Annotated in this window: 55 protein-coding genes and 1 tRNA gene (1 of these 56 cut by a window edge); 27 read left to right on the forward strand and 29 right to left on the reverse strand. The window is 66.1% G+C overall.

Annotated elements, in window-relative coordinates; genetic code table 11:
• Together aroB and WFP78_RS16845 are read right to left on the reverse strand one after the other, a co-directional pair.
• Nucleotides 1-1076, reverse strand: partial view of a 3-dehydroquinate synthase gene (gene aroB, locus WFP78_RS16840; RefSeq protein WP_336964926.1) — the 5' portion only. It extends 28 nt beyond the left edge of the window; the window shows 1076 of its 1104 coding nt (coding positions 1-1076); its start codon is at nucleotides 1074-1076; the stop codon falls past the left edge of the window.
• Nucleotides 1067-1612 carry a shikimate kinase gene (locus WFP78_RS16845; protein ID WP_336964929.1) on the reverse strand — a complete coding sequence of 182 codons (546 nt, stop codon included), beginning with the start codon at nucleotides 1610-1612 and terminating at the stop codon, nucleotides 1067-1069. The genes aroB and WFP78_RS16845 overlap by 10 nt, the downstream gene beginning before the upstream one ends.
• A gap of 72 nt (nucleotides 1613-1684) precedes the next feature.
• Here WFP78_RS16845 and WFP78_RS16850 point away from each other — a divergent pair, with 72 nt between their 5' ends.
• Genes WFP78_RS16850 through WFP78_RS16865 form a run of 4 tightly spaced genes read left to right on the forward strand, consistent with a single transcriptional unit; the run spans nucleotide 1685 to nucleotide 5641 of the window.
• Nucleotides 1685-1927, forward strand: coding sequence for a hypothetical protein (locus tag WFP78_RS16850; RefSeq protein WP_336964931.1), 243 nt, complete (start codon nucleotides 1685-1687; stop codon nucleotides 1925-1927).
• Between the two features lie 11 nt (nucleotides 1928-1938).
• Nucleotides 1939-3771, forward strand: a complete 1833-nt coding sequence (locus WFP78_RS16855) for a hypothetical protein (RefSeq protein ID WP_336964934.1) — start codon at nucleotides 1939-1941, stop codon at nucleotides 3769-3771.
• A 17-nt stretch (nucleotides 3772-3788) separates the two neighbouring features.
• A complete protein-coding gene (locus tag WFP78_RS16860) occupies nucleotides 3789-4685 on the forward strand; it encodes a tyrosine recombinase (RefSeq protein WP_336964937.1) in 897 nt (298 codons plus the stop codon).
• An 11-nt stretch (nucleotides 4686-4696) separates the two neighbouring features.
• Complete coding sequence (locus WFP78_RS16865) at nucleotides 4697-5641, forward strand: acetyl-CoA carboxylase carboxyltransferase subunit alpha (protein WP_336964940.1); 945 nt, start codon at nucleotides 4697-4699, stop codon at nucleotides 5639-5641.
• Nucleotides 5642-5742: 101 nt separating this feature from the next.
• Here WFP78_RS16865 and WFP78_RS16870 read toward each other — a convergent pair whose 3' ends face one another.
• Nucleotides 5743-5904: a Flp family type IVb pilin gene (locus WFP78_RS16870; RefSeq protein ID WP_336964943.1), complete on the reverse strand. Its 162-nt coding sequence runs from the start codon at nucleotides 5902-5904 to the stop codon at nucleotides 5743-5745.
• A 131-nt stretch (nucleotides 5905-6035) separates the two neighbouring features.
• Nucleotides 6036-6218 (reverse strand): Flp family type IVb pilin, encoded by a 183-nt coding sequence (locus WFP78_RS16875; protein ID WP_336964946.1) that lies wholly within the window; start codon nucleotides 6216-6218, stop codon nucleotides 6036-6038.
• A 63-nt stretch (nucleotides 6219-6281) separates the two neighbouring features.
• Between WFP78_RS16875 and WFP78_RS16880 the strand changes: the two genes are divergently transcribed.
• Nucleotides 6282-6707, forward strand: coding sequence for a (deoxy)nucleoside triphosphate pyrophosphohydrolase (locus WFP78_RS16880; RefSeq protein ID WP_336964948.1), 426 nt, complete (start codon nucleotides 6282-6284; stop codon nucleotides 6705-6707).
• Nucleotides 6708-6718: 11 nt separating this feature from the next.
• Here the strand turns inward: WFP78_RS16880 and WFP78_RS16885 are convergent, their stop codons facing one another.
• Complete coding sequence (locus WFP78_RS16885) at nucleotides 6719-7582, reverse strand: class I SAM-dependent methyltransferase (protein WP_336964950.1); 864 nt, start codon at nucleotides 7580-7582, stop codon at nucleotides 6719-6721.
• Between the two features lie 44 nt (nucleotides 7583-7626).
• Here WFP78_RS16885 and WFP78_RS16890 point away from each other — a divergent pair, with 44 nt between their 5' ends.
• The 5 genes from WFP78_RS16890 (at nucleotide 7627) to WFP78_RS16910 (ending at nucleotide 10163) form a co-directional block, all read left to right on the forward strand.
• Nucleotides 7627-8385 carry a ComF family protein gene (locus WFP78_RS16890; RefSeq protein ID WP_336964952.1) on the forward strand — a complete coding sequence of 253 codons (759 nt, stop codon included), beginning with the start codon at nucleotides 7627-7629 and terminating at the stop codon, nucleotides 8383-8385.
• Nucleotides 8386-8433: 48 nt separating this feature from the next.
• Nucleotides 8434-8691, forward strand: a complete 258-nt coding sequence (gene grxC / locus WFP78_RS16895) for a glutaredoxin 3 (RefSeq protein ID WP_336964954.1) — start codon at nucleotides 8434-8436, stop codon at nucleotides 8689-8691.
• A 2-nt stretch (nucleotides 8692-8693) separates the two neighbouring features.
• A complete protein-coding gene (locus tag WFP78_RS16900; RefSeq protein ID WP_336964956.1) occupies nucleotides 8694-9524 on the forward strand; it encodes a carbon-nitrogen hydrolase family protein in 831 nt (276 codons plus the stop codon).
• Entirely contained in the window at nucleotides 9521-10051 is a 531-nt protein-coding gene (locus WFP78_RS16905) for a DUF1178 family protein (protein ID WP_336964957.1), read from the forward strand. The genes WFP78_RS16900 and WFP78_RS16905 overlap by 4 nt, the downstream gene beginning before the upstream one ends.
• A 35-nt stretch (nucleotides 10052-10086) precedes the next feature.
• Nucleotides 10087-10163 (forward strand) — tRNA-Arg (locus tag WFP78_RS16910).
• A 143-nt stretch (nucleotides 10164-10306) separates the two neighbouring features.
• On the opposite strand, the gene WFP78_RS16915 is transcribed toward WFP78_RS16910, so the two are convergent.
• Nucleotides 10307-10636 carry a hypothetical protein gene (locus WFP78_RS16915; protein ID WP_336964958.1) on the reverse strand — a complete coding sequence of 110 codons (330 nt, stop codon included), beginning with the start codon at nucleotides 10634-10636 and terminating at the stop codon, nucleotides 10307-10309.
• 366 nt (nucleotides 10637-11002) lie between these two features.
• On the opposite strand from WFP78_RS16915, the gene WFP78_RS16920 reads away from it, so the two are divergent.
• Both WFP78_RS16920 and WFP78_RS16925 read left to right on the forward strand, forming a co-directional pair.
• Nucleotides 11003-11689 (forward strand): response regulator transcription factor, encoded by a 687-nt coding sequence (locus WFP78_RS16920; RefSeq protein WP_336964962.1) that lies wholly within the window; start codon nucleotides 11003-11005, stop codon nucleotides 11687-11689.
• Between the two features lie 29 nt (nucleotides 11690-11718).
• Nucleotides 11719-13089: a sensor histidine kinase gene (locus WFP78_RS16925; protein ID WP_336964965.1), complete on the forward strand. Its 1371-nt coding sequence runs from the start codon at nucleotides 11719-11721 to the stop codon at nucleotides 13087-13089.
• Here WFP78_RS16925 and WFP78_RS16930 read toward each other — a convergent pair.
• A complete protein-coding gene (locus WFP78_RS16930; protein WP_336964967.1) occupies nucleotides 13031-13426 on the reverse strand; it encodes a PepSY domain-containing protein in 396 nt (131 codons plus the stop codon). The two genes, WFP78_RS16925 and WFP78_RS16930, sit on opposite strands and share 59 nt — an antisense overlap.
• A gap of 220 nt (nucleotides 13427-13646) precedes the next feature.
• On the opposite strand from WFP78_RS16930, the gene WFP78_RS16935 reads away from it, so the two are divergent.
• Nucleotides 13647-14381 (forward strand): phosphatase PAP2 family protein, encoded by a 735-nt coding sequence (locus WFP78_RS16935; protein ID WP_336964970.1) that lies wholly within the window; start codon nucleotides 13647-13649, stop codon nucleotides 14379-14381.
• 35 nt (nucleotides 14382-14416) lie between these two features.
• On the forward strand, nucleotides 14417-16804 hold the full coding sequence (locus WFP78_RS16940; RefSeq protein WP_336964972.1) for a TonB-dependent receptor: 2388 nt from the start codon (nucleotides 14417-14419) through the stop codon (nucleotides 16802-16804).
• Nucleotides 16805-17013: 209 nt separating this feature from the next.
• Here the strand turns inward: WFP78_RS16940 and WFP78_RS16945 are convergent, their stop codons facing one another.
• From WFP78_RS16945 to WFP78_RS16975, 7 genes are all read right to left on the reverse strand, one after another.
• On the reverse strand, nucleotides 17014-18384 hold the full coding sequence (locus WFP78_RS16945) for a sensor histidine kinase (protein ID WP_336964975.1): 1371 nt from the start codon (nucleotides 18382-18384) through the stop codon (nucleotides 17014-17016).
• Nucleotides 18381-19070 (reverse strand): response regulator transcription factor, encoded by a 690-nt coding sequence (locus tag WFP78_RS16950; RefSeq protein ID WP_336964978.1) that lies wholly within the window; start codon nucleotides 19068-19070, stop codon nucleotides 18381-18383. Before WFP78_RS16950 ends, WFP78_RS16945 begins: the two co-directional genes overlap by 4 nt.
• A gap of 73 nt (nucleotides 19071-19143) precedes the next feature.
• A complete protein-coding gene (locus WFP78_RS16955; protein WP_336964981.1) occupies nucleotides 19144-21174 on the reverse strand; it encodes a TonB-dependent receptor in 2031 nt (676 codons plus the stop codon).
• A gap of 61 nt (nucleotides 21175-21235) precedes the next feature.
• Nucleotides 21236-22735, reverse strand: coding sequence for a phosphoesterase (locus tag WFP78_RS16960; protein WP_336964984.1), 1500 nt, complete (start codon nucleotides 22733-22735; stop codon nucleotides 21236-21238).
• Nucleotides 22732-23688 carry a purple acid phosphatase family protein gene (locus WFP78_RS16965; protein ID WP_336964987.1) on the reverse strand — a complete coding sequence of 319 codons (957 nt, stop codon included), beginning with the start codon at nucleotides 23686-23688 and terminating at the stop codon, nucleotides 22732-22734. The genes WFP78_RS16960 and WFP78_RS16965 overlap by 4 nt, the downstream gene beginning before the upstream one ends.
• 80 nt (nucleotides 23689-23768) lie before the next feature.
• Entirely contained in the window at nucleotides 23769-26762 is a 2994-nt protein-coding gene (locus tag WFP78_RS16970; RefSeq protein ID WP_336964989.1) for a TonB-dependent receptor, read from the reverse strand.
• 442 nt (nucleotides 26763-27204) lie between these two features.
• The gene (locus WFP78_RS16975; protein ID WP_336964992.1) at nucleotides 27205-27720 is read right to left on the reverse strand and encodes a methylated-DNA--[protein]-cysteine S-methyltransferase; all 516 of its coding nucleotides are present in this window, start codon (nucleotides 27718-27720) and stop codon (nucleotides 27205-27207) included.
• Between the two features lie 273 nt (nucleotides 27721-27993).
• On the opposite strand from WFP78_RS16975, the gene WFP78_RS16980 reads away from it, so the two are divergent.
• Nucleotides 27994-28269 (forward strand): HU family DNA-binding protein, encoded by a 276-nt coding sequence (locus tag WFP78_RS16980; RefSeq protein ID WP_336964993.1) that lies wholly within the window; start codon nucleotides 27994-27996, stop codon nucleotides 28267-28269.
• A 5-nt stretch (nucleotides 28270-28274) separates the two neighbouring features.
• Nucleotides 28275-28760: a YbaK/EbsC family protein gene (locus WFP78_RS16985; RefSeq protein WP_336964996.1), complete on the forward strand. Its 486-nt coding sequence runs from the start codon at nucleotides 28275-28277 to the stop codon at nucleotides 28758-28760.
• Here WFP78_RS16985 and epsC (WFP78_RS16990) read toward each other — a convergent pair.
• The 3 genes from epsC (WFP78_RS16990) to WFP78_RS17000 all read right to left on the reverse strand — a co-directional run bounded on the left by epsC (WFP78_RS16990) (nucleotide 28740) and on the right by WFP78_RS17000 (nucleotide 34569).
• Nucleotides 28740-29750: a serine O-acetyltransferase EpsC gene (epsC, locus tag WFP78_RS16990; RefSeq protein WP_336964999.1), complete on the reverse strand. Its 1011-nt coding sequence runs from the start codon at nucleotides 29748-29750 to the stop codon at nucleotides 28740-28742. The two genes, WFP78_RS16985 and epsC (WFP78_RS16990), sit on opposite strands and share 21 nt — an antisense overlap.
• 164 nt (nucleotides 29751-29914) lie before the next feature.
• Nucleotides 29915-33271, reverse strand: a complete 3357-nt coding sequence (locus tag WFP78_RS16995; RefSeq protein ID WP_336965001.1) for a cellulase family glycosylhydrolase — start codon at nucleotides 33269-33271, stop codon at nucleotides 29915-29917.
• Between the two features lie 314 nt (nucleotides 33272-33585).
• Nucleotides 33586-34569: a sterol desaturase family protein gene (locus tag WFP78_RS17000; protein ID WP_336965004.1), complete on the reverse strand. Its 984-nt coding sequence runs from the start codon at nucleotides 34567-34569 to the stop codon at nucleotides 33586-33588.
• Nucleotides 34570-34772: 203 nt separating this feature from the next.
• Between WFP78_RS17000 and WFP78_RS17005 the strand changes: the two genes are divergently transcribed.
• Nucleotides 34773-34976 carry a hypothetical protein gene (locus tag WFP78_RS17005; protein WP_336965006.1) on the forward strand — a complete coding sequence of 68 codons (204 nt, stop codon included), beginning with the start codon at nucleotides 34773-34775 and terminating at the stop codon, nucleotides 34974-34976.
• Between the two features lie 145 nt (nucleotides 34977-35121).
• Here the strand turns inward: WFP78_RS17005 and WFP78_RS17010 are convergent, their stop codons facing one another.
• Complete coding sequence (locus tag WFP78_RS17010) at nucleotides 35122-36477, reverse strand: MFS transporter (protein ID WP_336965008.1); 1356 nt, start codon at nucleotides 36475-36477, stop codon at nucleotides 35122-35124.
• 183 nt (nucleotides 36478-36660) lie between these two features.
• Here WFP78_RS17010 and pgsA point away from each other — a divergent pair, with 183 nt between their 5' ends.
• Genes pgsA through WFP78_RS17025 form a run of 3 tightly spaced genes read left to right on the forward strand, consistent with a single transcriptional unit; the run spans nucleotide 36661 to nucleotide 37926 of the window.
• Entirely contained in the window at nucleotides 36661-37212 is a 552-nt protein-coding gene (gene pgsA / locus WFP78_RS17015) for a CDP-diacylglycerol--glycerol-3-phosphate 3-phosphatidyltransferase (RefSeq protein ID WP_336965010.1), read from the forward strand.
• Nucleotides 37213-37219: 7 nt separating this feature from the next.
• Nucleotides 37220-37480, forward strand: coding sequence for a MoaD/ThiS family protein (locus tag WFP78_RS17020; RefSeq protein ID WP_336965013.1), 261 nt, complete (start codon nucleotides 37220-37222; stop codon nucleotides 37478-37480).
• Nucleotides 37477-37926, forward strand: a complete 450-nt coding sequence (locus WFP78_RS17025) for a molybdenum cofactor biosynthesis protein MoaE (RefSeq protein WP_336965015.1) — start codon at nucleotides 37477-37479, stop codon at nucleotides 37924-37926. The genes WFP78_RS17020 and WFP78_RS17025 overlap by 4 nt, the downstream gene beginning before the upstream one ends.
• 20 nt (nucleotides 37927-37946) lie before the next feature.
• Here WFP78_RS17025 and WFP78_RS17030 read toward each other — a convergent pair whose 3' ends face one another.
• On the reverse strand, nucleotides 37947-38900 hold the full coding sequence (locus WFP78_RS17030; protein WP_336965017.1) for a hydrogen peroxide-inducible genes activator: 954 nt from the start codon (nucleotides 38898-38900) through the stop codon (nucleotides 37947-37949).
• A 39-nt stretch (nucleotides 38901-38939) separates the two neighbouring features.
• Complete coding sequence (locus WFP78_RS17035) at nucleotides 38940-39713, reverse strand: sulfite exporter TauE/SafE family protein (protein WP_336965019.1); 774 nt, start codon at nucleotides 39711-39713, stop codon at nucleotides 38940-38942.
• Between the two features lie 164 nt (nucleotides 39714-39877).
• Here WFP78_RS17035 and epsC (WFP78_RS17040) point away from each other — a divergent pair, with 164 nt between their 5' ends.
• Both epsC (WFP78_RS17040) and WFP78_RS17045 read left to right on the forward strand, forming a co-directional pair.
• Nucleotides 39878-40585 (forward strand): serine O-acetyltransferase EpsC, encoded by a 708-nt coding sequence (gene epsC / locus WFP78_RS17040; protein ID WP_336965021.1) that lies wholly within the window; start codon nucleotides 39878-39880, stop codon nucleotides 40583-40585.
• On the forward strand, nucleotides 40585-40941 hold the full coding sequence (locus WFP78_RS17045) for a DUF2794 domain-containing protein (RefSeq protein WP_336965024.1): 357 nt from the start codon (nucleotides 40585-40587) through the stop codon (nucleotides 40939-40941). Before epsC (WFP78_RS17040) ends, WFP78_RS17045 begins: the two co-directional genes overlap by 1 nt.
• 47 nt (nucleotides 40942-40988) lie before the next feature.
• Here WFP78_RS17045 and WFP78_RS17050 read toward each other — a convergent pair whose 3' ends face one another.
• The gene (locus tag WFP78_RS17050) at nucleotides 40989-42056 is read right to left on the reverse strand and encodes a hypothetical protein (protein ID WP_336965027.1); all 1068 of its coding nucleotides are present in this window, start codon (nucleotides 42054-42056) and stop codon (nucleotides 40989-40991) included.
• Between the two features lie 215 nt (nucleotides 42057-42271).
• On the opposite strand from WFP78_RS17050, the gene WFP78_RS17055 reads away from it, so the two are divergent.
• Nucleotides 42272-43663, forward strand: a complete 1392-nt coding sequence (locus WFP78_RS17055) for an OprO/OprP family phosphate-selective porin (RefSeq protein WP_336965030.1) — start codon at nucleotides 42272-42274, stop codon at nucleotides 43661-43663.
• A 215-nt stretch (nucleotides 43664-43878) separates the two neighbouring features.
• Here the strand turns inward: WFP78_RS17055 and phoB are convergent, their stop codons facing one another.
• The 7 genes from phoB to WFP78_RS17090 all read right to left on the reverse strand — a co-directional run bounded on the left by phoB (nucleotide 43879) and on the right by WFP78_RS17090 (nucleotide 51230).
• Entirely contained in the window at nucleotides 43879-44577 is a 699-nt protein-coding gene (gene phoB, locus WFP78_RS17060; RefSeq protein ID WP_336965033.1) for a phosphate regulon transcriptional regulator PhoB, read from the reverse strand.
• 10 nt (nucleotides 44578-44587) lie between these two features.
• Nucleotides 44588-45280, reverse strand: coding sequence for a phosphate signaling complex protein PhoU (phoU, locus tag WFP78_RS17065; RefSeq protein ID WP_336965036.1), 693 nt, complete (start codon nucleotides 45278-45280; stop codon nucleotides 44588-44590).
• A 10-nt stretch (nucleotides 45281-45290) separates the two neighbouring features.
• A complete protein-coding gene (gene pstB / locus WFP78_RS17070) occupies nucleotides 45291-46082 on the reverse strand; it encodes a phosphate ABC transporter ATP-binding protein PstB (RefSeq protein ID WP_336965039.1) in 792 nt (263 codons plus the stop codon).
• Nucleotides 46083-46089: 7 nt separating this feature from the next.
• Entirely contained in the window at nucleotides 46090-47388 is a 1299-nt protein-coding gene (gene pstA / locus WFP78_RS17075) for a phosphate ABC transporter permease PstA (protein ID WP_419722991.1), read from the reverse strand.
• Nucleotides 47385-48782 carry a phosphate ABC transporter permease subunit PstC gene (gene pstC / locus WFP78_RS17080; protein WP_336965043.1) on the reverse strand — a complete coding sequence of 466 codons (1398 nt, stop codon included), beginning with the start codon at nucleotides 48780-48782 and terminating at the stop codon, nucleotides 47385-47387. Before pstC ends, pstA begins: the two co-directional genes overlap by 4 nt.
• Nucleotides 48783-48797: 15 nt before the next feature.
• Entirely contained in the window at nucleotides 48798-49853 is a 1056-nt protein-coding gene (locus tag WFP78_RS17085) for a substrate-binding domain-containing protein (protein ID WP_336965046.1), read from the reverse strand.
• A gap of 141 nt (nucleotides 49854-49994) precedes the next feature.
• Nucleotides 49995-51230, reverse strand: coding sequence for an ATP-binding protein (locus WFP78_RS17090; protein WP_336965048.1), 1236 nt, complete (start codon nucleotides 51228-51230; stop codon nucleotides 49995-49997).
• A 285-nt stretch (nucleotides 51231-51515) separates the two neighbouring features.
• Between WFP78_RS17090 and WFP78_RS17095 the strand changes: the two genes are divergently transcribed.
• The 4 genes from WFP78_RS17095 (at nucleotide 51516) to WFP78_RS17110 (ending at nucleotide 54065) form a co-directional block, all read left to right on the forward strand.
• Nucleotides 51516-51854, forward strand: coding sequence for a hypothetical protein (locus WFP78_RS17095; RefSeq protein ID WP_336965155.1), 339 nt, complete (start codon nucleotides 51516-51518; stop codon nucleotides 51852-51854).
• Nucleotides 51855-51943: 89 nt separating this feature from the next.
• Complete coding sequence (locus WFP78_RS17100) at nucleotides 51944-52219, forward strand: HPr-rel-A system PqqD family peptide chaperone (RefSeq protein ID WP_336965050.1); 276 nt, start codon at nucleotides 51944-51946, stop codon at nucleotides 52217-52219.
• A complete protein-coding gene (locus tag WFP78_RS17105; RefSeq protein WP_336965052.1) occupies nucleotides 52216-53079 on the forward strand; it encodes an HprK-related kinase A in 864 nt (287 codons plus the stop codon). Before WFP78_RS17100 ends, WFP78_RS17105 begins: the two co-directional genes overlap by 4 nt.
• Nucleotides 53076-54065 carry a nucleotidyltransferase domain-containing protein gene (locus WFP78_RS17110; RefSeq protein WP_336965054.1) on the forward strand — a complete coding sequence of 330 codons (990 nt, stop codon included), beginning with the start codon at nucleotides 53076-53078 and terminating at the stop codon, nucleotides 54063-54065. Before WFP78_RS17105 ends, WFP78_RS17110 begins: the two co-directional genes overlap by 4 nt.
• Nucleotides 54066-54172: 107 nt before the next feature.
• Here the strand turns inward: WFP78_RS17110 and WFP78_RS17115 are convergent, their stop codons facing one another.
• Nucleotides 54173-54823, reverse strand: a complete 651-nt coding sequence (locus WFP78_RS17115) for an inner membrane-spanning protein YciB (RefSeq protein ID WP_336965057.1) — start codon at nucleotides 54821-54823, stop codon at nucleotides 54173-54175.
• Nucleotides 54824-54910 lie beyond the last annotated feature (87 nt).

Raw genomic sequence — 54910 nt, forward strand, 5'->3', positions numbered from 1 at the left:
GCGACGTCGGTCAGGTCGACGTCCTTCGCCAGGAAGGTCAGGCCGATGCCGTGCGCCAGCAGGAAGGGCAGCTTGCCGCCCGCCATCTTCTTGTCATGCAGCATGTGCGCGACCAGCGCGGCGCCACTGGCGCGGACATGCGCGCTCGGCAGGTCGTAAGGCAGGCCGCTGGCCTTGAGATGCGCGGTCACGCGTTCCGCCTCGGCGGGCGCGCACAGCCCCTGACGCGCGGAGAAGCGGAAGGCGAGTGCCATGCCCGCCGCCACGCCCTCGCCATGCAGCAGCGTGTCGGAAAAGCCGGTTTCCGCCTCCAGCGCATGACCGAAGGTGTGGCCAAGGTTCAGTAGCGCGCGGCGGCCGCTGGTCTCGCGCTCGTCATCGGCGACGATCGCGGCCTTGGCGCGGACGCTCTTCTCGATCGCCGTGGCGCGCGCGGCGCGGTCGCCGGCCAGCAGCGCGGCGACATTGGCCTCGCACCAGTCGAAGAAACCGGCGTCATCGATCAGGCCATATTTCACCACCTCGGCATAGCCGGCACGGGTTTCGCGCAGAGGCAGGCTGTCGAGCGTTGCCGGGTCGATCAGCACGAAGCCGGGCTGGTGGAAGCTGCCGACCAGATTCTTGCCCGCCCGCGTGTTGATCGCCGTCTTGCCGCCGACGGAGCTGTCGACCTGCGCCAGCAGGGTCGTGGGCACCTGCACGAAGCCGCAGCCGCGCTTCAGCAGCGAAGCGGCAAAGCCCACCAGATCGCCGATCACGCCGCCGCCCAGCGCCACGATATGGTCGCCGCGCTCGACCTCCAGCGCCAGCAGCCGGTCGAGCAAGGCTTCCAGCTGGCCCCAGCTCTTCGTGCTTTCGCCCGCCGGCAGCACGATGCTCTCCACGGCGATGTTGGCGCGGGTCAGCGCCGCCTCCAGCCGGGGCAGCTGCGCCTGCGCGACATTGGCGTCCGTCACCACCACCAGCCGGCCGGCCCGCGCGAAACGGGCGAGATAGCTGCCCGCTTCGTCCAGCGCGCCTTCGGCGATGGCGATATCATAACTGCGCTCACCCAGCGCGACGGGAACTATCGCCATGCGTCCAGTGCCTTCACGATCTTTTCAACGGCCGATTCATGCGGTGCGGCGACGCTTTTCACATGGATCGGCGCCAGCGCGTAGACGGGATTGCGGATCGCCGCCAGTTCGCTCAGCACCGCGCGCGGATCGCGGTCCTTCAGCAGGGGGCGGCCTTCGCGCCGGCCCACCCGGTCGACCAATATGTCGACATCGGCATCCAGCCATACGGCGGTCGTCGCGCTCAGGATCAGCTCCCGCGTCTCGGCCTGCATGAAAGCGCCGCCGCCGGTGGCGATCACCTTGGGCGCGCCGTCGATCAGCCGGGCGATCACCCGCCGTTCACCGTCCCGGAAATGCGCTTCGCCATAGCGTTCGAACATTTCGGGGATGGTCATCCCGGCGGCTTTTTCGATCTCTTCATCGGCATCGACGAAGCTTAAACCCAGCCGCGCGGCCAGTCTGCGCCCCACGGTGGATTTGCCCACGCCCATCATGCCGACCAGCGTGATCGGGCGGCGCGTGTCGGCCGGCTTTGTTTTGCTGTTTCGCTGCATCGCGAGCGGGGCTATACAGCCAGCCGTCCAAAGGGCAAAACGTCAATTCACGCCGCGTCGTCTGGCCCAGCCATGGCGATGCCGGCCCCGAACATGCTGGATAAGGCCGACGCCCCGTGCGTCGGAAAAGAGATGAAAAACCGCAATTACGGCAGCTTTGAAAACCGCTCGCGCAGGCGCATGAACCTGCCCGTCATTCCCATCGTGCTTGCCATCGTGGTGATCGGCGTCCTCTGGCTGCTGTGGTCGCGCGGCGGGGAACAGCCGCAAAAGCCGGTGGAAGTGACCATCCCGGCCGAAAAGCTGGGTAAATAATCTTGAGTCCGATGCGGCGGCATCTGGTGCGTTGGGCGATCGGCGCGGGCGTCGCGGCGATCGCCATACCCGTGATCGCGCAGCAGGCGCCCGAATCGCTGCTGCCGCCCGGTTTCGGCGACCCCGTGCAGGATCAGGCGCCGCCACCGGCCGCCAATCCGCGCCAGCCGGTGACGCAGCCGGCGGCTCCGGGCACGGGCATCGGTACAGGCGCGGCGCCGGGCGCTAATCTCGACCTTGCGGCACCGGCGGCGGACGACACGGCCAATGCGGCAGCGGCCGAGGCGCTGAGCGAGGAAGAGCTGGCCGCCGAGCGCGAGAAATACGACCTGCCCGACACCGCGCGCCGCTCGCTTGTCCGCATCGGGCCGCTGACCCCGGAAACGCGCGGCTTTGCGCCGGATGCCTTCGGCGCGGAATCGGGGCGCTTCCTGGCCTCGCTGATGAAGACCGCCAAGGCGCCCGTGGCGTCGCGCTGGGCATCCATCCTGCTGCGCCGCGCGCTGCTTTCGGCGACCGATACGCCGGCCGATATCGACGGCGCGGACTGGGCGGCGGAGCGCGCCTGGCTGCTGCTGCGCATGGGGGAGGCCGATGCGGCCCGCCTGACGGTGCAGAGCGTCGACCCGGACAAATATACGCCGCGCCTTTATGCCGTGGCGATGCAGACCTATCTGGCGACGGCCGATCCGGCGGGCATGTGCCCGCTGTCCACCGGCGCGCTGCGGGTCAGCAAGGAACCGTCCTGGCAGATGTCGCAGGCGATCTGCGCGTCGCTCTCCGGCGACCAGGGGTCTGCCAGCGGCGCTCTCAATCAGGCGGAGCGGCGCGGCGACGTGCGCGGCATCGACTATCGCCTGACCGAAAAGGTCGTTGGCGCGGGTTTCAATGCGCGGCGTTCGGTCAAGATCGAGTGGGAGGGCGTGGATCGCCTGACTGCATGGCGCTTTGGTCTTGCCACCGCCACCAATGTCGAAATTCCCGATGCGCTCTACGGCACTGCCGGGCCGCAGGTGCGCGCCTGGGAAGCGCGCGCGCCGATGCTTTCGCTCGCGCGCCGCAGGATCGGCGTGGAGACGGCGGCGCGGCTGGGCGTGTGGTCCAGCGATGCGCTGGTCGACTATTATGCCGCGCTGGCCGCGGCCGACGACGCGCCGGTGGAGGCGCGCGACCGGGGAGAGGCGCTGCGCAATGCCTTTGCGGGCGCCACGATCGATGACCGGATCGGCGGCATGCGCACCCTCTGGACGCGGCCGGATGCGGATGGGGTCGATTATGTCGGCTTGATCGTGACGGCGCGGGCGGCGGCGATCCTGCCGGTGGGGTCTTCGAACAGCGAGGATCTGTCCCGCCTGATCGCCGCGATGCTGAGCGCCGGCTATGACCGCAGCGCGGCGCGCTGGGCGCGGGCGCTGGGGCAGGCGGACGATGCCGATGCGCAGCAAGCCTGGGCGCTGCTGGCGGTGGGCGCGCCAAGCCCCGTTGTCGACTTGGGCCAGTCGCGGGTTTCCTCCTATGTCGGTGCCGTCGATCCCGCCCGCGCGAAGCTGCTGATCGCCGGGCTTGCGGGGCTCAATCGCCTGAACGGCGCGGATATGACGAAGATCGCGGGTGATGCGGGCCTTGCGCTGGCGCCGCGCGGCAAATGGGCGCGGGCGATTGCGGCGGCGGCGCAGCGGCGGGAGCCGGCGACGGTCGCGCTGCTCGCGGCGGTGGGCATGCAGGTGAGCGACTGGCGACAGGTGCCGGCGGAAAGCCTCTACCATATCGTCGCGGCGCTGCACCGGGTCGGGCTCGACCCGGAGGCGCGGATGATCGCGGCGGAAGCCATCGCGCGCAGCTGAACGGCTGGAAGGAAGCCATGGCGGACGATCTTGCCCTTATCGACCGCTTCCTGGAGATGATGGCGGCGGAGCGTGGCGCGGCGCGCAACACGCTGCTGGCCTATCGCGCCGACCTGCTGGCGGCATCGGACGATCTGGGCGGGCTTGCCGTGGCGGACACCGCCATGCTGGGGACATTGGGTACGCGCTGGGCTTCGCTGGCGGCGTCCACGGCGGCGCGCAAGGCGTCGGCGTTGCGGCGTTTCTATGGGTTCCTGGAGGAAGAGGGGCTGCGCGCCGACAATCCTTCCGCCGCACTGCCGCGCCCGTCGCTGCAAAGGCCCTTGCCCAGGATATTGAGCGTGGCGGAAGTGGACCGGATCTTCGCCGTCATCGCCGAACGGGTGGAGGTGGAACGCCCCGCACGGCTCGACCTGCGCCTGGCCGCGCTGATCGAGCTGCTCTATGGCTCGGGCCTGCGCGCGACCGAGCTGGTTTCGCTGCCGCGCCGGGCGCTGGCGAGCGATCGCCCCTTCCTGATCCTGCGCGGCAAGGGCGGGCGGGAGCGGATGGTGCCGATCTCCGACCGTTCCCGTGCCGCCGTGGCGCGCTGGATGCCGCTGGTCGATCCTGAGTCGCCCTGGCTCTTCCCTTCCGGGCAGAGCCATCTGAGCCGCATCCGCCTGTATCAGATGGTCCGCGCGCTGGCGGCGGCGGCGGGAATCGCGCCGGAGCGGGTGAGCCCGCATGTGTTGCGCCATGCCTTTGCCACGCACCTGCTGGAAGGCGGCGCGGACCTGCGCGCGCTGCAGACGATGCTGGGCCATGCGGACATCGGCACGACCCAGATTTATACGCATGTGGACAGCCGGCGGCTGGTGGAGCTGGTCAACAGCCGCCATCCACTCGTTGACCTTGGCTCGCGCCCGTCCTAACGCCCTTCGCCATGGTGAGCTTTCTGGATTTTGAAAAGCCGGTGGCCGCGCTGGAAGCGCGCATCGCCGAGCTGCGTGACACGGCCGAGCAGGGCGATCTCGACATCGATGGCGAGATCGACAAGCTGCAGCAGCGGTCGAGCAAGATGCTGTCGGACATCTATGGCAAGCTGACGCCCTGGCAGAAGACCCAGGTCGCCCGGCACCCGGACCGTCCGCATTTCCGCGATTATGTCGCCGGTATCTTCGACGAGTTCGTGCCCCTGGCCGGGGACCGCGCCTTTGGCGACGATCAGGCGATCCTTGGCGGCTTTGCCTCGCTGGGCGGGCGCAAGCTGGTGGTGATCGGCCATGAAAAAGGCAATGATACCGCCAGCCGGCTGAAGCATAATTTCGGCATGGGCAAGCCCGAGGGCTATCGCAAGGCGATCCGCCTGATGCAGCTGGCCGACCGTTTCGGCCTGCCGGTGATCACGCTGGTCGATACGTCGGGCGCCTTCCCCGGCGTGCAGGCGGAAGAGCGCGGGCAGGCCGAGGCCATCGCCCGCTCGACCGAGCAGTGCCTGGCGCTGGGCGTGCCGATGATCGCCGCGGTCGTGGGTGAGGGCGGATCGGGCGGCGCCATCGCGCTGGCCGCCGCCAACCGCGTGCTGATGTTCGAACATGCCGTCTATGCGGTGATCTCGCCCGAAGGCTGCGCCTCGATCCTGTGGCGCACGGCCGAGAAGGCAAGCGATGCCGCGACCGCGATGCAGGTGACGGCGCAGGACCTCAAAGGGTTGAAGGTGATCGACCGGATCGTGCCGGAGCCGATGGGCGGCGCGCATCGTGCGCCGGCCGAAGCCATTGCCGCGCTGGGCGCCGCGCTGGGCGAGGAACTGGATCAGCTTGCCGGCCTGACACCGGACGCGCTGCGGGCGGCGCGAGCCGACAAATTCCTGGCGATGGGCGGCTGATCGATCCGCGCGCGGTTTACGCGTATCCTGCACAAATGAAGAGGGCGGCGGGAATGATCCCGCCGCCCTTTTGCTGTCGATCGCGAAAAGCGACCGTCAGATTACTTCATGTTGGACGACACGTTGTTGAACGTGCTGGTCAGCTGCTTGCCCAGACCGGACATCGCGCCGATGGCGGCAACAGCGATCAGAGCGGCGATCAGGCCATATTCGATGGCGGTCGCGCCCTTGTCGTTCTTCAGCATCTTGCGGATGTACTGCATATGAATTCTCCTCGACTGGAAATGAACTTACCCGGCTTTCTTGAAATTTCCCCCAAGTCAGCGAGGTCGGGTTTAGGACTGTGAGGTTGAGAAAGTTTTAATGACGGGATGAAGTTGTCAACAAATGAAGGTTAACTATTGCTAACCGCGTTGCTGACATTGCTCCACATATTGACGCTGACCGTGGCGAAGCCCTTGAGGGCACCCATCATGGCGATAACGATCAATGCGCAGATCAGGCCATATTCAATGGCCGTGCCGCCCCGCTCGGACCGACCGAGGGCATGAAACATCTTGTAAAGAATTTTGCTCATGCCCTATCCGTCCCTCGCAGACCTGTGGCGCAACTGTAAATCGAGGGCGGTTAAGAAAATCCTATGGCCATTTCCGAAATTTCGTCTCCCGTCACGCTGTTGCCGGTGGTGGCCGTGGCGCTGGTCGATGCGGATGGCCGGGTGCTGCTGCAACGCCGGCCGCCGGGCACGTCGATGGCCGGGCTGTGGGAGTTCCCGGGCGGCAAGGTGGAGGCCGGGGAAAACCCCGAAGCCGCGCTGATCCGCGAACTGGAGGAGGAACTGGGGATCGGCACCCATGCCAGCTGCCTGGCGCCTGCAACCTTCGCCAGCGCGCCGCTGGAAGGGCGGCACCTGCTGCTGCTGCTCTATGTCTGTCGTAAATGGACGGGGCAGCCGGAGGCGCGGCATGCGACCGAACTGCAATGGGTGCGCCCGCCGCAAATGTATGCGCTCGACATGCCGCCCGCCGATCTGCCGCTGATCGGCCTGCTCGACGCGCTGCTATAACAGGGCGCGCTTCAGGCCCTGGATTTGAGCGCGGCCGCCAGCGAGACGGTGGCGCTGCCGCGCCGCGCCGGCTTCTGCTGGCTGGGGTCGGGCGCCCAGCCGCTCAGATAGACGATGGCGAAGCGCTCGCTGGTCTTGCCGTCGGGATCGGCGGCTTGTGCGAAGGCGGCGGCGGCGCGGCCCAGCGTGTCCCGCCCCAGCATCGGCGGGCGGGAGGAGAGCATGTTGGAAGCGCCCATGCCGCGCAGGTCCGCCATCAGCGAGAAGATGTCGCGATAGCGCACGGTGAGCGTATCGCCATCGGCCACGGGCATGGTGAAGCCGGCGCGGCCCAGCAGGTCGCCGGCGGCGCGGACATCGACCTGCGGATGGATATGCTGGCCCGGCCGATCCCCTTCGCCGGTCATCAGCGCGGCCCGCAGCCGGGGCAGCGATCCCGCGCCGGCAAAGGCGGCGAGCAGCAACCCGTCGGGCCGTAAGATCCGCCGCATCAGGATGAACGCGCCGGGCAGGTCGCCCACGCTGTCCAGCGTGCCGACGCACAGGATCAGGTCGAAGCTGGCGTCGGCAAAGGGCAGGGCGTCCTCATCCGCCTGCACGCCACCTGTGGCCATCGCATTGGCATGGCCGGGGTCGCAGCATGTGACCTGCTTGCCCATCGCGCGCAACGCGTCGGACAGGAAGCTGTCCGGGCAGCCGATGACCAGTATATCGCGGAAATCCCGGCTGACATCGGCCAGCCGCTCCAGCAGTTCCTCGGCCATGTGGCGATACAGGAAATCATGGCCCGCAAAGCCGCGTGCGGCCCGATCACGCCGCATGGCCCGCAGGCGGCGATCGAAGATTGCGGGCGAGTTCGTGTCTGCTGCTGCCATGGCGGCCTTGTGCAGAAGCCGCGGGCATAGGACAAGAGGTGGTGATGCCGGCGACCACCCTTCTGCGACAGATGCTTCGCCCGGCCATCGACTATGCGCTGCCGCCGCGTTGCCCGGGCTGCGGCATGATCGTGCAGGAGGATGACCGTTTCTGCCTGACATGCTGGAGCGGCATGACCTTTCTGGGCGATCCCTGCTGCGCGCGCTGCGGCGTGCCGTTGCCGCATGCCATGGGCGAGGGTGCGGCATGCGGCGCCTGCATGGCCGATCCGCCGGCGTTCGACAGCGCGCGCGCCGTGCTGGCCTATGGCGATGTCGCGCGCACCGTGGCGCTGAAGTTCAAATATGGCCGCCGGATCGGGCTCGCCCGGCTGATCGCCGATCATATGCGCAAGCATCTGCCGCCGGGGGACCATGGCGCCATGCTCATCGTGCCGGTGCCGCTGCATCGCTGGCGGCTCTGGTGGCGCGGCTTCAACCAGGCGGCGCTGATCGCCGATCGTCTGGGCAAGGCCAGCGGCATCGCGGTGGACAAGGAGACATTGCGCCGCGCCCGCCGCACGCCGCCGCTGCGCGGCCATGGCGCGAAGGCGCGGGCAAAGGTGGTGCGGGGTGCCTTTGCGCTGGGTGCCGGTGCGAAAGACAGGCTGGGCGGGCGCATCGTCATCCTGATCGACGACATCCACACCAGCGGCGCCACGGCCGACGCCTGCGCCCGGATGCTCCGGCGCGGCGGCGCATCGGCGGTGCATCTGCTGTGCTGGGCGCGGGTTCTGCCCGAAACGGTGGACGGTAGCGATTGACAAAGCGCCGGGCGCCGCCAATCTCTTTGCAAAGGAGTTCGGGCCGCGATGGCGCAAGTGGAAATCTATACCAAGGCTTATTGCCCCTATTGCACGCGCGCGAAGGCGCTGCTGGCCGACAAGGGCATATCGTTCAGCGAATATGACATCAGCATGGGCGGGGCTCTTCGCGCCCAGATGCTGGAACGCGCCAATGGCGGGGCGACCGTGCCGCAGATCTTCATCGACGGAACGCATGTGGGGGGCAGCGACGATCTGGCCCAGCTCAATCGAGAAGGCCGGCTCGACCCGATGCTGGGGCTCTGACCATGCGTGCCGCCCTGTTGCAGATGACGAGCGGGATCGACCCCGCGGAGAATGCGCGTGCCATCACCGATGCCATGGCACAGGCGAAGCGCGATGGCGCGGACATGCTCTTCACGCCCGAAATGGCCGGCTATCTGGACCGCGACCGCGCGCGCGCCGCCGCGACGCTGACGGGGGAGGACGGCAATGTCGTGCTTGCCGCCGTGCGGGAGGCTGCCGCCGCGACGGGGCTTTGGGTCCATATCGGTTCGCTGGCGCTGAAGGATGAGCGCAGCGACGGGCGCTGGGCCAACCGTACCTTCGTGATCGACGGCAGCGGCGCCATCCGTGCCCGCTATGACAAGATCCATCTGTTCGATGTCGATCTGCCGACCGGTGAAAGCTGGCGCGAATCGTCGGTCTACGGGCCGGGGGAACGGGCGGTCGCGGTGGACACGCCATGGGCGCGCATCGGCCTTTCGATCTGCTACGACATGCGCTTTCCCGATCTCTATCGCGCGCTCAGCAATGCGGGCGCGACGATCCTGGCGGTGCCGGCGGCGTTCACCGTGCCGACGGGCGCGGCGCACTGGCATGTGCTGCTGCGCGCCCGCGCGATCGAGGCGGGCGCCTTCGTGATCGCGCCGGCGCAGGTGGGCCTGCATGCGGACGGGCGGACCACCTATGGCCACAGCCTGATCGTCGATCCCTGGGGCGACATCCTGTGCGACATGGGCGCGGAGGCAGGGCTGGCCGTGGTCGATATCGACCTTGGCCGGGTGGATGACGTGCGTGCCCGCGTCCCCGCGCTCATGCACCGCCGGCAGATCGATGCGCAGGTGGCGCTGTCATGATCGTCTTCGATCTCAAATGCGGCGAAGGCCATGTGTTCGAGGCGTGGTTCGGCTCCAGCGGCGATTATGAAGGCCAGCAGGCGCGGGGGCTCGTTTCCTGCCCCCTGTGCGGCAATGGGCATGTGGCCAAGGCGGTGATGGCGCCGGCGGTCTCGCCCAAATCCAACCAGTCGCGCCGCGCCGCGCCCGCATCGTGCGAACCCGCGGCCGAGCCGATGCCGATGCCGGCGTCGGCGCCGGTTCCAGCCGCGATCCCCGCGTCGATCCCCGTGCAGAACATGCCCCAGCCGGCGCAAGTCCGCGCCGTTCTGGAGGCGCTGGCCAGGGCCCAGCAGGAGGCGCTGCGTGATTCGACCTGGGTCGGCCGCCAGTTCGCCGACAAGGCCCGCGCCATGCATTATGGCGAAGAGGATCACAGCGCCATCCACGGCGAGGTCGCCCCCGAAGAAGCCCGCGCCCTGATCGAGGAAGGCGTGGAGGTGGCGCCGCTGCCCTTTCCGGTCATTCCCGGCAAGGCACGGAATTGACCCCACGGCGCGGGCATTATAGAGCCGGCCCCGGAGCACCCGTAGCTCAGCAGGATAGAGCATCAGATTCCTAATCTGAGGGCCATGGGTTCGAATCCCGTCGGGTGCACCATTCTCGAACAAAAGAGAGAACTGCGGGCGTAGTTTTGGCCACGGCCCCTTGCGGCGCTTTGAGCCAGCACGGCTTTGGAGCCGCTGATGCGGATTTCCCTGTCGTTCGCACGAACCTCGCTGAGCAATAGCCGGGCATATGCCTTACGGAGATCGGGGGGCGCCGTGATGCAGTTTCTCGCGCAGGAGCAGGGCCAGCTTCTCAAGCTTGGCAGGCGTGATCACAGGCTCAGCCATGGTAAGGCGGCGAGCGAGGTCAGCGATTTGCTCCACGAGCTCATCCCGCCGGAACCTCAGGCGGACCAGACGCTCGCGCATTGAGGCATCCTCCGCGTCCATCAGCCGCTTCTCGACTAGCCCAAGCAATCGGGCCATGCCCGCCTCTGATTCCTTGTAGTCCTGGCGCATCTGACGCAGCCGATCGCGATTGCGGTCCTCGCGCTCGATCGCCGTCTGGAGATAATCGCCCAGCAAGGGCCTTCAGGTGATCGGGCTGCAATATCTGCTTTGTCACCTCGCCGATCACGATACCGTCGAGCTTGTCCATCGGCATACGGAGGGCCGGCTTCCCCCAATGGCGGTGAACAACAACGCCGTCTGAGCAATGTAGCGATGATCCTCCCTTGCGGGGCGCTTGCGACAACTCGTTCGTTGGCCGCTGCGCGGATTGTTCGCGCCATCCGCGCAGAAGATTGGTCAACCGATCCAATCCGGCGCTCTTCCGGAGATTTCGGCTCTATTTCCCGAGCGTCAGCGCGAAGTGTCAAACGGGTGCCGGGAATTGTCTTCTGGATGTCACATGTCGACCCTATCTCCATGCGATTGCCGTGGGGCCGCAGCATGCAATTTCTTGTCGTAGAAGACGATCCGGTCATCGCCCGGCATATCGCCAGCGGGCTCAGGGCGCTCGATTATGATGCGTTCTGGGTCGAATGCGGCAGCGCGGCCGTGTCCGCGTTCGAAAGCGATTCTTACGACGCCATCGTGCTCGACCGCATGCTGCCGGACATCAGCGGCATGGACCTGCTCAGGACGCTGCGGCAGCGCGAGCATTTTCCGCCAGTGCTCATGCTGAGCGCTCTGGGAACGGTCCAGGACAGGATCGAGGGGCTGGAGGCGGGTGCCGACGATTATCTGACCAAGCCGTTCGAAATGGCGGAACTGGTCGCGCGCCTCAATGCCATCGCCCGCCGCGCGACCGGCCCGCGCCCCACCGAAGGATCGCAGCTGAACGTCGGCGGCCTCAGCCTCGATCCCAGCAGCCATTCCGCCTGCCGGGGCGAGGAGGCCGTGCAGCTCAACCGCAAGCTCTATTCGCTGCTCGCCCATATGATGCGGCATGCGGACAAGGTGGTGACGCGCAACATGCTGCTGGAACATGTCTGGGGCTATTCCTTCGCGCCCACGACCAACATCGTGGAGAGCAACATGAGCCGCCTGCGCGGGCGCCTGCAGGATCTGGGGTGCGACCCGATCGAGACACTGCGCGGCTCGGGCTATATCCTGCGATCCGACCGGTGCTGCTAGGCAGGACGGGCGCGGCGGGCCGCAACCATGTGACCAGCCCGCCCATGGGCAGGCTCGCCATCCAGTTCGGCATCGCCTTCGCCCTGGCCATGCTGGCCATGGGCCTCATTGTCTTCGTCGTCGCGGAGGAGCGCATCGCCCAGCGCATCGACAATGCGCTGGACTATCATAGCGCAAAGTTCCTGGGAGATGGCGAGAGGCCCGATCCGGCCCGTGTCGCCGCCCGCATCCTTGAATGGCAGCACCGCAAGGTCCTGAGCGAGCGCACCTATATTCTCTACGATCGCAACGGGCGGCGCATCGCCGGGCGACTGGCCCTGCAACCCCCGCCCACGGGCTTTTCCAACGTGTTGTTCATGGGCGGCGGAAAAAAATGGCAGAAGGGCAGGGCGCTGACCACCCGCCTGCCGAGTGGCGAATTGTTCGTCGTCGTCCAGCATAGCGAGGCGGCGGCGAGCCTGCGGGCGTTTCTGCCCTATGTGGTGGCCGCGATCTTCGTCTCGGCCCTGCTGACGGGCCTTGCCGCCGCCTTCCTGTTCGCGCGCCAGACCGCACGGCGCCTTGCCGAGACGCAGGCCGCCGCGGATGCGATCGCGGCGGGCGACCTTAGCCGCCGGATCGCCACCGCCCGGCTGGACGGCATGTTCGCGGCGCAGGCCGAAAGCCTCAACCGCATGCTCGACCGTATGGAGGATATGGTGCGCACCCAGCGCCATTTCGCAAGCGCGCTGGCGCATGATCTGCGCACGCCGCTCACCCGCCTGCGGGGCATGCTGACGGCCGATCTCGCTCAGGAGGGGCGGCCGCGCATGCAGTTGATCGAGCGGGCGGAGCGCGAATGCGTGTCCATCATCGCCATTTTCGACGCGCTGCTGCGGCTGGCGGAAATCGAAAGCGGCTTTCACCCTTCGGCCATGCGCGACCTGCCGCTGCACGACCTGATCGAGGATGTCGCCGAGACGATGGAGCCGGTGATCGCCGACGCCGGTAGCGAACTGGTGGCGGAACCGTTGGACGCGGTCGCGATCCGCGGCGACGCCAGCCTTCTCAACCAGATGCTCGTCAACCTGCTGGAAAATGTCGCGACGCATACGCCGGCCGGCACGCGCGCCGTGCTCTCGCTCCATTCCCGCAATGGCCGGGCGCAGATCACCATCGGCGACAACGGCCCCGGCCTCGCCCCGGACGAGCGCGCGCGCGCGGTCATGCCTTTCGAACGGGGGCGCGGTACGAGCGGGCGGCGCGGCAGCGGCCTTGGCCTTGCCATTGCGCAGGCGATCGTGCGGTTCCATGACGGCGAACTGGAACTCGCCGACAATGGTCCCGGGCTGCAGGTGCGGATCAGCTTCCCGGTTGCGTTGCCCGCGCTGCTGACCGTGCCGATGCCCGACGCCGCCTGAGCCACATCTGCAGATACATCCAGAAGCCGGACGCCGCGAAGAACAGCAGCGCCGCGCCGCTGGCCAGGTTCAGGGCCAATCCTGCCGGACCGGCCACTTCGCCCGAATGAATATGCTTGAGCCAGTGATTCCATGCGCCAAGCGGCGTGCGTTTCGGCTTTTCGGGCACGCATGTCGGCGCCGGTGCCGCCTTGGCGACAACGGAGGCTGCTGGCGCCGGTGTTGGCGCCGGCCCGCTGTCCAGCAGATCGGTAGCCTGGATGGCAAGGCCGGTGACGGCAAGCAGAAGCACGAAAAAGGCGAAGAAGGGAGCAAGCAGCTTGTGCCAACGGCGCATCGGGCAGATTCCTGGAGTGAAGGAGGGGGCGACCCTTTGCCGCCCCGATAGGCCACGCATATGCCATAATGGCTGTTACAGCCGATGGGGCCGAACATTCTAAATTTGCAATGTTGGCGGATTCCGGCCGCCGTCGTGGTGAGCGTAACAAACTCGTCATGGGCGGAACATAGTCGAACCCCGAACCGCCGGAATGCCGGCGAAAATCGGGGATTTTCAGATGCCGGCCACCAGGCTTTTCGCGGCTGCTTTTGCGGCCTGTCTTCTTGCAACCTCCGCCCAGGCGCAGGTGCCGGTGCCGGCGCAATCCGCCGATGCCTCCGCCGCGCAGGAGGGCGTACAGCTGCGCTGGCTCGATCCGGTCGCGTTCGCGCCCGCCAATGCCTTTGCGCCACCGCCCGCCGCTGGATCGGTCGTCGAGAAGCAGGAGCTGGCGAGGCTGCATGCGCTGATCGCCGCTGCCACGCCCGAGCGGATCGCCCGTGCCCGCTGGGACGGCGAGCATGAAGAGCCCGCCGCCTTCAACGATGCCACCGGCCGCGACCTTGGCACATTGCCCGCCACCATGGCGCTGCTCACCATCATCCAGCAGGAAGTCGAGCGCGTCGCCGCCGCCGGCAAACTCTATTTCGCCCGGCCACGTCCCTATATGATCGACGCCAGCCTGCCCAATTGCAGCAAGGGCAAGGCATCGAAGAAAAGCTATCCCAGCGGCCATGCCGGTTTCGGCTGGTCCATCGGCTGGACCCTGGCGCGGCTGATGCCCGATCGCGCGCCCGCGCTGCTCGCCCGCGCGCAGGATTATGCGATGAGCCGCGAGCTGTGCGGCGTCCACTATCCGTCGGACCTTGAGGCAAGCCATGCCATGGCCGTGCTCGCCGCCGAAAAGATGATTTCCGACCCGCGCCTTTCCGCGCAGGTCGCCGCCGCGCGCGCCGAACTCGGCGCACATTGATCCAGCATATGACCAGACAAGAAACGAGGGCCATCATGACCAAGCTTTCCCTGCGCGCAGCCTTGCTCGCCGCCACCAGCCTCCTTGCCGCGCAGATGCCGGCCCATGCGGCTGCGGCCGGCCCGGCAGCGGATACCGCCTCCGGCAGCGGCGAACAGTCGACCAGCGCCAATCAGGCGGGGCAGGCGAACGACAAGCAGTCGCTGACATCCTCCGACATCATCGTGACCGGCTCCCATGCGGCGGAGGCGGCGCCGATCACCGCCTCGCTGACGACGACGCAGCCGCAGGCGGCGGTCAGCCGCGAACTGATCGACAACAGTGTCGCTAGCGCCGACTTCAACGAACTGATCGCGCTGACGCCCAGCGTTTCGATCAGCGGCAGCAGCAACGGCGCGGGCTTCAGCGAGACCAAGGCGACGATCCGCGGTTTCCAGGATGGCGACTACAACGTCACCTATGACTCCATTCCCTTCGCCGACACTAACAACCCCACCCACCATTCCACTGCCTTCTTCCCGTCCAACACGATCGAGACGGTGGTGGTCGACCGTGGCCCCGGCAATGCCAGCCAGCTGGGCCAGGCCAGCTATGGCGGCAACATCAACATGTATTCGCGCGCGGTGAAGGATGAGATGGGCGGCCAGGCACAGGCCCTGCTCGGCATCTGGAACACCTTCATCGGCCGCGCCGAACTCCAGAGCGGCGCGATCGACAAGCTGGGCGGCGCGAAGTTCGTGCTCGCGGGGCAGTATCTGCGATCCGATGGTGCGCTGACCAACTCGCCGGTGGCCTCGAAGAACCTCTTTGCAAAAGCGGTGATCCCCATCGGCACGTCCAACACGCTGACGCTGCTCTCCACCTGGAACCGCAACCATTATTATCAGTCGGACGTGCTCAAGGGCGCGACCTGCGGCACGGGCGGCAACAAGCTGCCCGACGGCACCCAGCTCAACATCGACAATTGCACGGCGACCTCGCAGATCGGCAAAAATGGGCTGAACTACGGGTTGGGCGACGATCCGACCCAGCAGGATTATTGGAAATACAACCGCACCGACAAGACCACCGACTTCTCCTATATTCGCCTGCAGAGCGATCTGGGCAGCGGGTTCTCCATGGACAATCGCGCCTATATGTATGGCTACACCAACGCCACCTTCTCCGGGAACACCGGCACCGTCGTCACCGGCTTCACCGGCGCGGGGACGGCGGCCTCTCCCTACAAGAAGGTCACTGCGGCGAACGACGTCCTGGGCTATGACAAGCTCAACAAATATCGCGTGCTCGGCTATATCGGCCAGATCAACTATGATTTCTCGATGGGCAGGGTCCGCCTGGGCGGCTGGTTCGAACATGCGGCGACCGACCGCCACCTGTTCGACCTCGACCGCACCACCGGCAAGCCCGCCTATATCGAGAAGTTCGCCGACGGCGTTCCCGCCAACGCCGCTCTGCCGCCGCTCTCGCTCGCCAATGTCAGCTATCTCCAGCATTCGGACTGGAACCAGTATCAGCTGTTCGGCGAATTCGAATTTCGCCCGATGGAAGGGCTGGCGATCACGCCGGGCGTGAAATATGTCCACTTCACCCGCTCCATCGACGCCGCGGTCAACCAGAAGTCGCGCTCGCCGATCGATACGCAGGCGACCTGGACCAAGGCGCTGCCGTTCCTGACGGCCAACTGGCAGGTGAAGCCGAGCTGGGCATTCTATGCGCAATATGCGCAGGGCATGTATGTGCCCGACCTGTCGAGCTTCTACACCGCGACCGACTCCGCGACCGCCCAGGCGATCCAGCAGCAGAACCTCGCCGCATTGAAGCCCCAGACCTCGACCAACTATCAGGTCGGCACCGTCTGGCATGGCGAGAAGGTCTCGATCGACGTCGATGGCTATATCATCGACGTCAACAACAAGATCGCGAGCGACACCTCCACCGGCGCGCCGGCCAATGCGCTCGTCAACATTGGCCAGGTCCGCTACAAGGGCGTCGAGGGGCAGCTCAGCGTCATGCCGGTGCGGGGGCTGACGCTGTTCGCCAACGGTTCCTACAATTATGCGCGCAATGTGCAGACCGACGCCCAGATCGCCAAGGCGCCGTTCACCACCGCCGCGCTCGGCGCCTTCTACAACGATCACGGCTTCCGCATGTCGTTCACGCAGAAATATACCGGCCCGCAATATGCGAGCGAATATGGCGGCACCGGCGCCCGCAACTATCGCATCCAGCCCTATAGCGTTGGCGATTTCGCGATCAGCCAGGAAATCGCGCAAAACTTCCGGATCGGCGCGACGGTTTCCAACGTCTTCAACGATCGCTCCATCACCGCGATCTCGAACGGCAAGACCTATGGCGTGGATGACCAGTTCAACATGCTTCCCCCGCGCTCGTTCATGGTCGATGCGCGCGTGAAATTCTAAAAGCCGGGGTAATCGGAAAGCAGGAGCGGCGGCCGGCCTTCGGGTCGGCCGCCCTTCCATATCGCTCTCATTGGGCGATCTGGGCGTTTACGCCTGTCCTGCATGTTGACGCCTGCGCCGCGCGCAAGACCGCGGCGGCGGTGCTCAGCCTCTCCGGCGAATATGCCGACGATCCGGCCACCGCGTCGCATGGCACCTTCACAGGTCGCTTATTGCGAGAGATGGAGCGTCGCGCGCAGGCCGGGCTCGTTGTCCTCCAGCATGAGCATCCCCTCGTGCAGCGATGCCACGGCGTTCACGAGCGCGAGGCCAAGGCCGCTGCCCGGGCTGGCCCGCGCGCCGTCGAGCCTGCGATATTTGCGCAGTGCCTCGTCCCGCCGGTCGGCCGGAATGCCGATCCCCCGGTCCGCGACGAACAGGTGGATCGCGTCTCTGCCTCGCGTCGCGCCGATCCGGATACAGCCACCGGCGGCGCCATATTTTATGGCATTGTCGATCAGGTTGGCGAGCGCGCGCGCCACCAGCCCACGGTTCCCGTGCAGGTCTAGCGCGCGGTCGCCCTCGGTCACGATCGTGACATGGCTTTCCGCCGCCAGCGGCTGATACATTTCGCACAGATCGCGCAACATCGCCGCCAGATCGAAATGCGTGAAGTCGTTGCGCCCGATGCCGGCTTCGGCACGGCTGATCTCCAGCGTGCCGTCGAGCATGTGCAGCAGCGAATCGACTTCATGCGCGACGGCTTCGAAATGGTCGCGCTGATCGGTGCCGGGCGCAGCGCGCAGCGCCCGGTCGATGCGCGCGACAATGCGGGTCAGCGGCGACCGCAGATCGTGCGCAAGCGCATCGGTGACCAGCCGGTGCTCCTCCACCAGCGTTTCGATCCGTGCCAGCATGGCGTTGAGCGACGTGCCCAGCCGGTCGAGCGGATCGCCGCTGCCGTCGCTTTCGGCGCGGCGGCTGAGGTCGCCGGCGGCGATATGCTGGCCGACGCGCGCGATCGCATCGACCATCCGGTGCATCTCGCGCACGATGATGATGCTGCCAAGGAGACCGATCGGGAAGGCCAGCGCAAAGGCGGCGGCGAGCGCGAGAAGCAGCGCGACCTGCATGTCGCTGCGTCCATCGAGCAATCCGCCCAGCAACAGCCGGTGTCCCGATGGCAATTGCGTGGCGAACGCCAGAAAGCCCTCGTCCTGCGCCTTCCCGTCGCGGCGCAGCGACACGGGGGTCCAATCCCCCGGCGCGGCCAATGCTGCCGGCCATGCCGCGACATTTCCGGCGATCTTCCGTCCATCCGGGCCGACCAGCAGGATCGCCGTCTCATCCTGGTCTCCGCGCCTGGCACGGCTGATCACTGCGCGCGTCAGGTCGGGAAGCCCGCCGCGCTCATAATGGCGCTGGAGATTGCCCTTGCGGTATTCCAGCGGCCTTGCAAAATCGTTCAGGAGGATGCGGTCGATCTGGATATAGACGAAAAACAGGATCGGCAGCATGCACGCCAGGCTGAGCGTCAGGTGCAGCAGCACGAAGCGGGCGGTCGTGGATTTCCGCAGGCCCCGGATCGCGCGAGGGCTCATGCGGCCGTTCCAAGCCTGTAGCCCGCGCCGCGGACGGTGTGGAGCAGCAATGGCATGCCCGGCCCGTCGATCTTCTTGCGCAGATTGCTGATGTGAACGTCGATCACATTGGTGCCGGGGTCGAAATCATAGCACCAGACCTCTTCCAGGATCATCGTGCGCGTCACCACGGTGCCCTGGTTGCGCATCAGGAATTCGAGCAGCCGGAATTCGCGCGGCTGAAGGGCGATTGCCCGGCCGGCCCGTTCCACGCGGGAGGAGAGCAGGTCCATCGTCAGATCGTCGCAGAAGAGCCGCGTGACGGCAGGCTGCGCGCCGGGCGCGGTCCGCCGCAGCAGCACCTCCAGCCGCGCGAGCAGTTCGGAAAGGGCGAAGGGCTTGACCAGATAGTCGTCCGATCCGGCCTTGAGCCCCTTCACCCGCTCGTCGGTCGATCCAATCGCCGACAGGATGATGACGGGGGTCGCGCGCCCCGCCTCGCGAAGGGCCGTGAGTAGCGCGATCCCGTCCATGCCGGGCACCATCCGGTCGAGGATGATCGCCACATGGTCGCCGTGCAGCGCGCGCGCCAGGCCGTTGCGGCCATCGGCCTGCCAGTCGACGGCATAGCCGGCATCGGCCAGCCCGGTGGCAAGGAAATCCGCGGTGGCGGTATCGTCCTCCACAAGCAGGATTTTCCTGGTCATCGCCTGTCCCTTCGCGCTGTGATCGCCATGCCGGGCGGCGATGGCGCTTCGTTATCCATGGGCCACCGGATCGTCACCAGGAAAGCGTCGCCGAAAGGCGGACCTGGCGCGGCTCGACGGGATGAAAATGCGCGTCCGCGACACCGCTTATGGGCTCGCCGGGAAGGCGCGAGACATAGAAATAGGTGATGTCGGCATCGGCGGAATCGAGCAGGTTGAGCATCTCCGCCCCCAGCTTCACCGCGCCCGTGCGGAGATATAATCCCGCATTGAGGAGATCGGTCGGCCGCGCCCGGCGGCTGTCGTCCTCGACCAGCGGGGCCGGGCCCATGTGACGCCACCGCAGCGTGCCGGAAACGCCGCCGCCCAGCCGGAACGCCGCGCCTGCCGATGCGACATCCGCCAGCGTATTGGGAATGCGGTCTTCCCCCGCCGCGGCGCCCCGGAAGCGCGCATGGGTCCATGCGAGCGCGGCATCGAGCGTCAGCCAGTCGGCCGGGCGCCAGAAGGCCGTCGCCTCGATGCCATAGCGTGCCGAGGCGAGATTGGGCTCTGTCGTCCCCGCATCGCCTGAAAACACCAGTTCGGAGCCCAGCTTCAGGTGAAAGCCCGTAAGGGTCAGGTTGAAGCGCCAATATTGCAGGCGCGCGCCGATTTCCGCGCCGCGTGCGGGGACCAGCATGTCGACCCGTGCCGCGGCTTCGCCGCTGGCCGGATCGATGCGGATGGTGGCGCCGCGCGCGTCGTTGGAATGGAAGCTCTCGCCATAATCGGCATAAAGTTCCAGATGTTCGCCCGCGAGCCAGGTGAGCATGGCCTTGGGTTCGAGCATTGCCGCTGCGCCCCGGCCCGCATTGGCGGGCTCCAGCCGCGAACGCACGGCCCAGCCATAAAGGTCGCCGCGCAGCCCCAGCGCGATGCGTACGGCGCGCGTGGGATAGCCGGTGACGGTGGCATGCAGCGCGCCGCTCGATTCCGTCACGCGGTCTTCACGCACCGGGGCGATGGCCACGCCTTTCACGGTGCGATCGATCCCGACGCTGGCGATAGCGTCCAGCCGCGTCTCGGCGCCCAGATCGACACGCACGGGTATGCCCGCGACCCTGGCATAGAGGCCGTGGCCCAGCGCGCCGCCCAGCACCCAGCGATCGTCATGCTGCGCGAATTCGTCGCCCAGCACGGGATCGGCGAGAAAATAGGTGAAGTTCGATACCAGCCGCAGCCGGTAGCGCGTCGCGTACAGCGTGACATGGGTGTCGCCGAATTGCGCATTGCCGGTCAGCCCGATCCGCGTCGTCCTGCCGCCCAGGGCATCGTCGATGGCGCCGAAGCGGCCGATCAGCCCGCTTTCCACGGCGCGTTCGGGCACCTGGTCGGTCGCGCGCCAGGAAGCATGATAGGCGCTCAGCGCCAGGCTCCAATTTTCCTCCGTGCCACCCTTGCTGAATTTTGCGAAGCCATTGAGCTTGCGGAACTTTTCGTCGAGTATCCAGGGGCCGTCGGTGCGAGCCGCTTCCAGCGCCACCAGCAGGTCGCCGTCCGCTACCTCGCTGCTGCCCGCCGCCAGCGCGCGGGCATGGCCATAGCTGCCCAGCGTCGCTTCGGTGATCGGGCGCGGCAAATGGCCGGCGGTGGTGAATTGCACGGTGCCGGCCGCCGTGAAGTCACCGGCGTCGGCGAAATAGGGGCCTTTGCGATAGTCGATCCGCTCGACAATCTCGGGGATCAGGACATTGAGGTCGAGATAGCCCTGGCCATGGCCGTGGGTGCGCAGATTGAGCGGCACGCCGTCAAGAAAGCCGGCGAAGTCCGCGCCATGGTCGAGATTGAAGCCGCGCAGGAAATATTGATTGGCCTTGCCGCTGCCCGAATGCTGGGTGGCGATCACGCCGGGCACATTCTCCACCAGCTCGCCGACGCGCGCCACCGGGCGGTCGCTGAAATCGTCATAGCCCACTGTGCCCTGCGACGCCGAGCGCGCCAAGCCAAGCTGTGGCAGGGCGCGCCCGTTGACGATGATCTCCGCGCCATCCGCCTTGGCATCCCGTGCGACAGTAGGGCTGGCGAGCGCCGCGAGCGGCAGGACATAAGGCAGGATATGCATGGGACGGGCAGGGCCGGAGCGCCGTATCATGCACGCCGCGCGCGCCGCTCCGGGCAATCGCTCAGCTCTGGGGCGTCAGGAAGATCGGGTTGCTGTAGAACCACAGATCGTCCCAGGGATTTTCGCCCTTGGGGTCCTGGCTCGGCTCCAGCTCCTGCGTGCCGGTGCCGCGCACCCGCACATATTGCGGCCGCGCCACGCCCTTCAGCACATAGGTCATCGTCAGATATTCGCCGTCGCGTTGCCATTGCGCGGGCGTGAAGCGATGTTCGACATGCGCGGTCGGATTGCGATCGGCGGAACGGTCCGCGACCGGCCCGGTGACATCGCCCACGATCAGGTCGACGCGCGCCACTTCGGGCGTGCGGCCGCCGGCATTCGCGCCCGCCGGATCGCGCAGCCGGATGCGGATCTCCACATCGTCGCCCGAACGCAAGGGCAGCGTGCCGCCGATCTCGGCGCGGCGCATGCGCGGGCCTGTGGCGACGGCACTGACATCGAGTGCCGAAATCAGGTCGCCGGTGGTCACGAACACGCGGCCCGAGCGCAGCCCGTCGAGGATGTCGGTCTGGTCGGCGCGGGCGAAGACATAGGTCTTGGAATATTCGCCCGGCCAGAAATCGCTGCCGCCGTCGCGCCAGTTGTTGTGCGAATCCGACGTGGCGGTGATCCACCAGTGGCGCCCTTCGCCCAGCATCGAATCCCACAGGCCGCCCAGCCGCGCGGTCATCTGGTCGAACCCGCCCCAGGTCGGCGCATTCTTGTAGCCGCCGCGCACGCCCTTGGGGTCGATCGTGCCGTCGGCATTGAGCGAACCAGCCTGGTGCCCCGGCGCGCCCTCCATGCCCACGGCGACATTGGGGGCGGTGTCGTTCCAGTTGCGGAATTCGGACGGCGCATATTCGCCATAGACGCCCACATCCTTCGCCGAGCGCGCCGGATGGTTGGCGAACACCACCGGCGGCGTCGCCTGCGCGCGCATGAAGCGCAGGGCCTCGATCATCTTCGGCTCGGTGTTGCGCGCCGGATCGGCGGGCCATGCCTCGCGCTTGGAGAAGCGCGATTCGATGTCCCGCAACTGCTCGCGCTCGGCGCTGGTGCGCGGGATGATCAGGCTGCTGTGGTCGCCCGCCGGCGTGTCGAATTCCATGCCGTAGAACTGGAGCACTTCGGGCACCGCCTTTCGCGACGCTTCCAGTTCCGGATAGGCCATTTCATAATCGACCTTGGAATGGAGCGGGCCGCCATGATCGGTGGAAACCATCCAGCGCAGGCCGAATTTGCGCGCCATTTCGGCATTTTTCGGGATCGGATAGCGGCCGTCCTGCGCCAGCACCGGCTTGGGAGGCGCGGCGGGATCGTTCGGGTCCGGCTGATAGCTGACGCTGAACTGGCTGTGGACATGGTGATCGCCCGCCAGCCAGTGCCGCCCGGCCGCGGAGGCCGAGGGATCGGCGCTGCTCGACACGCCCTCGATCAGGCCGCCCGCCATATCATGGGCGCATGCCGCGCCGCTCGCGAGCAGGCCGGCGACGAAAAGGCTGTACCATAGGGGTTTCACAGCATGTCTCCCGAAGCGGGGTTGATGGTCGCCGCATAGACCGTGGCGCCCAGGTAATCGCGGAATTCCACGGTCAGCGCCCCGGGCGTCGACCGGAACAGCGAGAAGCCCGATTGCGACAGCGCGAAGCGCGTGCCTTCGACCGTCGTGACCGGGCGCACCGTCGAGCCGCAGCCGGTGAGGATGTAATGCATGCCGTCCGCGGCGATATGCTGCATGTCGTGATCGTGGCCGCAGACATAGAGCTGCACGCCATGCTGCTTCAGCAGCGGCTGGACATGGGCGATCATGTCCTTGCTCGGCCCATGCTGGCCGCCGGTGCGGATCGGATGATGGCCGAACACCAGCTTCCATGGCGCCCGCGACTTTGCGAGCGCGGCATCCAGCCAGGCGATCTGCGCCTCGGGATTCTGGTCGTGCACATGATGCTGCGCCGTTTCGGCGGGCTCGTCGCGATAGCCGGTGATGATCGGCGGCGTATCGATCATGAACAGGTCGACATGCGGCGCGCCGATGCTGCTGCCTTCGACCATGAAATAGCGGCCCGGCATCGTCCAGCGCCGGCTGACTTTCGAATAGTCGATCTGCGCCTGCGGATCGCCCTTATAGTCGTGATTGCCGAGTACCGCGTACCAGCGGTGCTGGAGCGAGCCGGCGCTGTACACCTCCTCGAACGAGCTTTGCCATTGCGGATCGGTGACCGAAGCGACGCCCGAGCCATAGAAATTGTCGCCGACGCTGACCGTGAAGCGCGCGCCGGTCTCCTCGGCGGCCTTGCCCATCTGGACGGCCACGTCGCGCTGGTGGCCGTTGCCGTTCCGCCCCCAGTCGCCGATGGAAAGGAAATTGAGGCTGGCGGCCCTGGCCTCCGCCTCCAGCGGCGCGAGCGCAGTGGCGGCGGCAGCGGCCGTGAATGACCCCATGAGGTCGCGGCGGGAAATGTCGATCGACATGGCGGTTCTTTTCGAAAAGGGGGAAGCGGGAAAGCCACCGGCCGCGGGCACGCCGCGACCGGTGGTGTCGGGCGCGGGGATCAGAAGCCCAGGCGGACGCCCGCAAGATAGCGGCGGCCGAAGGTCTCATGCTCGATCTGGTGCTGGAAATCGCCCTGATAGCGGATGCCCGGCTCGTTGAGCAGGTTGTTGGCGTCGATGTAGAACTGGACCCGCTCGTTGAGCGAATAGCGCAGCGACACGTCGAGGCGGCTGACATCGGCCCAGAATGTATCGCCGATCACCGGGTCCGAACCGATCGAGTCCAGATAATGGGCCTGCCACTGGTAGCTCACCCGGGCCGAGAGGCCGTAGCGTTCATAATAGGCCGACAGATTGTAGATCAGCGGCGAGGAACCCGGCAGGTCGGTCTTGCGGCCGTCCGGCGTGGTGGCGCTGGAGTCGTTGATCGTCATATTGGCACGCACGCCGAAGCCCTGCGCCCAATCCGGCATGCCGATGCTGCGCAACAGGCCTTCGAGCGGCTGGACATAGGCGAATTCGACACCCTTGATATGGCCGCTGCCGCCGTTCGCGATCGTCTGGAACTTGTAGTCGGAACGATCGACGGTGCCGGAGTTGAGCACGTCCAGCCCGAAGGTCGGCAGCTCGACATCATAGAGGATGTCCTGCAGATCCTTGTAATAGGCGCCGACCGAGAAGAAGCCGCGCGAGGGCATGTACCATTCGAAATAGGCGTCGACGCCCTTCGCCCGCTCCGGCTTTGCCAGCGGATTGCCGCCCGACACCACCTGTTCGAGATCGTCGAACGAGAAGTTCGGGCGAAGCTGGTCATAGTCGGGCCGCGCCGCACCCGTGTTGAACGAGAGGCGGAACTTCATGTCGTGGTTGATATCCCAGTTGATATGCACGCTGGGATAGACCGAGACATCGCTGCTCGCGACATGCGTGGGAATATAGCCGTCGTCGGTCTGCGACAGCGCGTCGCCGGTGTTGCGCACCTTTTCGACCCGGGCGCCGTAGACGATGTTGCCCCAGTTGAAATAGGTGGTTCCCATCAGATAGGCGGCGGCCACCTCCTCGCTGACTTCGTAGTTGTTCTGCTCGCTCGTGTCGGCCTGGACATGGGCGATGCCCTTGTCGATGTAGCTGTCGAACAGCGCCTGGCCGAGGTCGTTCGAGAAATATTTGAAGCCATAGCCGAGCGGCAGCTTGCCCTTGTACGGATCGTCGATGCTGATCGTGCCCTGTGTCGGGATCGGCAGGCCGGCGCTCTTGAGGTCCGCGGCGGTGACTTCCAGCACGGTGCTGTCGGACCGCTTGGTGCGCTTGTCATATTCGGCGCCGAAACGCAGCTCGGTGTCCGCGCCGAACAGCGACAGGTCGTGCTCCACGTCCATCCGCGCGGTATAGGCGTTGGTCCGGTCGAGCTGGCGGTTGCGCGTCATGCTCGCGAAATCCAGTTCGTCCGGCGCGATAGAGGGGCGCGCGGCGCCGGTGCTGAACGTGCCGTCCGCATTCTTGACCGTGTCGAACAGATGCACCTGGGCGAAGTTCGGGTTGGTGAAGTCATAGACGAGCGTCGGGCGCCTGGTGAAATCCTTGGGGCTCTGCCACGCGGATTCGAACGGCGGTTTGCTCGAATCGTCGGCGCGCGTGTAGTTGAGCCGCCAGTCGACCTTCCAGGTGTCGAACTCCTGGGTGCCGCCCAGCGTGTTGGTGAAGATGCTCTGGCGCGAGGAATTGCTGTTGAGCGTGCTTTCGATCTCCGCGCCGTGCAACGTGCCCTGCAGGGGCGTGTTGCCGGTGCGGATGTCGGCATAGCCGGTGCGCGGCTTGGAGGCGGGCGAGCTGGTGTCGGTGGTCTTCACCGCATCCTGGTCAAGGTCGAACACTTCGGCGTTGCGCAGCTCGTCGTCGCGGAACTGGGTGTAGATGGAACTCAGGAACACCCGGCTGCGATTGCCCGGGCGCCATTCGATGCGGCCCGAATAGGATGTGTTGGACCGTTTCAGGCGATAGAGCTTGTTCTGGGTCTTCGCATTCCACACGCGGTTCTCATGGCCGGGCTCAAGGTCTTCCGGCGCGATTTCCCAGCTATTCTCGAAATTGTCGGTCACCATGTCGCGCTGGTAGCGCGAGGCGGACAGCAGCACGCCGATCGTGTCGTGCGCGAAGCGATCCGACACGAAGCCGCCGATATTATACTGCTTGCCCTGGCCCAGGTCATTATAGCCATAGGCGATATCGGTGGCGACCTTCAGGCCCGGATAGTCGAACGGGCTGCGGGTGATGACGTCGACATTGCCCGCGACGGTTTCGCCCGGCATGTCGGCGGTCACGGCCTTGCGCACCACCACCTTGCTCGCGATCGCCGAGGGGATGGTGTCGAAGCGCGCTTCGCGGCCGGCCGGGCTGATCACGTTCACGCCGTCGAACGCCAGCGTCGTCCAGTAGGAGGGCGAGCCGCGCAGGCTGATATAGCGCTCCTGGCCCTGGTCGCGGCCCACGCTCACGCCCGGCAGGCGGCTGAGCGCGGCGGCGATATTCTGGTCGGGGAAGCGACCGATGCTGTCCGCCGCGATCACGTCGACCAGCGAGGTGGACGCGCGCTTGAGCTGGATGGCGGCTTCTTCCGATTCCGCGATCGGATTGCGGCCGCTGACCACGATGTCGCCATTGGCGGCGGGCGGCACCAGCGCGGCCTCCACCATGGCCGTATGGCCCTCGACAACCGTCACTTCGACGGTCTTCGTCTCCATGCCGAAATAGGAAATGGTGAGATGCTGTTGCCCGGCCGGCACGCGCTGCAGGAAGAAGCGGCCGGCGGAATCGGTCACGCCCACCACGTCGAGGCCGACGACACGGACTTCGGCGCCCTGCAGGAAGAGGCCGGAACTGTTGCTGACGATACCGCTCACCTGGCCTTCATTGGCGGCGGCATCGGGGAGCGGCATGCTGGCGGCATCGGGGCTTGCAGGGGTGGCGGCGTGCGCCATGCCCGGCAGCGCAATGGCGATGGCGGCGGCGCCGAGCAGCAATTCGTTGCGGCGGCGGAAACGGAATATCGACATGACAAAATTCCCCCTTGTCCCCGGCGACCCGTTCACCGGGGGGACGTTTGGCTTCAGACATGAATGAAATGCCGCTTGGTGCGGCTATGCCTTTGCTGCTCTGGAAAGACGAAATGCCTCCCCATCGCCGCACAGCTATCCAATCCCATTTTGAACCGTAGAATATCGCGAAAATCCTGTAGTATAATGGGCAGGATGGATCGCAATATTAAGCGGAACTACATGGATATTTTTATTATATGTATCGCAAGATGTTGATATTTATGTCTGTAATTGCGATAAATTGTCTGTTGCATGGGTCAATTATGGTTGGAACATGACAGCTCTATGAAATGCGTCCGGCATTAATAATAATTAATGCCGGCCGGCAAAGCCCGCGGGGAACGGCCTTAAATCGACGCCGGCCCGGCAAAGGGCGGCATTGCGCGCCTTGCACCCATTTTCAGGCGGGCGTTTTTGCAGCCTGTTCGCTCTGGCTGTCAGGTCTTTCGATATCGAGCAGATAGGCCTTCGCCTTCAGGCCCCCGGCAAAGCCGGTGAGCGCGCCGCCCTTGCCGATCACCCGGTGGCAGGGGGCGATGATCGAGATGGGGTTGCGCCCGTTGGCGGCGCCCACGGCGCGGCAGGCGGCCGGCTTGCCGATGGCCTGTGCGATGTCCGCATAGCTGCGCGTTTCGCCGAAGGGGATCGCCAGCAATGCCGACCACACCTGTTTCTGGAAATCGGTGCCGTGGAAATCGAGCGGCAGGTCGAACGCCCGCCGCCTGCCGGCAAAATAGTCGGCCAGCTGCTGCCGGGTCTCCACAAGGATCGGGTGGTTGCGATCCTGCGTCAGCGGGTCGAGCCGGACCCGCTTGGGATCGTCATCCTCCCACAGGATCGCCGCCAGCCCCCGCTCGCTCGCAATGAGGGTGAGTATCCCGACGGGCGAGGGGATTGTCGTGAAAACATAGGTCATCTGCCGTTTCCTTTACAGTGGTTCCAGACAGATAGGGAGAATCGGGCGATGGGGCTTCCTGTCGGTTGCGGTCAAAGATTCTCCCATGCGGCGCGGCATGTCCGGGCGAAGGGATGCCTGTATAATGGGTGCCTTCCCTGTGCAAAAGCGCCGTCCTCCGGGCGCAATCGGTCTCACGGGCCATATTTTCCGTCGATTTTCGCAGATCGTCCATGGATATCCTGCGCGAGGCCCGCTATGCGAACCCCTCTTCAACAGAGGAAGTTACAGCATATGAACAACAGCGATCTCGCCGACAGCATTGCCACGACCCACAGCCTGACCAAGGCTGATGCGCGCAAGCTGGTCGATGGCCTGCTTTCTGCCATCGCCGATGCCGCAGCCCAGGGCGAGGAAATCTCGCTCAACGGTTTCGGCAAGTTCAAGGTCAAGGACACGCCGGCCCGCGAAGGCCGCAACCCCGCGACCGGCGCGACCATCCAGATCGCAGCAGCCCGCAAGCTGGCCTTCACGCCTGCCAAGGCCCTGAAGGACAAGCTGAACGGCTGATCCCCTTGAGCGCTGACTCGGTCAGGGCCTTTTTCCAGGAAAAGGCCCCCGACATCGCAGTCATCGACCAGGGCGTCAGTACGGCGACCGTGGCGGAAGCCGCGGTCGCCCTTGGCGTCTTGCCGGCGCAGATCGCCAAGACGCTTTCGATCCGCATCAAGGATCAGGTCATGCTGGTGGTCGCCCGTGGCGATGCCCGGCTCGACAATCGCAAGACCAGGGATGCCTTTGGCGCGCGGCCCCGGATGCTGGGCGCCGACGAGGTCGAGGCGATCACCGGCCATCCGGTCGGCGGCGTCTGCCCCTTCGGGCTGGCCACGCCCATTCCCGTCTATTGCGACATCTCCCTGCGCGCCTTTGCGGATATCTATCCCGCCGCGGGATCGCGCACGACCTCCGTCCGCCTGACACCGGAGCGCCTGGCGTCGCTGGTCGATGCGACCTGGGTCGATCTGTGCGTGCCGCCGGGCTCAGCGCTCCGCGTTGACTGAATCCAGCGTCGCATCGTCCGGCCGTCGGGCATGGACGCGGTGCGGCGCGCTGACATCGGTGCGCAGGCTGATCTCGTTATGCGCCTTGGCCTGGCGGACATTGCTGCCCGCCGGCACGCTGTTGGTCAGCCACACATTGCCGCCGATCACGGACCCACGGCCCACGATCACCCGGCCCAGCACCGTCGCGCCGGCATAGATGACGACATCGTCCTCCACGATCGGATGCCGGGGTGCGGCCTTTTCCAGCACACCATTGTCGTCCGCGGGGAAGCTGCGCGCGCCCAGCGTGACGCCCTGATACAGGCGCACGCGATCGCCGATGATCGCGGTTTCGCCGATGACCACGCCGGTCCCGTGATCGATAAAGAAGCTCTGGCCGATCGTCGCGCCGGGATGGATGTCTATGCCGGTCCGTGAATGCGCGATTTCCGAGATGATCCGGGCCACGAGCGGCGCGCCGAGGCGATGGAGCTGGTGCGCCAGCCGGTGATGGATGATCGCGAGCATGGACGGATAGCAGATGAGCACTTCGTCGACGCTGCGCGCGGCGGGATCGCCCTGGAAGGCGGCCTCCACATCGGTGTCGAGCAGCGTGCGCAGGGCGGGCAGCTGCGCCGCGAACATGCCGATGATGCGCGCGGCCTCCGCATCCACGGTCTGTTGCGGCGAATCGCGCAGCGCATAGATCAGCTCCAGCCGGATCTGGCCGTACAGGCGGCTGAGCGCGGTCTGCAGCGTCTGCGCGACAAAGGCATCCTCATTGTCGATCCGCACGAAGCTGGGGCCAAGGCGCAGAGGGAATAGCGCGCCGCACAGCGACATCATGATCTTGGTCAGGTTGGCGCGGGAGGGGAAGCCCTCCGCGCCATATTCGGCATGGTGCCGCTGGGCCTGCCGCCAGCGCGCCCGCGCCGCGCCCAGGTCGGCCACCAGCCGGTCGATGTCCCAATAGCCTCCTTCGGGGATGTCGCCCTCGTCGTCCGTCATGTGCAGCCTCATATCGCGCCTTCGATCCGGGCCGTTCTATCGGCTCGGAGCTGGGGGCAATAATGAGTTTTCCTTCGCGATCCTGCGGTTTTTCCTTTTGCCGCGCTTCCGGCCGAGGAAAGGGGCCGGATGGAAGGGGCTGGGCGGCACCCTTCCATCGGCGCCTACATCAGGAAGGATTCCGGCGTGCCCGACCAGTCCAGATGGCCGTCGGCCGTATAATGCTGCAGCAGGGTGGCGGAGGTCGCCGATGCGGCATAATAGGCCACGGTCTTGCCGCCGTCGTTCAGCATCGTCGTGACATTCTTCGTGCCGTCCGCGACATAGTTGATCCAGCTCGAAAGGCTCCAGCTGGCCGTATAGTCGCCATGGCTGGTGAGTATGCCATGGGGATCGTAGCTCTCGATCGCATAATGGCCGTTGTCGAGCGCGAAGACATGCTGTTGCTCGACCCCCGTGGCGCTGTAGGTGACGCGGTCGAGGAAGGTCCAGGAGTCGGTATATTCCTCGACCATGGCCACGCTGCCGGCGTCATAATGGGTGTGGACGATGAGATTGTCGCCGCTATGGTCCGTCACGTCGACCAGGGCGCCGCCGGCATCGTGCTTTTCCTCGCGCACGACATCCTGCGTGCCCGGCGTGTAGACCTTCACCGTGAAGCTGTGGTCCGCCGCATAGCTGCTTTCCTCGATCAGCCGATTGGCCGCGTCGTAGAGCTTTGACGAAGCGATGGCGCCGCTCGTTTCGTCATGGATGCTCAGCAGCGCCGTGCCGTCCCCTTTTTCCGCGAACTGGCGCAGCACCTGCCCGTCGGGGTCGTAGATGGCGCGCGACACCAGCCGGCCGGAGGCATCGACAATATCGCTCATCGACGCATGGGTGTCGCCATAGCCGAAGGTGTCGATGCGCGTCGTGCCGTCGCCGAGCGGCGTGCTGCTGGTCTTCACGGCGATATATTGTTCCAGCACGTCCATCTGCGCCGCATCCAGCACGCTCAGGCGCGGCTGGGCGGAGAACATATAATTGTCCTGCCAGACGGTGCCGGCCGAGAAATAGGACACGCCCTGCCAGACATCCGCATTCGCCTTGAGGAAATCCATCATGTTGGCAAGGGCGCTCAGCGCCGTGTCGCTGGCGGTGACGCCGAATTCGCCCAGGTACAGCGGCACGCCCGCTTCGCGCGCCCAGGCGGTGACGTCGGTCAGGCGTTCCACCCCGATGGTCGGGGAAACCACCCAGTCATGGGTGCCGGACGTATCGTCCAGATATTGATGGATCTCGAACGCGAAATTGTGGAGCGGGTCGATGATCGCCCCCGGGGCGCCCAGCACGCTGGCATTGTCGCTGGTGGTCCAGGTGGAACCGCCGCTCCAGTGGACGCCGGGCACCAGGATCTGCTGCGTGGCGCCGGTCGCGCGGATCGCGGCGATGCCTTCGTTCGCGATATCCAGCCATTGGGCGGCGGTCGCCTGCTGCGGCTCGTTCATCAGGCCGAAGGCGACATTGTCGTCATGGGCAAGGCTGGTGGCGAGCCTGCTCCACACATCGGCAAAGGCGCTGGTCGGCACGCTGTCGCTGCCGATCAGCTGGCCGTCATAGGCGCCGGCATTGTGCAGATCGACGATGACCGCCATGCCCAGCGTCTTGGCATAGGCGACGACATCCTGGATCTTGGCCAGATAGGCCGGGTCCAGCGCACCGTTGAGCGTGGGCTGCAGGCTTTCCCAGGCGATGGGCAGGCGGATATTGTCCATGCCCTTTGCGGCGAAATACTGCATTTCCGCATGTGTCGGGAAATAGTCGATGCCGGTCTTGCCGCCCGCCGGGCCGATATATTCCGCGCCGTTGATGTTGATGCCGATGCTGAGGGCAGGGGCGGCGGGCGCAACGACCGCCGGTTCCGATGCGGGGGCGGGCGCAGCCTTCGATGCGGAGGCGGATTCCGGCGTCGAAGCGGATGGCGGCACGGATTCCGGCGCGGGTGCGGCGACATCCACGAAGCGGAAATTGTCGGCGGTCAGGGTGGCCGCGCCGACATTCCGCAGCATGATGCTGTCGCCGTCGCCCAGCTGGATCAGCGTGTCCGCGCCCTGCTGGCTGATATGGGAAGAGAGCTGGGCGAAGCTGCCGACCGCATAGTGGCCAAGCTGGATGACATCCGCCTCCGCGCCGGTCGCGGTAAAGTCCGTGACGATATCCGCGCCGTCGCCGCTGGCGTGGATGAACAGGTCGCTGGCGCCGCCGCCGGTCAGCAGGTCATCGCCATGCCCGCCCTGCAGCGTGTCGCTGCCATTCCGTCCGGCAAGCGCATCGTCATGCCCGGTGCCGACCAGATGCTGCGGGGCGATGGCTTCGGCGGCGGCCTTGGCATCTGCCGCGGCTTTCGCTTCCGCCGTCGCCTTCGCTTCGGCGGCTGCCCTGGCCTCCGCCTCGGCCCTGGATTCCGCCTCGGCTTGTGCTTGGGCGGCTGCCTGCGCGTCGGCGGCAGCCTTTGCCTCCGCCGCGGCCTGGGCTTCCGCCGCGACCCGTGCCGCTTCGATGTCCGCTGCGCTCGGCACGTCCATGAATGCGAATTGCGCGCCGCTGCTGGTGAACAGGCCGGCCTTCGCATTGTCGACCGCGATGCCGTTATAGGTCGCGCTTTCGACATAGAGGTTGCGGTCTTCCCTGGTCGTCGCATTCCACAGGTCGTTGAGGAAGGCGACCTTCACATCATGGCTGCCATTGCCCCAGTCGCCATGCAGGGTCAGCGTGTCCCGCGCGCCCGAGCCGTGCCCGGCCTGCGCCTCGAACGTGCCGCCGACCTGCTTGCCGTCCACGAAGACCTGATATTTCGCATTGCCGCGATAGGCGTCCTGCGACAGCTGCAGGACAAGCGTGTCGCTGCCGCTGCCGGCCTCCGACGCCTTGCCGGCGGGGGCGGACGCGGTGAAGCCGATATTGTGCGTGCCGTTGGTGAACATGCTGGCACTTGCCTTTGCGATCTCCTGTCCGTTGTAAACGGCGCTCTGGACGTAAAGGTTGCGGTCTTCGGTGGTCTTGGCGTTCCACAGGTCGTTGACGAACTTCACCGTGACGACATGGTCGCCGGTCCCCCAGTTGCCGTGCAGCGTGACGCTGTCCTGCTGGTCGCTGAACCGCAATGCGGAGGCGGTGAGCGTGCCGCCGACCTGTTTGCCGTCGACCAGGATCACGAACTGGGCATTGCCCTTATAGGCGTCCTGCTGCAGCTTCAGGACCAGCGTGTCGGCGCCCGATCCCATGAAGATGTTTGCGCCGACGGGGGCCGCCGCGACATTGCCGAAGGAGAAATTGCTGGCCGAAAGCTGGTCCATCCGCACATTGTTGAGGGTGATGCTGTCGATGCCGTTCAGCCTGATGACGGTGTTGCTGCCCGACTGGACCATATATTTCTTCAGCTGATCGAAGCTGCCGAACAGATAGCCGGACAGCTGAAGCCTGTCGGCATTGCTGCCGGTCGCATGGAAATCGCTGATCGCTCCCGCGCCACGGCCGCTCATCTCCACATGCCTGGCGCCTGGGCTGGACGTGTCCACTGGAAGGCTATCGTTCCATGTGGCGTAGTTCACGCCCAGGGAGGGGGAGTCGGCGTCAAATGAGCGGGAAAAATCGACCACGGGTTTCTTTCGGATGAATAACGGTTACGTCCCCGTTCATCCTTTACGACACCGCCTCGAAATTTAGGCTGAATCTTGAAGGATAATATGCCGTTTACTGTGATCTTCTATTCTATTTTCCGCAGAATTGCGTTGTATTGGCGATATAAGGGCGGTTTTTCAAACGGCTGGAGCCTGTTCGATTTCGGCGCTTCTGGTTAACGCGCGTCGGGCGCGGGTGTCGCGTGCCGCCCTGCCTCAGGTGCGATATTCGGCCCCAGGGATGCGACGGCCTCCACAAAGGGCATCAGCACGGGCGTGACCGCGCCATGCGGATCGCGCATGCCTTCCACGCCGAAGCGGAGCGATTGCCGCTGTGCATCCGGCATGGCGAAGGTGCCGAACAGGCGATCCCACAGCGCCAGCGCGCCGCCCAGGTTGCGGTTGAAGTGGCGCGGATCGGTGGAATGATGGATCTGGTGATGCGCGGGGCCAAGCAGGATGCGTCCGCCGCGCGCGCCAAAGCGCACCCACAGATGCGTATGCTGCAGATAGGACAGGGTGATCGTGCTGACATGCACCAGCAGGTTCGCGCCGAAAATATCGAACATCGCGACCCGTTGCCCCAGCGCATGGTTCACCAGCGCCGCCGTGACGCCCATCAGCGTCGCCGCGATATTGTAGAACAGGATGGTGTCGACCGGATGCACCCGGAAATTGGTGAGCGGCGAAAGCGAGTCCGCGCCATGATGGACCTTGTGGAAGGCCCAGAGCGCGGGGATGCGGTGGCAGAGCCAGTGATCCAGCCAATAGGCGAATTCATAGGCGATGAAGATCGCGACCGTCATGATCGTGGAGGCCAGCCAGCCGGGCAGGGCGACGGGTTGCGGCGTGCCGAACAGCGCGGCCAGCGCCGCGGCGGTCCCGGTCGTGATCCTGTCGCTGGAGAACAGCGCCCAGCCGACGGCCGATCCGGCGAACAGCGTGCCGAACAGCATCCAGCCGATATCGGCGCGGCCGGAGGCGGAACGGATCAGGCGGCGGGGCAGCAACGCGCGCACGATAGCGCCGGGGCGGGCGCGGCGTCGGCCGCTACGCGGTGGAACGGCGGCGCGGATCGCAACGCCGATGGTCAGCGCCAGCGCGGTCAGCGTGATCGCGGCGCCGATCATTTGGGCCGTGCCCGCCGCCGCTGTCGCCATCGCCTGAACATCCCGCCGGTGTCACCCCCGCGCCACGGCCCGGTGCCGCGCGCGAAAGGGCATCATTGTGCGCCGATGGTCCTAGCGGAAAGGCGGTTATCGGAGCTTTAACGGGCCGACGGATTGTCCCGTGGCGGGACGGCCGCCGTTAACGATCTTTATACCATAGCCGAAAAAGTAAATGATGCGTTAACATCTGCATCATGAAGACACGCCTTCTTTCCGCACCATTGCCCTTCGGCAGGCTGCAGCAGCGGCCGGTCGGGCATCCCTTTCGCCATGCGCTTTCGGTAAAGGGGGTGGCGACGCCCGCCCGTGCCGAACCCGCCGATGACGACAAGGACTGGAAGCTCTTTGTCCTAAGCTTCGCGGCCTTCTTCACGGCGTTCTACAGCTTCATCGGCTGATCGCGCTCCCGCCGGCGGGCGGGGTTCAGGCGCGATCTGCCCCAGGAGCGCGCTGCGTTACATCCACGCGGAGCGCACGCGCGCATTCTGTGTTGTCGCATCGGTTTTTGCGCAAAGCCGGTTCCCACTTCTGCGCACGACGCGCTTAGTCCGGCAGTTCGCTGCGGGCGATGACCTCGCCATTGCCCAGCGCCGAGCATAGCCCTTCGTCGCAGGCGTCATGCAGTTTCCATGCAAGCCATGCCGACGGCAGGCACATGGCGCTGACGAGCAGCAATTGCTGCACCACGGCCATGCCCGCCATGCTGAGGCTGATCGCGATCAGCGAGCCGACCACCATCGCGCCGGAATTGACGATGTTATTGGCCGCGACGGTGCGCGCCGCCTCGCATTTTTCGACCGATGTGGTGAGGAACGCATAGAGCGGCACGACGAACATGCCGCCAAAGGTCGCGACGCCCAGCAGGCTGCCGGTCAGCGCGATGGCATCCGGGTGGCGCAGGAAGTCGACAAGGCTGAACAGCGTTCCCGCGGGCGCGGCTTCCCAGTTGCGGCAGACGAAATGGAAGGCGAGCACGCAGAGCCCCATGCCGATGACGGCGGCGGGGGCATAGCGCGCCGACACGCGCCCCTTGAGCAGCCGGTTGACCGCGACCGACCCCAGCGCCACGCCGATGGAGAAAATGCCCAGGAACAGGCTGGCGACGGCCTTGTCCGCGGTCAGCACATTCTTCACCAGCGGCGGGAACTGGATGAACAGCACCGCGCCGATGGTCCAGAAAAAGCTGATGGAGACGATTGCCAGATAGAGATGGCGGATATGCATGGTGCCGCGCACCAGCTTGACGGAGGCGCGGACGAAATGGAAATCCAGCGGCTGGCTGAGCGCCAGCGGCGGGGCGGGGGGCACCTGTCGCCCCGCCGCATAGCCGATGAAGGCCGTGATCACGACGCCGATCGCGGCGACTTCGACCGGGATGATGCCGGCCACGATCGTGCCGGCCAATATGGCGAGATAGGTGCCCGCCTCGACCAGGCCGGTGCCGCCCAGCACTTCGTTCCCGTGCAGATGCTGGGGCAGGATGGCATATTTGATCGGGCCGAAGAAGGTGGAGTGGATGCCCATGGCGAACAGCGCCAGCAGCATCAGCGGAATGGCGAGGGCGTGGACGGCAAAGCCCGCCCAGGCCAGCGCAAGGCCGCAGGCGCCCACCGCCATGATGACGATTTCGGCCGCCTTCACGATACGGATCAGCATCGCCTTGTCGCGCTGGTCGGCCAGTTGGCCGGAAAGCGCGGACAGCAGGAAAAAGGGGAGGATGAAGATCGCCGTGGCCAGCGCGCTGAACCATGTCTCCGTCCGCTCGTCATTATAGACGGTGTAGACGACGAACAGCACCATCGCATTCTTGAACAGATTGTCGTTGAAGGCGCCGAGAAGCTGGGTCACGAAAAGCGGCAGGAAGCGCCGCTTGGTCAACAGATGGAATGATGCCTGCACTTCTGAACGGTCTTCTATCGGTTTGCACTGCGTAGGGCGCGGGTCTAGCCGCTGGCGCAGCGCCTGTCCAATGCCTACCGGGCCGTGGTGCCGTGCAAAGGTTGCGGCCGGGTTACGCTTTTGCGATCTTTTGCGACATTGGCCCCGCTTGTCAGCGCAACCGGGCTGTGGCAGGCGGTGGCGATGCTGACGTTGCCCAACCTCCTCACCCTGTCACGCATCCTGGCCGTGCCGCTGCTGGTGGGGCTGTTGTGGTGGCCGCAATGGCGCACCGGCTATGGCTTTGCCTTCGGGCTTTACTGCCTGATGGGCATCACCGACTATTTCGACGGCTATCTGGCGCGCGCCCACGGGGCCGTCTCTCGGCTGGGCATCTTCCTCGATCCCATTGCGGACAAGATCATGATCGGCGCGGTCATCCTGATGCTGGTGTCGACGCGCGACGTGGCGGGGGTGCATATCGTGGCCGGGCTGGTCATCCTGCTGCGCGAGATTGCGGTGTCCGGCCTGCGGGAGTTCCTGGCCGGGCTGCAGGTGTCCGTGCCGGTGTCGCAACTGGCCAAGTGGAAGACGGCGTTCCAGCTGATCTGCTTTGGCGCATTGATCCTGGCCGGGGCGCTGCCGCAATTTCCCCTGCTCCATGTGGCCGGCCTCGTGACCCTGTGGGCCGCCGCGATCCTGACGCTGGTGACGGGCTGGGGGTATCTGCGCGTCGGCATCCGGCACATGGATTGACCGGACGATGGCGGACCTCACCCTGCTCTATTTCGCCTGGGTGCGGGAAGCCGTCGGCTGCGACAGCGAAAGGATCGTGCATCCCGGTGCGGAGGCGCGGGTGCGCGATATCGTCGCCATGCTTGCCGCGCGGGGCGGCGGCTATGCCGAGGCCTTTGCCGATCCCGATCGCCTGCGCGCGGCGCTGGACCAGCAATTCGTGGCGATGGACGCGCTGATCGGCGCATGCAGGGAACTGGCGCTGTTCCCGCCGGTCACCGGCGGATGATCGAGGCCCGCGTCCAGACCGGCGATTTCGACGTCGCGGCGGAACTGGCGGCGCTGGAACGGCTGGGCGGCGGCGCGGTCGCCAGCTTCACCGGGCTGGTGCGCGGGGAGGGCGGCCTGCGCTCCCTGACGCTGGAGCATTATCCGGCGATGACGCAGGCGCAGATGGCGCGGATCGGCGAGCAGGCGGCGCAGCGCTGGCCATTGTTGGGCATCCGCATCGTCCATCGCATCGGCACGCTGGCGCCGGGCGCGCGGATCGTCTTCGTCGGCACGGCCTCCAGCCACCGCATGGCGGCGCTGGAAAGCTGCGCCTTCCTGATCGACTGGCTCAAGACCGACGCGCCCTTCTGGAAGAAGGAAGCCCATGGCGACGGTTCCGAACGCTGGGTGGACGCGCGGCAGGAGGATGCGGCCAGGGCGGCAGGCTGGGTTGCCGAAGACTGACTGACTGGAAGACCGGCAGGTCAGGCGTTTTCCAGCACCGCTTCGGCCTTGGCCTCTGTCGCCACCTTCGCCTTTGGCAGGCCGTGCCGCAGGATCTCCGCCAGCATGCGGAATTCCTTTTCGCGCGGGCTGTTGCGGCGCCACACCAGCGCGATGTCGCGATGGGCGTTGGGGGAGTTGAGCGGGCGCGCGCTGATCTGGGTGTTGGTCAATATGCCGCCACGGATCGCCAGTTCGGGCAGGATGGTGAGGCCCAGCCCATTGTCGACCATCTGCACCAGCGTATGCAGCGATGTGCCCATCATCGTCGCTTCCGCGCGCAGCTCCGGCCGGTTGCAGGCCGCCAGCGCATGGTCCTTCAGGCAATGGCCATCCTCCAGCAGCAGCAGCCGGCTCTCGTCGATCATGTCGGGCGAGACCCAGGCCGGCGGATCGCGCGGATCGTCCTTGGGGAAGGCGATGTAGAGCGGATCGACGAACAGCATTTCGCTGTCCACATCGCCGGTCGCATAGGGCAGCGCCAGCAGGACGCAGTCGACCGCGCCGTGGCGCAGGGATTCGACCGCGGCATGGCTGGTCTCCTCCCGCAGGTACAGCTTCAGTTCCGGCTTTTCCGCGCGCAGGCGGGGCAGCAGCTGCGGCAGCAGGAACGGCGCGATGGTGGGGATGACGCTCATGCGCAGTTCGCCGCACAGCGGCTTGCCGGCGGACTGGGCAAGGGCGGCCAGTTCCTCCGCCTCGCGCAGCACGCGATGCGCCTTTTCCACGATGCGGTCGCCCAGCGCGGTGAAGCGCACGACGCGGCGGGTCCGCTCCACCAATGTCACGCCGATCAGCGATTCAAGCTCCCTTATGCCCGCCGACAAGGTGGACTGGGTGACGAAACAGGCCTCTGCCGCGCGCCCGAAATGGCCATGTTCCTTCAGCGCCACCAGATATTGCAGCTGCTTCAGGGTCGGCATATAGCTCGACATTGATCGTTCCCTTCGATGTTGAAGGGATATGTAATCGCTCTAGGCGATATATCCAAGCGACTTGGCGATGCCGAACAGCGATGTCGCGGTCAGGATCACGCCGACGGATACCAGCAGCACCTTCGGGGCGATATGGCGGGCCAGCATCGCGCCCAGCGGCGCGGCGATCACGCCGCCGATCAGCAGGCCGACGGTGGCGACCGTGAATGCTGTCAGCCCCATGTTCAGCAGGAAGGTGATGCTGATGCTGAGCGTCAGGATGAATTCGACCGAATTGACCGTGCCGATGGTGTGCCGGGGGCTGGACCCCTGGATCAGCAGGTTTGACGTGACGATGGGCCCCCAGCCGCCGCCGCCCGACGCATCCAGGAAGCCGCCGAGCAGGCCCAGCGGCGCCACCAGGCGCGGATCGCGCGTGTGCGGCGGAAAGTGGAAGCCGCGCCAGACCAGGTAGACGCCGATCGCGACCAGATAGGCCTGGATGAAGGGCTTGATGAGGCCGGAGTCGACATTCGACAGCAGATAGGCGCCGGCGACCCCGCCGATCACGCCGGGGATGACGAGTCGCGCAAACAGCCGCCAGTCGACATTGCGGTGGAAGATATGGCTGAGCGCCGAAACGCCGGTGGTGCAGGTTTCGGCCGCATGGACCCCCGCGGACGCAGCGGCGGGCGGCACCCCCAATGCCAGCAACAATGTGCTGGAAATGACGCCATAAGCCATGCCCAGCGCCCCATCCACCATCTGCGCGCCAAAACCGACCACGATGAATGGCCAGATGGCATCGGCATGGACCAAGAGGAAATCTGGCATTCGGTACGCCCCTGAAAGGATATTCTCTATCGCATTGCTTGGCTTTTGTCGCCCCGCCAAGCAAGTTTCTCTTTGCCGGTCTGAAAGCAAAAAACGGCAACGTCTGGAAAATTGCGGTCGAAAGCCTTATCCTATGGTCGAGTTCAGCTTTTAAAGGCGCCGGCATGTTCCATACCCTCATCGGCTATCTGGAGTCGATCAAGTCGCGCGATCCCGCGCCGAGATCGCGTGCCGAGATCCTGCTGTATCCGGGGGTCTGGGCGGTGGCCTTCCATCGCGCGGCGCATGGGCTCTATCGCCGCCGCCTGTTTTTCCTGGCGCGCGCAGTCAATCATTTCGCGCGTTTCCTGACCGGGAACGACATTCACCCCGGCGCGAAGATCGGCAAGCGGCTGTTCATCGACCATGGCTTTTCGGTGATCGGCGAGACGGCGGAGATCGGCGACGACGTCACCATCTACCAGAATGTCACGCTGGGCGGCACCGATCCGGCGAACGGCATTGCCGGCAAGCGCCACCCCACGATCGGCGACGGCGTCATCATCGGTTCCGGCGCGCAGGTGCTCGGGCCGATCGCCGTCGGTCCGCGCGCGCGCATCGGCGCCAATGCGGTGGTGACGAAGGAGGTTGCCGAAGGGGCGACGATGGTCGGCATCCCGGCGCGGCCGATGCTGGTCGACGTCACCGCCTATCAGCGCGATTTCGTGCCCTATGGCACGCCCTGCAGCGACAGCTTCGATCCCGCCACGCAGAAGCTGGAACTGCTCCAGTGCGAAATGGAGCGGTTGCAGAAGCAGATCGCCGAATTGCTGGCGGAACGCGCCCGCGAGCATGATGAGCCTGTGTCCACCGGGGAGCGCGGCTGCGCCTGATGGGGGACGTTACCCCGTTTCCCAGCCATGGCGCCAGAACAGGGCCGCCGGGGAACCAGGTCGGTTTCGACCGGCTGGAACTGATGCGGATCATGGATTTATATGGCCGCATGGTGTCGGCCGGGCACTGGCGCGACTATGCGATCGACATGGGGCGGGAAAGCGCGGTCTTCTCCGCCTTTCGCCGCGCCGCCGAGCGGCCGGAATATCGCATCGAGAAGCGCCCGGGGCTGCGCAACCGGCAGGGCATGTGGGCGCTGGTCGGCGAAGCGGGCGCCATCCTGAAGCGCGGGCAGGAACTGGGGCCGGTGCTGGCGCCGGTCGAACGCAAGCTGTTGCGGCTGGTCGAGGAATAGCGCCGGGGTGGCGGCCTTTCGGCAGGCCGCCACCCCGCGCGATCCTGTCAGGCGGCGGCGGGGACGTCCCGGTCCAGATAGGGCAGGCGCATCCGCATCCCCTCCGGCAAGCCTTCCACCACCAGCTTGCGCGCCTTGTGCCAGAAGGCCGAGAGCAGCAGCAGCGCCGATCCGATGACGAGCGCGGTGAAGGCGGCGGACAGCTCCACCGATCCCATCGCCTCGAACAGCGCATACATGGCGAAGAGCACATAGGCGAGGCTGGAGACCAGCAGCGCGCGCCGGTCTATGGCAAGCGCCACAAGGCCGAAGGCGACATAAAGCGCCAGCACCGTTACCGCCGTGCCCCCGCCCATGTCGCCGCCGCCGAAGACGCCGAGCAGGCGGAACGTCGAATGGGCGATGGCGGGCGCGGCGGCCAGGTGCAGCCAGAAGGCGACATCGGCGCGGCGGGTGGTGCGGGCCCGGTCGCTCATGTCCCAGCGCATCGCGAGCAGGAAGATGCCGACGCCGCCGGCCAGCACCAGCCAGAAGATGCCGTCATCCATGGCCGGGAAGGCCGCATAGAGGAGCGCGACGACGACGGCGGCGCCGGCCACCGCACCCACGGCCACGGTGATCGGCACCATGAAGCGGCGCCAGTGCAGCCATGTCGCGCCCGCCGTCACCAGCGCGGCGCCGGCGGTCAACGTTGCGGAGAGGCGATCGTCCGCATGGGGGAAGATCTGCATCATCATGGCCATCAGCGCGCAGGCGATGCCGCCGGAAAAGCCCAGCAGCAGCACGATGCTGGGCAGCGCCATGCGGCGGACGCGGGTGAAATATTCCGCAAGGCCCCAGCTTGTGGCCGCGACCAGGACGCCGCAGAGCACGGAAGGCTGATGATCGGCAGCGCCCAGCCGGACCAGATTGCCCAGGCCCGCCACCGCCACCAGCAGGATGATGCCGGCGATTGACACGAAAATATCGTTGAAACCTGTCAGAAGGCGGAAATGCTCCTCATCCACCACCGGGCTTGAACGTTGGTTTGCCACATGAGCGCGCAGGGCATCGGCGGCTTGCGGGCTGATCGCGCCCGCCTCGACCGCGGATTGCAGGTCACTCTCGCTGTACATGATGTGTCTCCTTCCCCTCCGGCAGGCATTCTATCATCACTGTGTTGTCGTATCAATACAGTGTGACGTGACGGGCGGCGGCGCGAAGTGACATAAATATGTCATCTAAATGACGTGCAAATGAAATAAATCGGACATAATTGAGCGCACCGGTCAGCCGGAAAAGGGGGGGCGTGAAGATGAGGGGCAAATCTCAATGGGCCATGGGGACTGCCATGGCGCTCTTCCTGGCGCCTGCTCCTGCGTGGGCGCAGAATATCAGCGCTGCCGAAGCGGCCGATCTGCGCGCGCAGATCGCCGCCCTCAAGGCGCAGGTGGAGCGGCTGGAAGCCCGGCTGGACACGACGCCCGCCGCCGCCGAAGCGGTGGGCAGCGCGGCTGCCCCGGCAACGGCGCCGGTCGCCACGGCATCCGCCACCCCGGCTCCGGCTTCGGCCTCAGCCCCGGCTACGCCCGAAACCGCGATCAGCTGGAAAGGCAGTCCGCTGTTCAGCAACGGATCGGCCAGCTTCAAGGTGAAGGGCCGCATTCAATATGATGCCGGCGTCCTGATGGCGCCCGCCAGCGTCAAGGACCGGGCCAAGGGCTATTCCAACGAACTGCGGCGCCTGCGCCTGGGTGGGGAGGGCGTGCTGGGCGGCGGTTTCGGTTACAAACTGGAAACGGAACTGTCGGACAACAGCGTCGAACTGGTCGACACCTTTATCAGCTATGAGCGCGGCAAGCTGCTGCTGACCCTGGGCAACCAGAATGAATTTCAGTCGCTGGACGAACTGATCGGGGACACGACAGGCTCCTTCATGGAGCGGGCGGCCTTCACCGATGCCTTCGGTTTCGAGCGGCGGCTTGGCCTGTCGGCGCAGTACCGGACGGGCGTGCTGCTGGCGCAGGCCGGCATCTTCTCCGACAGCGCGGACTCGCTCCTCAATGCCGCCGACGGCCCGAATGGCGGGGACGAGAATAACAGCTATGGCGTGGACGGCCGCATCGTGCTGGCGCCCAGGCTGGGCAGCACGCAGCTGCATTTCGGTGTTTCGGGCCACTGGCGCGATTTCAACCGCCTATCGGAAACGCCGCAGCGCTATCGCCAGCGCCCCTATCTTCACAGCGTCAACAGCCGCTTCATGGCGACGCCGTCCTTCTCCGCCGATGGCGAGTCGCATTATGGGGTGGAACTGGCCGGGACGCGCGGCCCGCTGCACTGGGCGGGGGAGGCGCACTGGCTCACCGTGTCGCGGCCCGGCGGCCTTGTCGATCCGACCTTCTTCGGCGGCTATGCCGAGGTCGGCTATTTCCTGACCGGCGAGACCCGCAGCTACAAGAACGGCATCTTCGTCAGCACCCGGCCCCGGCGGCCGGTGGGCAGCGGCGGCATCGGCGCGGTGCAGCTCAACCTGCGCTACGACTATCTGGATATGAACGATGCGGGGATCACCGGCGGCACGCAGAATGCGCTGTTCGCCGCCGTGATCTGGACGCCGATCGAATTTCTGCGGTTCAACATCAACTATGGCCATCTGCGCTACACCGATGCGGCGATCCTGGCCGGCACCCGTTCGGACTATAGCGCCGACGTGCTTGGCGCGCGGGCCGAACTGGATTTCTGACGGCTGGGGCTGGAATCCATCACATAAGGTCACATAAGAATCGTCATGCTGAACGCGTTTCAGCATCTATCGCGCCTCCGGGTGGCGCAGAATGTGGGGAAAGATGGACCTTGAACCAAGTTCAGGGTGACGAGCTTTGATGCTCCGGGAATGAAAAAGGCGCCGCTCCGAAGGGAGACGGCGCCTTCTCTATCGGCTGCATCTGGCCAGCCTGTTCAGGCCGCGTAGTCGGTGTCCAGCGCGTAGCCGGCCGAGCGCACCGTGCGGATGATGTCGCGGTGGCCCTCGCCATTGATCGCCTTGCGCAGGCGGCGGATGTGGACGTCCACGGTGCGCAGTTCGATGTCGCTATCCTGCCCCCAGACGCTGTCGAGGAGCCGCTCGCGCGAGAAGACCCAGCCGGGATGCTCCAGGAAATGCTTGAGCAGGCGGAATTCCGTCGGGCCCAGGGCGACCGAGCGGCCGGCCCGGCGGACCTTGTGGCCCACCGTATCCATCTCGACATCGGCGAAGGAGAGGGTTTCGCCGGCCAGCGCCGGGCGCACCCGCCGCAGCACGGCGCCGACGCGGGCGACCAGTTCGCGGGGGGAGAAGGGCTTGGTCACATAATCGTCCGCGCCGGTTTCCAGCCCGCGCACCCGGTCTTCTTCCTCACCGCGTGCGGTGAGCATGATGATGGGCACATTGGCGGTGCCGTTCATGCGGCGCAGGCGGCGGCACACCTCGATGCCGGACAGGCTTTCCACCATCCAGTCGAGCAGGACGATGTCGGGCACGTCCTCCTGCGCCATGATCAGCGCTTCCTCGCCATCTACGGTGTGCGCGACCTCGAAATCCTCGCGCTTGAAATGCCAGATCAGCAGTTCGGCGAGCGCGGCGTCATCTTCGACCAGCAGCATCTTTGCTCGTGCCATGGCGATATCCTCAACTGTCTTCGGGGGTTTCGCCGCGTTCCCGCTCGGGCAGGTTGCGGCCGGTTGCGGCATAATAGACCATCTCCGCGACATTGGTCGCGTGGTCGCCGATCCGCTCGATATTCTTCGCGACGAACAGCAGGTGCGCGCATTCCGAAATCGTCTTCGGGTTTTCGACCATATAGGTGACGAGCGTGCGGAAGATGCTGTTGTAGAAATCGTCGACCACGGTGTCGCGCTGGACCACGGCCAGCGCCAGATCGGCGTCGCGCGCGGAAAAGGCGTTGAGCGCGTCATGCACCATCTCGCCGGCGATCTGCGCCATGGAGGGCAGCAGCGAGATCGGTTCGATCGTCCGCCGGTTGGTGGCGATCAGCGGTACGCGCTTGGCGATGTTCTTGGCATAGTCGCCGATACGCTCGACCACGCCGACGATCTTGAGCGCGGCGATCACCTCGCGCAGGTCGTTCGCCATCGGCGCGCGCAGCGCAATCGTCTGGATGACGAGCTTTTCGACTTCATTTTCCAGCGCGTCGATCTTGTGGTCGCCCACCACGACCTCGGCAGCGAGTGCCTTGTCCTGCCGGGTCAGCGCGACGATGGCGTCTTCCAGCGCGCTTTCCGCGCGCCCGCCCATCTCCGCGATCAGGCCGCGCAGCCGGTCGATGTCCTCGTCGAATGCCTTGACTGTATGTTCTGCCATATCGGGTTCCTCAGCCGTAGCGTCCGGTGATGTAATCCTTCGTCCGTTCCTGGCGCGGATTGGTGAAGATGTCTGACGTCACGCCATATTCCACCAGCGTGCCGAGATGGAAGAAGGCGGTCCGCTGCGAGACGCGGGCGGCCTGCTGCATGTTGTGGGTGACGATCACGATGGCGTAGCGGCCCCGCAGTTCGTGGATCAACTCCTCGATCTTGGCGGTGGCGATCGGGTCCAGCGCCGAGCAGGGCTCGTCCATCAGGATGACTTCGGGCTCCACTGCGATCGCGCGGCCGATGCACAGCCGTTGCTGCTGGCCGCCGGAAAGCGCGGTGCCGCTGTCGTGCAGGCGATCCTTCACTTCATCCCACAGGCCGGCGCGGCGCAGCGACTTCTCGACGATGACGTCCAGGTCCGCCTTCGCGCTGGCAAGGCCGTGGATGCGGGGGCCGTAGGCGATGTTCTCATAGATCGACTTGGGGAAGGGATTGGGCTTCTGGAAGACCATGCCCACCCGCGCGCGCAGCTGCACCACGTCCATGGACGTGGAATAGATATTCTCGCCATCCAGCGTGATCTCGCCCTCCACGCGGGCGCTTGCCACCGTGTCGTTCATGCGGTTGAGCGTGCGCAGGAATGTGGACTTGCCACAGCCCGACGGGCCGATGAACGCGGTCACATTCTCCATGTCGACGTCGATCGACACGCCCTTGATCGCTTCCTTCTCGCCATAGAAGACGTGGACGTCGCGGGCCGACATCTTGGGGTCGTTGGGCTTGAGCGCCTGTTGTTCCTGAGTCAGCATAAGTGGTTCACCAGCGCTTTTCGAACTTGTTGCGAAGATAGATGGCCACGCCGTTCATCGCGAGGAGGAAGGCGAGGAGGACGATGATGGCGGCGGAGGTCTTCTCCACGAAGCCGCGGGACACCTCGTCGGACCACAGGAAGATCTGCACCGGCAGCACGGTCGCGGGGTCGGTGATGCCGCCCGGCGGGGTCGCGATGAAGGCGCGCATGCCGATCATCAGCAGCGGCGCGGTTTCGCCCAGCGCGCGCGCCATGCCGATGATGGTGCCGGTGAGGATGCCGGGCAGGGCGAGCGGCAGCACATGGTGGAAGACCACCTGCACCGGGCTCGCGCCGATGCCGAGCGCGGCGTCGCGGATCGACGGCGGCACCGCCTTGATCGCATTGCGCCCGGCGATGACGATGACCGGCATGGTCATCAGCGCCAGCGTCATGCCGCCGACCAGCGCGGCGGAGCGCGGCAGGTGCAGCAGGTTGAGGAAGATGGCGAGGCCGAGCAGGCCGAAGATGATCGAGGGCACCGCGGCCAGATTGTTGATCGACACCTCGATCATGTCGGTCCAGCGGTTGCGGGGCGCATATTCCTCCAGATAGAGCGCGGCCAGCACACCCACCGGGAAGCTGAGCCCCAGCGTGACCAGCATGGTCAGCACCGATCCCTTGAACGCCCCCCAGATACCGACCAGGATCGGGTCCGTCGCGTCGCTCGCCGTCAGGAAGGAGGCGTTGAAGCCGGTCGAGACCACGCCCTGCGCCCTGAGCTTCGCATAGGCCGCTTGCGCCGCGGCCGGGGCCTCGCCCTTCGCCGCCATGTCGATTTCCGTCGATGCGGGAAGGGACAGGGTGGTCTTGCCGCTCAGGATCGACGGATCGGCCTTGATCGCGTTCCGCACCGTCAGCCAGGCATTGGGCGACAGCAGCTTGTCGCCATCGGGGCCGATGGCCGCCACGGCCGCCTGCGCCGTCACCATGGGCAGGTTCGCGCCCGCCAGCGCCTGATCGGCATTGCCGCCCTTCAGCATGGCCGGATCGACCACGATCGGCGCCGCTGCGAAATCGACCGGCACGGCGATCTGCGTGCGGGTGAAGCCGCGGGCGCCATTGCCGACCATGCTGACCAGCAGGAAGGCAAGGAAACCGGCGGACAGCACCACCGCGCCCAGTCCGAGCAGGCGGAAACGGCGTTCTGCGGCATAGCGCCGGGCGATGCGGCGACGCATGATGTCGGATTTCCAGTCGGTCGGCGTGCGCGGCATGGCCTGGCCCGGCGCGGCTGTGCTGGCAGTGGCCTGAAGCGCGGTCATTCGTAGGCCTCCCGATATTTCTTCACGACCCGCAGCGCGACGATGTTGAGCAGCAGGGTGACGATGAACAGCACCAGCCCCAGCGCGAAGGCGGCGAGCGTCTTGGCGCTGTCGAATTCCTGGTCGCCGGTCAGCAGCTGGACGATCTGCGTCGTCACGGTGGTCACGCTGGCAAAGGGGTTGAGGGTCAGGTTCGCGGCAAGGCCGGCGGCCATCACCACGATCATCGTCTCGCCGATCGCGCGGCTGACGGCCAGCAGCACGCCGCCGACAACGCCGGGCAGCGCGGCGGGGATCAGCACCTTGCGGATGGTCTCGCTGGTGGTGGCGCCCATGGCCAGGCTGCCGTCGCGCATCGCCTGCGGCACGGCGGCGATGCTGTCGTCGGCCATCGAGGAGACGAAGGGGATGATCATCACGCCCATCACCAGGCCGGCGGCCAAGGCGCTTTCCGAACTGGCGCCGTGGATGCCGATGGCGACGGCGGCGTCGCGCAGGGCCGGGGCGATGGTCAGCGCGGCGAAATAGCCATAGACCACGGTCGGCACGCCGGCCAGCACCTCAAGGATCGGCTTCATCCACTTGCGGGTCGTGGGCCTGGCATATTGCGTCAGGTAGATGGCGCTCATCAGGCCCAGCGGGATCGCGACGAGCATGGCGATGATCGCGCCGATGAAGATCGTGCCCCAGAACAGCGGCACCGCGCCAAAGGCATCGTCATTGCCATAGCCCAGCGCTGCGGATTGCGGCGACCATTTCAGGCCGAAGAGGAAATCGATGGGGTTCACCATCGAGAAGAAGCGCAGCGATTCCCACAGCAGTGACGCGACGATGCCCAGGGTCGTGACGATGGCGATCAGCGAGGCCCCCAGCAGCGCGAACATCACCAGCCGCTCGACACGGGTGCGGGCGCGGAAATCCGGGCGGATGCGGGTGAAGGCATAGGCGCCGCCGGCAAAGGCCAGCGCCAGCGCCAGGATGACGCCGGCCGTGCTGTAGCGGGCGGTGGCGGCGCGATAGGGTTCGACCAGGATCTGCGCGGCCGGGTTGAAGGCCATGGCCTGCTTGCCGGTCGCGATCGCCCGCGCTTCGTTCAATATGGCGCCGCGCGCGAAGCCGTCGGCCGGCAGCCCCTGCGCGGCGGGATCGGCCAGCACCGCGTCCGTGATCAGGCCCGGCATCACATTGCTCCACACCGCCAGGAACAGGCAGGCGGGCAGCAATGTCCAGAGCGCGGCATACCAGCCGTGGAAGGACGGCAGGCTGTGCATCGCGCTGCGTCCGCCCGGGCCGCTGGCGGCGGCGTCGCGCATGCGGGTGGCACGCGCCCGGGCGACGACCCAGGCGACAACGCCCAGGCCGAACAGCAGGAAAAGGATGGCGGGTCCGGTCATGACAGGCGGGGCCGGTTACTTGAGGCCGCTGCCGTCGAGCACCGCAAGCGACTTCACCGTCTCGGCGCTCGCCTTGCGCACCGCGTCGGGCGAAGCGACCATGCCGCGCTTGGTCAGCGGGCCGCCCGGTTCCCATTCGCGGACATATTCGTCCAGATAGGCCTTCAGGCCCGGGATCGCGGCGATATGCGCCTTTTTCACATAGATGAAGAGCGGGCGGGCGCCGGGATATTGGCCGGTCGACACATTTTCATAGGTCGCTTCCATGCCATTGAGCGGAATGTCGTTCAGCGTGTCCTTATTCTCTTCAAGGAAGCTAAAGCCGAAGATGCCGACGGCGTTCGGGTTGGCGGCCAGCTTCTTGACGATCAGATTGTCGTTCTCGCCCGAATCCACATATTTGCCGTCTTCGCGGATGCGGGTGCAGGCGGCCTTGAATTCATCCTCGCTCTTTTTCTGGAGCGCCTTCATCGCTGGGTCGGTCTCGCAACCCTTGGTCAGGATCAGCTCGGCCAGCGAGTCGCGCGTGCCGCTGGTCGAGGGCGGGCCGAAGACGGAAATCGGGATGGCGGGCAGGCTGGCGTCGACATCCTTCCATGTCTGCGCCGTGTTGGGGCCCTTGCCGAACGGGTTGGCGGCCAGCGCCTTGTAGACCAGTTCGGGCGTCAGCTTCATGCCGGGGCCCTTTTTGGATTCGGCAAAGGCAAGGCCGTCGACGCCGACCTGGATCTCGACGATTTCCTTGACGCCATTGGTCTGGCACTGCTCGAACTCGGATTTCTTGATCCGGCGCGAGGCGTTTTCGATGTCGGGGTGCTGGGCGCCGACGCCGGCGCAGAACAGTTTCATGCCGCCGCCCGTGCCGGTCGATTCGATGATCGGCGACTTCATGCCCGGATTGTTGAGCACGAACTGTTCGGCAACGGCGGTGGAGAAGGGATAGACGGTGGAGGAACCGACCGCGCGGATCTGGTCCCGCGCCGAATCACCCCCGGCCTGGTCCTGACACGCCGTCAGCGAAAGGGCGGCAAGGGCCAGCGCCGTTGCCGGGAAAAGGGCCGTTTTCTTCACCTGAACCTCCAAGCTGTCGCACCGGCATGACCGGCTGGCGACCGTTTCGTCATCGGCCCTAGCGGCCGTTGATCGCCGCATTGTGACAGTTACGTTTCAGTTTGATGACAATGCCCCCGGAGCGCCGTTTATCGGGAAAAATCAGTCATCTGCGACGGGCAACAATATGGTGATCGTCGTGCCCCGGCCGATGACGCTGGCAATATCCAGCCGGCCGCGATGACGCTCCACCACATGCTTCACGATGGCGAGGCCCAGGCCGGTGCCGCCCATGGCGCGGCTGCGGCCCGAATCGATGCGATAGAAACGCTCGGTCAGGCGCGGCAGATGATCGGGCGCGATGCCTTCGCCTTCGTCGGCGACGGTCAGCTTCATCATGCCGGGCGAACCGGGGGCGAGGCCGACGGTGATGGGGGTTCCCGCCCGCGCATATTTGACCGCATTGCCGATCAGATTGTGCAGCACCTGCGACAGCTGCGCGCGGTCGCCGCGCACGGACTGAGCACCGGGGGCGATGGCGGCGACCACGTCGCGCCCGCGCTCGCCACCGCTCTGGCGGAAGACGTCGACCACCTCGCCGATCAAATCGGGCAGGTCGACGGCGGTGTCGGGCGCGCGATATTTCTCCGCCTCGATGCGGGAGAGGGACATGAGGTCGTCCACCAGCACCTGCATCCGCCGCGCTTCGCCCTCCATGATCTTGAGGAAACGCGCGCGGGTTTCCTTGTCGGCGCCCGCCACCGGATCGGCCAGCGTTTCGATGAAGCCCAATATCGCCGCCAGTGGCGTGCGCAGTTCGTGGCTGGCATTGGCGACGAAATCGACCCGCATCCGCTCTGCCGCATAGCTGCCGGAACGGTCGATCAGGTGGACGATCCGGCGTGGTTCGCCGCGCTCGCTGTCCGCAAGCGGGGCGACATGCATTTCCCACCGCTGGTCGCGCGTGCCCAGCCCGACCAGGCTGACGGTCGTGGGCTCCACCATGGGCGCCATGCTGGCCAGCTGTTCGGCGGCGGCGGGATGGCGGATGGCGATGCGGACATCTTCCCCCACGATATGCGAGCCCAGCAGGCGCAGCGCCGGGCGATTGGCGCGCGCCACCTTGCCGCGGGCGATGACCAGCAGCGGCTCTGAAATCCCCTCCAGCAGCAGTTCGAAATCGACATGGTCCAGGATATCGACCGGCCCGGCCGGCATGTCCGTGGTGCCGGGCGCGGCGGCCGGCGGGCGATCCCACAGGATGAACATGGCAAGCAGCCCGGCCGCCGCCGACACCAGCAGCGTCTCCATGCCGCTGTTGAACAGCAGCGTGGCCGCCGCGCCCGCCATGATGACCATGGTGGCGACCAGCATCTGCACCGATACCCACCGCGTCATGCCCGAACCTGCTCCCGCTCAATCATGGTTACTGCTCTGGATTCTTCCGTGGGGAATTGCGATGGCTAGCCTGAGCGCATCCATATGCCAATGCGGCGATGACAATTTGGCGTCGTTTACACTTGGTCAGGGAAAATGACGGACAATAGGCCGATGAGCGACGACAGTAACCAACAGCCGCCACAGGCGGACGGGCAGGCGCAGGGCGGCGTGGAATATGCGCCGGACCGGGGGCCGGATGAAGCCTCCGTCAATTTCGCCGTGCCCTCGCGCCGCCAGCTGCTGATGGGCGGCGCGGTCGCGGCTTCGGCCATCGTCTCGATCCGCCCGGCGCTGGCCAGCACGGCGGCGTCGGTGCTCAACTGCCAGATCCCGGTGCCCGACCCGGCCCGGTCGGGCAATTATGTTGCGCCCGACGGATCGCTGGTCCCCGCCGGCACGCAGGGCGCCTTTCCCGGTGCGGGCCGCGCCTTCAAGGGCGAGGATGTGAAGGCGGCGCTGAACGGACGCTCGCTGCCCGGCACCAGCTATGAGCAGAACCAGGCCTATCTGAACTATATCCGCCGCCTGCAATCGGGCACGAGCGGCTTCACCTGCTACGCATCGCTGCAGATGCCGCGATAGGGTGCCGCCGGGGAGCGTCGCCTTTTTTTAAGGGATTTGCGGCATAAGGCGGGCATGACCGCGACGCCCGATACCCGATACCCGATATCATGATCCGCCATGCCGCCTGCCCGGCGTCCGCGTTGATCGTGCGCCCGCTCGATGCGGTGACGCTGATCTATCACCGCCCGTCCGGCCAGACGCATATGGTGGTGAGCCCCGTGCCGGAAATGCTGGACGCGCTGATGGCCGGCCCGGCCAGCACGGAAGAGCTGGTGGCGCGGCTGGCGCTGTCCTTCGATCTGGGCGCGCGGGACGAGGCGCTGCCCGTCATCGCCGCGCATCTGGAGGAACTGGTCGCGCTGGGGCTGGTCGCGCGCGGATGAAGCATGGGATGTCCCTGCGGATCGGCCCGGCGTCCTTTCGCGTGGGTTCGGCCTGGGCCGGGCCTGTCGACCGGTTGAAGGCGTTGTATCGCGATTATCCCGCGCCCACCGGCGGCATCGTCGATTTCACCGTGCGGCTGGAACCGGCGAAGCCGTGGCGTCGCTGGATCAGGCCGTCCGTCTTCATCACCGGCGACCATGGCCTGGCCGATGCGGCGCCGATGGGCCTGCCCCACGGTTTGCTGGCGGCGGAAATGGGCATGAACCTGCAGATGGCGCTGGGCTGGCGGCGGCATGTGCTGCTCCATGCCTCCTGCGTCGAGCGGGGCGGGCGGGCGCTGGTGATGACGGGCGAATCCGGTTCGGGCAAATCCACCCTGGCGGCGATGCTGGGGGAGCGCGGCTGGCGGCTGATGGGGGACGAATTCACCCTGCTCGATCCCGCGACCGGGCAGGTCTTCGCCTTCCCCCGGCTGGTCTCGCTCAAGAACGGCGCCATCGCCGTGATGGAGGGGGAGGCGCAGGCCGGCCGCTTCGGCCCATTGATGCGCGCGACGCCCAAGGGCGACATCCGCCATCTGCGCCCGTGCGCCGACGCCATCGCGCGGATGGACGAGGGCGCGGCGCCGGCGCTGCTGCTCTATCCGCGCTATGGCCATGATGCGGCCCGGCGCCCCGTCGGCCCGTCCGAAACCTTCATGCGCCTGACCCAGGCTTCCACCAACTATGTCGCCATGGGGGAGGCGGGGTTCGCGGCATTGTCCCGCTTCACCCAGGATGTGCCCGCCTGTGCCATCGACTTCCCGAACGGTGAGGCGGCAGTCGACATGGTCGAGCGGCTGTGGGAGAGCCTTCCATGAGCGCGGCGGTGCTCGCCCATGCGCTCCGCGATCCCGGCAGCACCGGCGCGCTCGACGGCGCCGGGTGGAACGCGCTGGTCGCCATGGCGCGGGCGGAGCGGCTGATCGGCACGCTCGCGATGCGGTTGCAGGACCGGGTGGTTCCCGACCCGATTGCCGCGATCCTGGCCGACGCGCGGCTGGATGCGGAGCGCGAACGGCGGCAGGCGCTGTGGGAGGCGGACCGCGCGCAGGCCGCGCTGGCGCCGCTCGGCATCCCCGTCATCCTGCTCAAGGGCACCGCCTATGTCGCGGCGGGGCTGGGCGCGGGGGAGGGGCGGTTCATCGGCGATCTCGACATATTGGTGCCGCGCGACGCGCTGGACGATGTGGAGAAGGCGCTGATTGAAGCGGGATGGGAATGGGTCAAGCCCGATCCCTATGACGACCTCTATTATCGGCAATGGATGCATGAACTGCCGCCGCTGATCCACGCGGCGCGCGACCGGATGATCGATGTCCATCACACGATCCTGCCCTTGACCGCGCGGCAGACGCCCGATGCCGCCGCGATGATCGCCGATGCGGTCGCCTTGCCGGGTGGCCTGCATGTGCTGTCGCCCGAGGATCGCGTCTGCCATGCCGTCGCGCATCTGCTGGCCGATGGCGACATGATGGGTGGCATGAGAAATCTGTGGGATATCAGGTGCCTGCTCGATGACATTGACGACAGGGCTGCACTGATGGCGCGAGCGCGGCGGCATGGGCTTGCGTCCTTTGTCGCGCGGGCGATCCGGCTGGCCGATGCGGTCTATGGGGGCGGGGCGCCGGGCTGGCGCGACAGGCTTTATGTCCGCCTTCTGCTCGCGCGCAATGCATGGGGGCAGGAGACCGGCAAGCCGCTGCGCTTTGCCTTCTTCATCCGCTCGCACTGGTTGCGGATGCCGCCGATGATGCTCGCCCGCCACCTGTTCACCAAATGGCGCAAGGGGCATCGCCCGGCCTGATCGCGGGCGCTGTTATCCCCGAGGTGGGGGCCCTATCCCTGTGGCCCTTATCCCTGCGGCCCTTATCCCTGCGGCCCTTATCCCTGCGGCCCTTATCCCTGCGGCCCTTATCCCTGCGGCGGCGTCGTCTCGCCCAGTTCGTCGCTGTCCACGGCCTGACCGACATTCATGCCATGCTTCATCAGCATCGGGATATTGGCGGCGGCGAACAGGAAGGACACGATGGTCACGCCCCACACCTTCACCGACAGCCAGGTGTCGAAGCTCATCGACGCGCGCATCGCTTCATTGGCGATGGCCATGGCGACGAAGAACCAGGCCCAGTTGCGCGACAGCTTCAGCCAGCCTTCCTCCGACAGCCCGTCATAGGCGGCCTGCAGCAGATATTTGAGCAGCGCCTTGCGCCGCATGAGCCCGGCGAACAGCATCAACGCGAAGAAGATGTAGATGATCGTGGGCTTGAGCTGAATGAAGCGCTGGTCGCGAAAATAGATGGTGAGCGACCCGAAGAACAGGATCAGTACCGCCGAAAGCCACAGCATCGGCGACACGCGCTTCAGCTTGATGAGCGAGATGATGACGGCGATTGCGATAGCGGCCATGAACGCGCCCGTGCCCAGCACCATCGCGCTGATCGGATTACCCGTGCCCAGCATGCGGCCGGCGACCTTGTAGGTCAGGAAGAAGACCAGCAGCGGCCCGAAATCGAGCACGAGGCTGAGCGTGCCGCCATGCTGGGGGGCTTTGGTTTCAGCCATGCACAATACCTTCGCCAATTTTCCGTGTGCCCTGAAAAGAAGGGTGGGGCTTCGACAGGCTCAGCCCGAACGGAGGGGATATCCGTG

Source organism: Sphingobium aquiterrae (assembly GCF_037154135.1).
Taxonomy (GTDB): Bacteria; Pseudomonadota; Alphaproteobacteria; order Sphingomonadales; family Sphingomonadaceae; genus Sphingobium; species Sphingobium aquiterrae.

What these genes read in the sequence shown, in the direction of transcription:
- WFP78_RS17110 (WP_336965054.1), top strand. Translation starts at nt 53,076, where the DNA reads ATGAGCGCGGCGGTGCTCGCCCATGCGCTCCGCGATCCCGGCAGCACC.
- WFP78_RS17020 (WP_336965013.1), top strand. Translation starts at nt 37,220, where the DNA reads ATGGCGGACCTCACCCTGCTCTATTTCGCCTGGGTGCGGGAAGCCGTC.
- WFP78_RS16845 (WP_336964929.1), bottom strand. Translation starts at nt 1,612, where the DNA reads ATGCAGCGAAACAGCAAAACAAAGCCGGCCGACACGCGCCGCCCGATC.
- phoU (WP_336965036.1), bottom strand. Translation starts at nt 45,280, where the DNA reads ATGGCAGAACATACAGTCAAGGCATTCGACGAGGACATCGACCGGCTG.
- WFP78_RS16900 (WP_336964956.1), top strand. Translation starts at nt 8,694, where the DNA reads ATGCGTGCCGCCCTGTTGCAGATGACGAGCGGGATCGACCCCGCGGAG.
- WFP78_RS17105 (WP_336965052.1), top strand. Translation starts at nt 52,216, where the DNA reads ATGAAGCATGGGATGTCCCTGCGGATCGGCCCGGCGTCCTTTCGCGTG.
- WFP78_RS16905 (WP_336964957.1), top strand. Translation starts at nt 9,521, where the DNA reads ATGATCGTCTTCGATCTCAAATGCGGCGAAGGCCATGTGTTCGAGGCG.
- WFP78_RS16920 (WP_336964962.1), top strand. Translation starts at nt 11,003, where the DNA reads ATGCAATTTCTTGTCGTAGAAGACGATCCGGTCATCGCCCGGCATATC.
- WFP78_RS16995 (WP_336965001.1), bottom strand. Translation starts at nt 33,271, where the DNA reads ATGAGCGGCCGTGGCGCGGGAGCGATCAGCGATTTCCATGCGACCGGC.
- WFP78_RS17055 (WP_336965030.1), top strand. Translation starts at nt 42,272, where the DNA reads ATGGCGCTCTTCCTGGCGCCTGCTCCTGCGTGGGCGCAGAATATCAGC.
- WFP78_RS17005 (WP_336965006.1), top strand. Translation starts at nt 34,773, where the DNA reads ATGAAGACACGCCTTCTTTCCGCACCATTGCCCTTCGGCAGGCTGCAG.
- grxC (WP_336964954.1), top strand. Translation starts at nt 8,434, where the DNA reads ATGGCGCAAGTGGAAATCTATACCAAGGCTTATTGCCCCTATTGCACG.
- WFP78_RS17100 (WP_336965050.1), top strand. Translation starts at nt 51,944, where the DNA reads ATGATCCGCCATGCCGCCTGCCCGGCGTCCGCGTTGATCGTGCGCCCG.
- WFP78_RS16870 (WP_336964943.1), bottom strand. Translation starts at nt 5,904, where the DNA reads ATGCAGTACATCCGCAAGATGCTGAAGAACGACAAGGGCGCGACCGCC.
- pgsA (WP_336965010.1), top strand. Translation starts at nt 36,661, where the DNA reads ATGCTGACGTTGCCCAACCTCCTCACCCTGTCACGCATCCTGGCCGTG.
- WFP78_RS16930 (WP_336964967.1), bottom strand. Translation starts at nt 13,426, where the DNA reads ATGCGCCGTTGGCACAAGCTGCTTGCTCCCTTCTTCGCCTTTTTCGTG.
- WFP78_RS17095 (WP_336965155.1), top strand. Translation starts at nt 51,516, where the DNA reads ATGGGCGGCGCGGTCGCGGCTTCGGCCATCGTCTCGATCCGCCCGGCG.
- WFP78_RS16855 (WP_336964934.1), top strand. Translation starts at nt 1,939, where the DNA reads ATGCGGCGGCATCTGGTGCGTTGGGCGATCGGCGCGGGCGTCGCGGCG.
- WFP78_RS16850 (WP_336964931.1), top strand. Translation starts at nt 1,685, where the DNA reads ATGGCGATGCCGGCCCCGAACATGCTGGATAAGGCCGACGCCCCGTGC.
- WFP78_RS16965 (WP_336964987.1), bottom strand. Translation starts at nt 23,688, where the DNA reads ATGTCGATCGACATTTCCCGCCGCGACCTCATGGGGTCATTCACGGCC.
- WFP78_RS17050 (WP_336965027.1), bottom strand. Translation starts at nt 42,056, where the DNA reads ATGTACAGCGAGAGTGACCTGCAATCCGCGGTCGAGGCGGGCGCGATC.
- pstB (WP_336965039.1), bottom strand. Translation starts at nt 46,082, where the DNA reads ATGCTGACTCAGGAACAACAGGCGCTCAAGCCCAACGACCCCAAGATG.
- WFP78_RS17035 (WP_336965019.1), bottom strand. Translation starts at nt 39,713, where the DNA reads ATGCCAGATTTCCTCTTGGTCCATGCCGATGCCATCTGGCCATTCATC.
- pstC (WP_336965043.1), bottom strand. Translation starts at nt 48,782, where the DNA reads ATGACCGGACCCGCCATCCTTTTCCTGCTGTTCGGCCTGGGCGTTGTC.
- WFP78_RS17045 (WP_336965024.1), top strand. Translation starts at nt 40,585, where the DNA reads ATGGGGGACGTTACCCCGTTTCCCAGCCATGGCGCCAGAACAGGGCCG.
- WFP78_RS16890 (WP_336964952.1), top strand. Translation starts at nt 7,627, where the DNA reads ATGCCGGCGACCACCCTTCTGCGACAGATGCTTCGCCCGGCCATCGAC.
- WFP78_RS16880 (WP_336964948.1), top strand. Translation starts at nt 6,282, where the DNA reads ATGGCCATTTCCGAAATTTCGTCTCCCGTCACGCTGTTGCCGGTGGTG.
- WFP78_RS16950 (WP_336964978.1), bottom strand. Translation starts at nt 19,070, where the DNA reads ATGACCAGGAAAATCCTGCTTGTGGAGGACGATACCGCCACCGCGGAT.
- WFP78_RS16885 (WP_336964950.1), bottom strand. Translation starts at nt 7,582, where the DNA reads ATGGCAGCAGCAGACACGAACTCGCCCGCAATCTTCGATCGCCGCCTG.
- WFP78_RS17030 (WP_336965017.1), bottom strand. Translation starts at nt 38,900, where the DNA reads ATGTCGAGCTATATGCCGACCCTGAAGCAGCTGCAATATCTGGTGGCG.
- WFP78_RS16940 (WP_336964972.1), top strand. Translation starts at nt 14,417, where the DNA reads ATGACCAAGCTTTCCCTGCGCGCAGCCTTGCTCGCCGCCACCAGCCTC.
- WFP78_RS16955 (WP_336964981.1), bottom strand. Translation starts at nt 21,174, where the DNA reads ATGCATATCCTGCCTTATGTCCTGCCGCTCGCGGCGCTCGCCAGCCCT.
- phoB (WP_336965033.1), bottom strand. Translation starts at nt 44,577, where the DNA reads ATGGCACGAGCAAAGATGCTGCTGGTCGAAGATGACGCCGCGCTCGCC.
- WFP78_RS16980 (WP_336964993.1), top strand. Translation starts at nt 27,994, where the DNA reads ATGAACAACAGCGATCTCGCCGACAGCATTGCCACGACCCACAGCCTG.
- epsC (WP_336965021.1), top strand. Translation starts at nt 39,878, where the DNA reads ATGTTCCATACCCTCATCGGCTATCTGGAGTCGATCAAGTCGCGCGAT.
- WFP78_RS16860 (WP_336964937.1), top strand. Translation starts at nt 3,789, where the DNA reads ATGGCGGACGATCTTGCCCTTATCGACCGCTTCCTGGAGATGATGGCG.
- WFP78_RS16970 (WP_336964989.1), bottom strand. Translation starts at nt 26,762, where the DNA reads ATGTCGATATTCCGTTTCCGCCGCCGCAACGAATTGCTGCTCGGCGCC.
- WFP78_RS17000 (WP_336965004.1), bottom strand. Translation starts at nt 34,569, where the DNA reads ATGGCGACAGCGGCGGCGGGCACGGCCCAAATGATCGGCGCCGCGATC.
- WFP78_RS17115 (WP_336965057.1), bottom strand. Translation starts at nt 54,823, where the DNA reads ATGGCTGAAACCAAAGCCCCCCAGCATGGCGGCACGCTCAGCCTCGTG.
- WFP78_RS16865 (WP_336964940.1), top strand. Translation starts at nt 4,697, where the DNA reads ATGGTGAGCTTTCTGGATTTTGAAAAGCCGGTGGCCGCGCTGGAAGCG.
- WFP78_RS16935 (WP_336964970.1), top strand. Translation starts at nt 13,647, where the DNA reads ATGCCGGCCACCAGGCTTTTCGCGGCTGCTTTTGCGGCCTGTCTTCTT.
- WFP78_RS17025 (WP_336965015.1), top strand. Translation starts at nt 37,477, where the DNA reads ATGATCGAGGCCCGCGTCCAGACCGGCGATTTCGACGTCGCGGCGGAA.
- pstA (WP_419722991.1), bottom strand. Translation starts at nt 47,388, where the DNA reads ATGACCGCGCTTCAGGCCACTGCCAGCACAGCCGCGCCGGGCCAGGCC.
- WFP78_RS17090 (WP_336965048.1), bottom strand. Translation starts at nt 51,230, where the DNA reads ATGACGCGGTGGGTATCGGTGCAGATGCTGGTCGCCACCATGGTCATC.
- WFP78_RS16945 (WP_336964975.1), bottom strand. Translation starts at nt 18,384, where the DNA reads ATGAGCCCTCGCGCGATCCGGGGCCTGCGGAAATCCACGACCGCCCGC.
- epsC (WP_336964999.1), bottom strand. Translation starts at nt 29,750, where the DNA reads ATGACGGACGACGAGGGCGACATCCCCGAAGGAGGCTATTGGGACATC.
- WFP78_RS16975 (WP_336964992.1), bottom strand. Translation starts at nt 27,720, where the DNA reads ATGACCTATGTTTTCACGACAATCCCCTCGCCCGTCGGGATACTCACC.
- WFP78_RS16875 (WP_336964946.1), bottom strand. Translation starts at nt 6,218, where the DNA reads ATGAGCAAAATTCTTTACAAGATGTTTCATGCCCTCGGTCGGTCCGAG.